Source organism: Mesorhizobium sp. M0496, from assembly GCF_040321205.1.
GTDB lineage: Bacteria > Pseudomonadota > Alphaproteobacteria > Rhizobiales > Rhizobiaceae > Mesorhizobium.
The window spans coordinates 1-57,069 of the sequence record NZ_JAMYRC010000007.1 but is presented as its reverse complement, the minus strand read 5'-3'; the positions used below and the strand labels follow the sequence as shown (position 1 = coordinate 57,069).

The following is a 57,069-nucleotide window of genomic DNA, read 5'->3' as shown; positions in this document are numbered from 1 at the left end:
CTTTCGCGAGCTTGGGCGTTTCGACCTCCTGACGCAGGCTCCGGTCGTCGACTTCTATCGCGACGCGGCACTGCGAGGCCTGTCCGATGGATCGGTGCGGCTGTTTGGGCTGCGCGTCGGTGAAGCCTGGCTCGCCTCCATCTACGTGCTGGCCAGAAAAGACACGCTTCACACCCTCCTGCTCGGCATCGACCAAAATGCGGTCGCCAATGTCTCACCCGGCCTGACGATGATGGGCAAGCTGATGATGTGGGCGCGCGGAAATGGTTTCGACTATTTCGACCTGTCGGTCGGCAGCCAGGGCTACAAGGAACATATCGGCGCCTCGAGTTCGGTTCTGGCTGAGATCTGCGAACCGATAACGGTGCGGGGCAGGGCTGCGAACGCAGCCATTTTGCTGCGCAGCCGGGCCGAAGGCATGGTGCGGTCGCACCCGCGGCTGCACAAGGCCGGCCAGAACCTGATGCGTCGCTTGCGGCGATTGAAGGACTGATTCTAGTCGCATTCGAACTCGCTGAGCCCGTCTGCCCAAGGGAAGACCTCGTGGCCACATCTCGCGGTTGATTCATGTCAAAGCGGATCGGCGTCCCTGCGCTTATCTGATCTCCTGTCTTGGGAAGGACGCAGGCGGGTGGGCGGTCCCTGTCGGCAAGCTGAAAAAGCTCCAGCGAGGGCCGCCCGCAACCTTTGGCGAAAGTTTGCCCTGCATTGCCGTTCGTGCCAGGCAAACACCTGAAATTGACAGGACACCTCGTCTCCGTCATCCTTGAAGCCAGTCGCCAAGCCGCGGACAGCGGCCGCGTTGCGTGTCAGGGCGACCGAGGGCAGCGTCATGTTCAGTCCCGTCATCGGCCAGAATTCCAAGCGCGCCGCGGTGCGCAAGGCGCTCGACCGCCACAAGGTCTACATCACCGCGCAGAGTTTTTCGGCCGGCACCTACCAGGCCCGCGTTCTGGTCGACGGCGAGGCCTATTGGGTCGATGAATTCCGGCTTGCGCAGTTGCAGCAGGGGCTGTCGCCGGCCGAGCTAGAATTGACGCCGGCCACCGACGATTGAGAGTGTAACTTCCATCCGTTCGTACCGCCGGGAAATCCGAAATGCTGGCGGGAAAGCCGTAGTTGCCGCCACCGACACCTGACCCATGCCGTCCCCCAAGCTCAAAACCTATCGCGCCAAGCGCGAATTCTCGAAGACGCCGGAACCGGCCGGCGGGCTCGTTGCCGGCGAAGGCAACCGCTTCGTCGTCCACAAGCATCACGCCACATCAGATCACTATGATCTGCGGCTGCAGGTCGGCGACGTCTTGAAGAGCTGGGCGGTGCCACGCGGGCCTTCGCTCAATCCGGCCGACAAGCGCCTGGCGGTCGAGACCGAGGATCATCCGCTCGAATATATCGACTTCGAGGGTGTCATCCCTGAGGGCGAGTATGGCGGCGGGCCGATGATCGTTTGGGACACCGGCACCTGGGCGCCGATGGACGATGTCGAAAAGAGTTTCAGGACCGGCGCCTTCAAGTTTCGCCTTGCCGGCGACAAGCTCAATGGCGGCTGGATGCTGACCCGGCTGAAACCAAAGCTTGGCGAGGACGAGAACAGGAAGAACTGGCTGCTGTTCAAGGAGCGCGACCTTGCCGCCGACACCGTGCTCGATATCTTGGAAGCGCGGCCCGAAAGCGTCAAATCCGGATTGCGCATAGAGGAACTCGTGGCGCCGGCGAAACCGGCCGCCAGATCCGCGCCGAAGCCAGGTTCGTTGAAGCCCGGCACGCTGCCGGGGGCGTTCAAGGCGCCGATGCTTGCCCGCATCGAGCCGCAGCTGGCCACGCAGGTGCCAAACCCGCCGTCTGGCGAGGACACCGGGGAGACATGGCTGCACGAGATCAAATTCGACGGCTACCGCACCATGGCGCATCTCAGCGACGGTGTGGTCAAGCTCATCACCCGTGGCGGGATCGACTAGACGAAGCGCTATGGCGACCTGCCCGGCGCCTTTGCGAAACTGCCGTGCCGCGACGCCATCATCGATGGCGAGATCGTCGTGCTCGACGCCAGGGGCATCAGCCGCTTCGCGCTGCTGCAGGACGCGCTGGCAGAAGGCGCCGGCAGCAAGCTGCACTTCTACGCCTTCGACCTTCTCTATCTCGATGGCTGGGACCTGACCAAGGCGCCGCTTGTCCGGCGCAAGGCATTGCTGGCGCAGATGCTGTCGGGCCTCGGCGCCAATTCCGCCATCCAGTTCTCCGACCATGTCGAGGGCTCGGGGCAGGGGCTCTACGATCAGGCGTCGGAACTCGGGCTGGAGGGCGTCGTCTCCAAGCGCGCCACCGCAACCTATCAGAGCGGCCGCACCAAGAGCTGGACCAAGACCAAGGCGTTGCAAAGCGGCAATTTCGTCATTGCCGGCTACACCACGTCGGATGCGGCCGAGGGCCTGGCAGCCCTCGGCCTTGCCGAATTCGAGGACGGTGAATTGCACTATCGTGGCAAGGTCGGCACCGGCTTCGATGCCGGGACCGCCGCTGAATTGCTCGCCAGGCTGGAGCCGCTCACAGCAGGGGCGACGGCGCCGGAGGGGGCGCCGCGCGAAATCATGCGCGAGATGAACTGGGTGAAGCCGTTGCTCTCGGCCCGCATCCACTATGCCAACCGCACATCGGACAATGCGCTGCGCCACGCGGTGTTCAGAGGCTTGCGCGATGTCGGCCTGTCGACGCCGGTGTCCTCGACACGCAAGCGGCTGATCGCCGAGGCTGATCTCGCCACCATCTGGGTGACCAACCCAACGCGGCGGCTGTTCGGCAAGACCGGCCCGACCAAGCTCGACATCGCCGTCTACTACGCGCTGGTAGGTGACTTCATGCTGCCGCACATTCTCGGCCGGCCGGTGTCGCTGGTGCGCTGCCCCACCGGCCTGCCGAAGGACTGTTTCTTCCAGCGCCATGCCTTCACCGGCATGCCGCCCTCGGTGGTGACGTTCGAGGCGACTAACTCCGAAGGCGAGACCAAATCCTATCTCTCGGTGGAGGGCGCAAAAGGTTATCTGGCGCTGGCGCAGTTCGGCGTCGTCGAGTTCCACACCTGGGGCACCCACCGCACCAGCCTCGACAGGCCCGACCAGATCGTCTTCGACCTCGACCCGGGTGAGGGGATTTCCTGGCGCGAGGTGGTCGAAGCCGCGGTGCACATCAAGGGCGAGCTGGAAGGGCTGGGGCTGGTGCCGTTCGCCAAGACGTCCGGCGGCAGCGGCATCCACATCACAGTGCCGGTGACGGGCAAGCAGAACTGGAAGAAGCTGCACCAGGCGACCAGCGCCATCGCCACGCATCTGACGGCCACCGCGCCCGATGCCTTCACCACCACCATGGGCAAGGACAATCGCAAAAGGCGCATCTTCATCGACTATCACCGCAATGCGCGCGGCCACACCTCGGCGGCGCCCTATTCGCTGCGCGCCCGCACCAACCTGCCGGCCTCGACGCCGGTGAGCTGGTCGGATCTCGAATCCATCGATGCGCCGCAGGACCTGAACTATTCCTCGCTGCCGGGGCTGCTCGCGACGTCAGGGGATCCATGGGCGGATATTGACGAGTTCGCGCGGGATTTGCCTACCTTGAAGAACTAGGGTTGGCGAAGCCGAGCCCAGAATCCATCGACGCTTCCGACAATTTGAATTATTCTCCACTCACGACCTCAAAGACGTAACGGAAGATTTCGTCAGGAATTTCCCTGTATCGTGCGGGGTCGGTGTAGGATTTGCGCAGCCTCGTTCGTCCTTCGGACGAAAAGCGCTGCAGTAAATGTCAGTGCATGGCCGCGTAGGAGTGTTTCATGGCGCCCAGGGCAAGTTGGAAAGGTTATCTCAAACTCAGTCTGGTCAGCTGTCCGGTGCGGCTATACCCCGCCACCAGCGCCAGCGAGCGCATCAGCTTCAACCAGCTGCACAAGAAGACCCACAACCGCATCAACATGAAGCCGGTCGACCCGGAACTCGGGCTGGTCGAGCGTTCGGATCTGGTCAAGGGCTATGAGTATGAGGACAAGCAGTACATCATCATCGATGATGCCGACCTCGACGCGGTGCGCATCGAATCCAACCACACGATGAACATCGAGGCTTTCGTCGACGAGGACGAGGTCGACGTCATCTATCAGGACGCGCCGTACTATCTGGCGCCCGATGGCGCGATGGCGGAGGAAACCTTCGCCGTGCTGCGCGAAGCCATGCGCAAATCCGGCAAGCTGGCGATCGCCCGCCTAGTGCTGTCCAGCCGGGAACGCGTGGTGACGATCGGCGCGCGCGAGAACGGGATGTTCGTGTGCACGTTGAGGAACCCGAACGAAGTGCGAGGTACGGCTGAGTATTTCGGCAACATCCCTGCCGGCAAGCCCGATGCGGAAATGCTGCAGCTGGCCGAAGCGCTGATCAAGCAGAAGGAAACCACCTTCGATCCAAAGAACTATGAGGATCGCTACGAGGCAGCACTCATGACGATGATCCGCGAGAAGCTGAAGGGCCACAAGCCGATCATCGCGGCGGCACCCGAGCGCGGCAATGTCATCAATTTGATGGATGCGCTGAAGGCCAGCCTGTCGCAGTCGAAGCCGCCGGCCAAGTCGAAGAGCAAGGCCGACGAGGTCGCCAAGCCTGCCGCGAGGAAGATGGCAGCGGGCGGTGCTGCTGAAAATCCGCTGAAGGCCAATCTGCTGAAGGCGGTCGGCAAGAGCAAGAAATGACGGCACAAGCCGTCCCGGGGGCCGTTTTCGGCACCATCGGCGCGCTGGCGGCGTTTCCGCTGCGGCTGGCAGCACGCGAAGTCGAGCGCCAGCACGGCCAGTTGCGGCGCGGTGTTGTCAGGCGCACCACGCATGTCGTGTTCGGGCGGACACTTTTGGCCAAGGCCGTGCTCTCCAGGAACGGTGACGCCGAGATCGAGCGCCGCGTCTCCGCCGAGCGCGCGGCTGGGCGCGTACTCGTCAGTGAAAGCGGCTTCCTGCGCCTGCTCGGGCTGATGAAGGCGCCGGAAGCATCTTCGCTGTCGCGGCAATCGCTGATCGAGCAATCGCGGCTATCGGGCGCCGATCTCGACCTGCTCAGCCTGTTCGATGCGTTCGAGCATGACGCAGAACCCTATTCCTTCCGCGACCTGATCCTGGCGCGCAAATATGCCGGGCTCATAGCCGGCGGTGCGACATGGGGCGCGATCGCGCGCTCCGTCCATCGTTCGGGCCCGGTCGCTTCGCTGACCGCCAAGTCGCTCAATGTCGGCTCACAGCATGGGCGCGCTGACGCGATCTATCTCGACGGTGGCCAGAGCGAACTCGATGGGCAATTGCTGTTCGATTTGGGCAACGCCGGTTCAACTGGCGACGACACGCTGGAAGAGCTGTTTGCCGAGGCGGAAGCGGCGGAGGAGGGCGGTGACCATGATGGAGCTGCCGCGCTCTATCAGCGCTGTCTGGCCATCGACCCGAGCGACGCGATTGCGGCCTTCAACCGCGCCAACTGCCTGCGCGCCGGCGGCCACGCGGCGGACGCCGCGCACGATTACGCCCGGGCGATAAAACTCGATCCGGCCTTTGTCGAGGCCTGGTTCAACCTTGCCGGGCTGATGAGCGAGCAAGGCCGCGAAACCTCGGCGCGAAGGCACCTGCAGAAGGCGATCGCGCTCGACAAAACCTATGCCGATCCGGTGTTCAACCTCGCCCGACTGGAATTCGACGCCGGCAATCTGCTGGAGGCGCGGCGGCTGTGGGCGCGGTATCTGGAACTCGACGCGGATTCCGAATGGGCTGGGGTTGCGGCCAAGGGGGTGCAGTTCGTGGATATGCAGCTGGCGCGGACGGCGGGGTGAGTGGAATTTATGCTGGCGCTTGAACACCCCCCTCTGGCCTGCCGGCCATCTCCCCCGCAAGGGGGGAGATTGGATGTCACCACCGCCTTCGCCAATCATGACCATTGGAAAGTGAGCGAGACGGCAAATCTGCCCAATCTCCCCCCTTGCGGGGGAGATGTCCGGCAGGACAGAGGGGGGTGCGAAGGAACGCGGCCTTTCTCGGAAGGTCGCCCCATGACCACCTTCCTCTTCGACGGCCACGACACCGCCCCCGTCACCATTCTGCTCGCCCATGGCGCCGGTGCATCGATGGATTCGCCCTCGATGACGGCCACCGCCAAGGCGCTGGCCGCGGCCGGCTTCCAGGTCGCGCGCTTCGAATTCCACTATATGGCCGCACGCCGCTACGGCCATCGCAAGCCACCGCCGCGGGCCGAGACGGTGAACCCGGAATATATCAAAGCGATCGCCGATCTCAGGGCCAAGGGCGTGACCGGTCCGCTGATCATCGGCGGCAAGTCGATGGGCGGGCGCGTCGCCTCGATGGTGGCGGACGAGATGCTTGCCAAGAGCGAGATCGCCGGGCTGGTCTGCCTCGGCTACCCCTTTCACCCGCCGGGAAAGCCGGACCAATTGCGCACCAAGCACCTTGCCGGATTGAAAACGCCGACGCTGATCTTCCAGGGCACGCGCGACGAGTTCGGCACGCCCGACGAAGTCGCTGGCTACGGGCTCTCCGACAGCATCGAGGTTGTCTGGCTGGAGGACGGCGACCACGACCTCAAGCCGCGCAAGAGCATCTCGGGCTTCTCTGCCGCCGATCATCTGAAGACATTGGCCGAGACGGTGAAGGCGTGGTCGGGCCGGATCGTCGCCTGACCTTCGATGAAGATCGCCTCGTTCAACATCAACAACATCAACAGCCGGCTGGACAATTTGCTGGCGTGGCTGGCGGCGGCAAAGCCCGATGTCGTCTGCCTGCAGGAGTTGAAGGCGCGTGACACGCAGTTTCCGCGCTCTGCTCTAGCCGCGGCCGGCTATGGCGCGGTGTGGAAGGGCGAGCCGACCTGGAACGGCGTCGCCATTCTCGCGCGAGGTTCGGAACCGGTGCTGACCCGCGATGGCTTGCCGGGCGATGATGCCGACAGCCAGAGCCGCTACATCGAGGCAGCGGTGAACGGCATTGTCATCGCTTGCCTCTATGCGCCGAACGGCAATCCGCAGCCCGGCCCGAAATTCGCCTACAAGCTGGCATGGCACGCGCGACTGGAGGCGCATGCCGAACAGTTGCTCGACACCGGCCTGCCTGTGGTGCTGGCCGGCGACTACAACATCGTGCCCGAACCGCGCGACATCTATGCCACCCACTCCTATGACGACAACGCGCTGGTGCAGCCGGAAAGCCGGGCCTCCTTCGCCGCCTTGATCGAGCAGGGCTGGACGGACGGCCTGCGCAAGAAGCATCCGAAGGAAACGCTCTACACATTCTGGGATTATCGCCGCAACCGCTGGCCGCGCGACGCCGGGCTTCGGCTTGACCACATCTTGCTGTCGAAGAAACTGGCACGGCGCCTGACCGCCGCCGGCATCGACCGCGACGTGCGCGGTGAGGACGGCGCCAGCGACCATGCGCCGGTGTGGGTGGAGCTGAAGTAGGCGATTGGTTCCAAGCCATTTGCGACGGGCGCGTTGGAAGCGACGGATCAGAGATCCTCTCGGCGATGAGGAACGGACACGTCCTGGAGACGCGGCCGCTGGCCTCAGGCGCCGCCTTCAGCTTCGATCTGGCACTGATGCCGACACGGCTCTCATCAGTGACGGCGGCTTTGAGCGGAGGTTGACGCTGTCGCCCTATCCGGCCGATCTCGGCTTGCTGTCGCCGCAAACCGCTGACACTGATGCCGCCCTGGAAACGATCGATTTCGACGATGTGACGTCGCACACCTTCAGGAAAATTCCGTCCGGCCATGCCGGGCTGGCGTGGCGCAACCTGAATGCGATGGCGTGCGACTACACCAAGGACAGCCAGGGTTATGTCAATGGCAACGTTTCTGGCGACCATGTGGTCTACCGGCCGAATTCAGCTCAATATGGTAACGCGTGTTCGCCTGTCGACGAAACACTATTGGTAAATGGTCTTGGACGACCTGGTCCTGACGCGCTGAAATTTGGCGCATCAAGATCAGGCTGCGCAGAAATTATTGCGGTATCGGATTCGAGGCGCCGTTTCCCGCTGTGATCGCCGAAAGGCTCCCTTTTTTCAGAAAAACCGGCTTGGCGTAGGTCTTCATCATCGTGGTCTCTCCTGAATCCCTTGGCGATGATGGCAGATACGCGACCTGTGCCAACCAAGCCGGGTGCCCACAGCAGGCTCTTGGCGACACGCGCTTGCCGCTGATAGTCTCGACCCTGATGACCGCATTGCACATGCCTTGATCGTCTCCCCTGCCGTGCTATGTAAAAATCATGTCAGCACCCAGCCTCGCGGCCAACGCGCCGCTCATTGTCATCGATCTCCAGACCGGCATGTTCGACGGTGTGCACGAGCCGCCGATCCATGATGCGCCAGGCGTTGTCGAGCGTGCCCGAGCGGTGATCGACTGGGCGCGGCGCAACGGGCGCAAGGTTGCTTTTGTCAGGCACGATGGACCCGCGGGCGATCCGCTGGCGCCGGGTGAACCTGGATGGCCGGTGTGGCCGGCACTTGGTCAGGCCGAGAACGAGCCGACCTTTGCCAAATCCGTGGGCGATGCCTTCAGCAATCCCGCCTTCGGCGACTGGGTTGCCGGGCAGGGCGCTGGCGCGGTCATACTGGTGGGCGCACAGACCGATTTTTGCGTAGCGGCGACGGTCAAGGGCGCGATGGCCAGAGGGCTTGAGGTGACCGTGATTTCCGATGCCCACAGCACGCTGGACAATGCCAGCGAGAGTGCCGAGCAGGTCATCGCCCGGCACAATGGCGAATTCGCCGAGGCCGGCGTCAATCTAATGACGACGAAGGCGCTGGTCGGCGGCTGAATCTCTCACGAATTTGGCGGCGGGCTGTCTCTTCGCGCGGTGGATGACAGCGCCGGGCGCCTGCCGTGGTCGACGCGGACGGGGGGGCGCATGTTGGGATGGCTCGGGCGCCCGCGTCAACCAGGGCGGCTCGTACCGCCGCATTAGCAGCATTGCACATTGCACGCCGGCCGAAACTTCCGCGAAAGCGGAATAGGCCGGGGCTAAAGTGCGGATTCGGTGCCCGAATCTCGGCGCGCCAAAAACAGTTCTCTTTCTTGCGGCATTGACCGCCGGTGGGCGAGCGGCGACGACTGGCGCGGCTGTATGTTCCCACCGGTGCGTTCAGGCTCGATCAGTTTGCCGCTTGGTCATCCGCCGCCTGCATCGATCGGGCGGGCGGCGAAGACAGCGCGTGTTGATCCGATGGCGGCCCGCTGAAATAGAGAGAACTGCCCAGGACGAGGAACACGATGCCCACCGCCATCAACCCGACCATCAACACAGCAATCGCCGTACCCGGGCCGTGGCCTGTGTTGATGATTGTGGATCGATGGGGCATCGCGCTGTTCCTTTGAATTGGATGCCGGCTGTTGTCCTGCAAGGTCTTTGCGGACAAACGACAAGCGGCGCCCGATGTTCCCTTGTGCGGGCTTCAATCGGTCACGTCGGGCTTTTGCGTTTTCCTGTGGGACCAAGGTCTTGGCAGCCGGACGCAAAGGTCCAAGGGACCCTGTTCGGTTCCGGCAATGTCCATTGGACGTTCCATTATTTTAGTCAAAACTGATATAATGCCCGGGCTAAAAACTTAGCCGGCCAAGCGTCTTTCGCCAATAATTCGGGCATGGAAAATGTGGTTTTGGCAAGATGCCTCTCACTCCGAGGCATCGAGATACGCTTCTGGAGCCCGACCAGTTCGCGTTCATCGGGGATAAGAGACGCCGCCCGCCCAAGTGATCCGGCTTACGTCTCGTCGAACCGCCCCTCGCGGGTCGGATGGCGCTTGATCGCGGCTTCTTCCTCGTCGTCGGGCAGCGCTTCATCGCTGTTCTGGTAGGCGTTGTCGTCGTCTTCTTCGGGCTGTTCGCCATCCTTCTCGGTGTCATAGCGGACGTCGCCGTTTTCGGAGCCAGGCAGGATCTGGCCGCCCTTGACCGCGTCCCAATCCTGTTGCTCGATGGTCGGGCCATCGGCCCGCGGTGCATCATCTTCGATGTCGGTGCGTGGTTTGCTGCGCGGTGCCATGCTGGCCTCCAATCCTTGAAAAGACTGGAGGCGAAACTCGTGTTGCCGGGGGTTTGTTCCCGCGCCCGACGTGCAAAGACTGGGCGTGGTTCTGGATTGCCGCCGGCTTGCACGTCAGCCTAGCCACCACCACCGGGATTGTCGACGGTGGCCGTATAGTTGGCGAACACGCGGTTCCAATCGTGCTGGCTGCCCGGTGGACTGTTGGCCACCTTGCGCCAGAAATCGAGATGGCCCTTGTTGGCCTTGTTCATGATCACTTCCTGCATGTGGTAGGAAGGCAGGCCGAGCCTGTTCAGCGCGGCAAAGGTCGACCACGTGCCGGTGCGGCCGAAACCAGCCCCGATCAGCTTGAGTGTCATTTCCCCATCCCAAAAGGACTGACATTCTCCGATATTCCAGTCCATGAGGATTACGCTGCGCCTGGAGGGAAAACAACGCAATAAAATTCTCATGACTGGTTTAGTCGACCAGCGGACTGCAATGTGTCTGTCGTGGCCAGACCCATCTTGTCTTGCTCGTGAGCAAGGCAAGTCCGGTGAACGGCGCCACCGATCACGACAAACATCAAGGTGAAGCGCATTAATATCTGTCCCAGATAGGCCACTTACCCGTGAAGCCTGAGAGCTATTCCGCGCCAATTTTCGAGCATCGTTACAACAACCATTGAATACCTTGGCCAAGCTCGTGATGCCTTCAATTCTGGAATTGGGAATGGAACCCCGGACCGGCGGTGGAGTTTTCATGTAGGGTGGGGTTTCAGTTATGACAGGAGAATGGTCATGAAACTTTATCTTTCGAGCGCAGCGGCCGCGATCGTCCTGATGGGCGGTATCGGTGCGGCGCTGGCGGAAAATGTCGTCGTCGTCGAGCCGCAGCAGGAGACGGTCGTTCGCGAATATATCAAGAGGGAGCCGCTTGCGTCGGTGAACCTTCTGGGCGTCGAACTCAAGCTCGGCTCGTCGGTGCCGGATACGGTCGAACTGCGTGAGGTACCCGACGTCAGATATCGCGTCGCCGTTATCAATCACAAGACGGTCCTGGTCGATCCAGACACCCGTCAGATCGTCGAGGTGCTGCGCTGAATGATGGCATCGACACAAAGGTTTCCCGCGTCGGACCTGCCTTGGGAAAAAACCCGTCACGACTGCCAGTCGTGGCGGGCTCTATTTTTGAGGCCAGCCGTGGGTCGGGCGGGAGCATCGATCGCCTCGGCCTGCGTGATCGGCCGCATGCATTGGACTGGCAAAGTCGTCCGCCAGGGTGCAGGGTTGCAGTCGTGCGAAACGTTCGTAAGCCGGCATGTTGATGCCTCGAATGCGCGCCGGCCGGCCGAGATTTGAAAGCCCTTCGATGACCATCTCGCCCATCGAGACTATTCGCGATGACGCTCCGCGCATCCTGCTTCTGCTTGGCAGTGCGCCCGACGCGGTGCGTTGCGAGCCCTGGCCGAAGCAGGCGTTCAGCCGGATCGTCGCTATCAACAATGCCTGGCAGGTGCGCCCCGACTGGGATTTCCTCGTCCATGCCGGCGATTTCCCGTCGGAGCGGCTGCCCCACGACGCGACCTTGCGACAGGCTCAGATATTCAGCGCCACGCAATATGTTCCGGCGCAAAACGCCTTCGGCGGCTTCGTCTATGCCGGCGCCACGATGGCGCTGACCGCTGCATATTGGACCATTCACAGCCAGAAGCCCGATGTACTGGCATTCCTGGGCTGCGACATGATCTACGACCGGCCGGACAAGACGCATTTCTATGGTATCGGCCGTCCCGATCCGTTGCGCGATGACGTCACTTTGCGCAACCTCGAGGCCAAGTCGGCACGCTTGCTCGTTCAGGCGCTGAAACATGGCTGCCTGTGCATCAATCTGTCCGACCTGCCGCGCAGCCGGCTGGTCTTTCCCAGGCTCGCCTTCGACGAACTTGGCGGCCTTTCGCACGTCCGGATTGCCGAGATGAAAGCGGACATTCTTGGCAACATCCGGCTCGACAAGGCCGAAAAGGCCGAGGAGATCGAGAGGGACCTCGGCTATTTCTACGAAGACGGCATGTACTGGAACCATCTCGACGAGATCGACGAGACGTTTCTTGCCGACATCGACAGGCTGTGGATGTCGGCCGTCGAGTAGAGGCGGGCGGGTTGATCGGCCCGTTGTCCGCTAAGCTTACTCCGCCGCCAGCCTGTCCTGCGTCTTCGTCTCGAAATCGCTGGCGTCGTGGCGCTCGTGCAGTTGCACGGCAGGCTCGCCGAAGGCACGGTTGACCATGCGGCCGCGCTTGACCGCCGGGCGTGCGTCGATCGCCTGGGCCCAGCGCTGCACATTCTTGTACTCCTGCACGGACAGGAACTCGGCGGAATCATTGTACATGCGGCCGAGCGCCAGCCCGCCATACCAGGGCCACACCGCCATGTCGGCGATGCTGTAGTCCTTGCCGCCGAGATATTCCGTCTCGGCCAGCCGGCGGTCGAGCACGTCCATCTGACGCTTCACCTCCATCGAGAAGCGGTCGATGGCATATTCGAACTTTTCCGGCGCATAGGCGTAGAAATGGCCGAAGCCGCCGCCCAGATACGGCGCCGAGCCCATCTGCCAGAACAGCCACGACAGCACCTCGGCGCGGGCCGGCTGTTCGCTGGGAAGGAATTCGCCGAATTTTTCGGCGAGATAGACCAGGATCGATCCTGATTCGAAGACGCGCACCGGCGTCTTGCCGCTGCGGTCCATCAGAGCGGGAATCTTGGAGTTGGGATTGACCTCGACGAAGCCGCTGCCGAACTGGTCGCCATCGTTGATGCGGATCAGCCAGGCATCGTATTCGGCGCCCTTGTGGCCGCGTGCCAAAAGCTCCTCCAGCATGACGGTCACCTTGACGCCGTTCGGCGTCGCCAGCGAATAGAGCTGCAGCGGGTGCTTGCCGACGGGCAGTTCCTTGTCATGCGTCGGGCCGGCGATCGGCCGGTTGATGCTGGCAAAGGCGCCGCCACTCGGCTTGTTCCATGTCCATACTTTCGGCGGGGTGTAGTCAGTCATCTCGGGGCCTCGTGTTCGGGGGGCTTGTGGAAAGGATGGGCAGATCCATCTACAACTAGGGCTGCGGATCGGGAAGTTCAACTTGCGTTGAACTATTGGTTTATACCGGCGCCGCGGCGAGCTTCTCCTCCGCAAGGGGGAGCAGGTCAGCACTACACCCCCTTGCACCATCTCCCATGCGGCATAGGTATAAGAGACATCGCCTCGCCAGAGCATTGCACGCAGGACAAAAGCATGACCATCAATCCCAATCCGCGCTCCGTCGTTGCCGTGCGGGCCACCGTTCCCGAAGATGCCTTTACGGCCGGGGCGCTCGGCACGCTCAGGGAAGGCAGCGGCGTCGTCATTCGCAATGACGGTTTGGTGCTGACCATCGGCTATCTCATCACCGAGGCGGACGAAGTCTGGCTGACCAGCCATGACGGCCGCGTCGTTCCCGCGCATGCGCTGGCCTATGACCAGGAATCGGGCTTCGGCCTGGTGCAGGCGCTGGCGCCGCTCGGCCTGCCGGCCGTGGCGCTGGGCGATGCCGGCAAGGCCAGGATCGGCGACGCGGTCGTGCTGGCCGACGGTATCGGCCAGTCGGTGCAGGCCAAGATCGTCACCAAGCAGGAATTCGCCGGCTATTGGGAGTATCTGCTCGACGAGGCGATCTTCATCGCGCCGGCGCACCCGTCCTGGGGTGGTGCCGGGCTGTTCGGAGCCGACGGCTCGCTGCTCGGCATCGGTTCGTTGCGCCTGCAGATGAGCCGTAACGGTGAGGTCGCCGACATCAATATGGTGGTGCCGATCGATCTGTTGCCGCCGATTCTCGACGATCTGCTGACGCGCGGCCAGGTGGCCAAGCCGCCGCGCCCGTGGCTCGGCGCCTTGTCGGCCGAAAGCGATGGCAGAGTGGTCGTGATGAGCGTCACCGAAGGCGGTCCGGCAGCCAAGGCCGGCCTGCGCGAGGGCGACATCATCTCCGACATCCGCGACGGCGCGGTCGACGGGCTGGCCGATTTCTACCGCAAATTGTGGGAGAGCGGCTCGGCCGGTGCCGAAATCCCGATGCGGGTACTGCGCGACGGCCGCGAAACCTGGCTGCGCGTCAAGTCGGCCGACCGCGGCAGTTTTCTGAAAAAGCCGCAGTTGCAGTAGGCGCATCAGCCACGCGATGCATCCAAGACTGCTCAAGACCTTCCTGGCGGTGGCACGAAGCCGCAACATCAAGTGTGCCGCCGAAGGCCGATTGCATTGTTTCGCTCAGCGCACCAGCGGACTTTCCCAGACGACAAACAGCAGCGCTTTCAACTGGGCAAAGCGCTCTGGCCCGAGTTCGGTGCGCCACTCCTCCTCGATGTCGCGCAGGATATCGACCATCTTCCAGAAGGCGGCGTGGCCACGTTCGGTGGACCGCACCACGCGTGCGCTGCCGTCGCCGGGAATGTCGGAGCGGATGAGATAGCCGTAACCTTCGAGACTGCTGAGCAGCTGGTTGACGGCCTGCTTGCTCATGCCGGCACGCTCGGCGATGGTGCCAGGCCGCGCGCCGTCCGGGCCGGGAAACTGCAAAACCGCCATGTGCGGCAGGCGTAATTCGTCGAAGCCGGCGGCGTTGAGCTCCTTGATCAGCCGCCGCTGGATCGCCTGCGCCGGCACGCGCAGCAGGGCGCCGATCAGCAGGTTCTCGGTCTTGGTCTGCAGAACTTCCGTCGAGGTGGCCATTGACGATCCGGTAAATTGAGTTTACTGATATTTAGTAAATGTAATTTACCGGAGGGGCTTGCGCAATGTCGGTCATGAATCTTCGGGTCAATCCGGCCAATGAAATCATCGGCACCACGGGTCTGTCGGTTCGCTTCCTGGTGACGGGCGACAATTCGAACGGCAGCATTGCTGCCTTCGAGCTGATGGTGCCCGGCGCGCAGCGGCTGCCGGCGCCGGCGCACAGCCATGATCACTACGAAGAGACGATCTACGGCATCGATGGCGTGCTGACCTGGACCGTCGACGGCAAGCCGATCGCGGTCGGACCGGGACAGGCGCTGTGCATTCCGCGTGGCGCTGTCCACCGCTTCGATAACAATGGCAGCATGGATGCGAAGGCGCTGTGCGTCATCTCGCCCGCGGCGATCGGCCCGGACTATTTCCGCGAGGCCTTCGCGGTGTTAAACGCCGCCGCTGGCGGCCCGCCGGACAAGGTCAAAATGATGGACATCATGCGCCGACACGGGTTGACGCCGGCAGCGCCGCCACCGGCGTAAAGCGCTAACTTCCATGTTTGCAGGAAGAATGCCGTCGGCGGAACTGCCAATCTCCCTCCTTGTGGGGGAGATGTCCGGCAGGACAGAGGGGTGCGAAGGAATGCCGTACGCGCCCGACAGCTTGCTGACGGAAACTGACAGCAATTCATGCCACGATGCTGGCCAATGACGATAGGCGCGATGCTGGAGGCGGGACGATGAAAGCGATGGCACGGACGGCATCGAACGGGCAGGACGGCTGATGGCCCCGGTCAAGGTCGATCCCGACAAGGTCCGGGAGTTTCCGGATCCGGAAAGCTTCTACGCCTGGCTCGGCAAGCATCATGCCACGGAAACACAAGTGTGGATCAAGATCCACAAGGTGGGGTCGGGATTGAAGTCGATCACGCCCAAGGAAGCCATCGACGTGGTGTTGTGCTTCGGCTGGATCGACGCGGTGCGCAAGGGGCTGGATGAGAAGAGCTTCCTGCAGCGCTACACGCCGCGGGGCAGGAAGAGCATCTGGAGCAAGATCAACATCGACAATGTCACGCGGCTGGTCGCGGAGGGCCGCATGACCGAACATGGGCTCAAACAGGTCGAGGCGGCCAAGGCCGACGGACGCTGGGCGCGCGCCTATGGCAGCGGCAAGCAGATGAAAATCCCCGATGATCTGCAAGCGGCGATCGACGCTGAGCCGGCAGCGAAGGCATTGCTTGAAAAACTCAGCGCGCAGAACCGTTTCTCGCTCGCCTTCCGCACCCACAACATGAAGACCGAGGCTGGCCGCAAGAAGAAGATCGCGACTTTCGTCGACATGCTGAAGCGCGGCGAGACGATCTATCCGCAGAGTAGGAAGTGAGCCCCTCAGGCGCCCGGTCAGAGATCGCATCCGCATATGAATACGCACTCCAACAAAGTCGTCCTCGTCACCAGTGACGAGCGCGGATTTTCACGGCAGGCCGGCTTTCATCGATGTCAGGCGTTGCGTGAACCGCTTCAATATCTGAATCGTGAGATTGCTCTAACTGCTTGTTTTTGCGTGAGCCGTTGGCCCGCGTATCGCGCATCGGGCGAGAGAACGACATCGCCGGTGGACGAAGGACAGCACGGCGGCTACCTTTTCAAGAGCCGCGACGATCGAGCGGCAGGGCTGGTCGCTGGGAGTCGTTGCCGTTGAGAACAGTTGCTTCGTGGACGACGGCGCTGGTTCTCATTGTCGTCGTCGCGTGTGTCGGAGCCGGCGCCGCGCTTGCCCAGACTTCCCCCGACCTGGCCTCACCTCCCGACCCGTCATCGAAAGAGATATCGGTCGGGATAAAGAAGGCGCCGCCTTTCGCGTTCAAGCTGCAGGACGGCAGTTGGTCCGGATTGAGCATCGACCTCTGGCAGAAAATAGCCGCGCGGCTCAACCTTCGTTTCCGCTATATCGAGGTGCCTGCTGTACAGGACCAGATCGATGGCGTCGTCGGTGGTAAGTTCGATGCGGCGATGGCCGCGATCACGGTCACGGCCGACCGCGAAAAGGCCGTCGACTTCACGCAACCCTTTTTCTCGACCGGGCTCGGCATCGCGACACCGCTCAACAATCAACCGTCATGGCGGCCGGTGCTGCATGCGCTGACCTCGTTCGGCTTCCTGCAAGCGGTGCTGGCGCTGATCGTCATATCGGTCGTGGTCGGCGTCTTGATCTGGATGTTCGAACGCCGACACAATGACGATTTCGGCGGCGGCGTCGCCAAGGGCCTGTTTTCCAGCATGTGGTGGTCGACCATCGCCGCGACACAGGCCAGCACGGGCGACTTCGGTCCGCGAACCGTGCCGGGACGCGTGCTGGCCGCGCTCTGGATGATCGGATCGATCATTGCGATCGCAGTGTTCACCGCGGGCGTCACATCGGTGCTGACGGTAACGCAGATGGAAGGACTGGTGCAGGGCGAGAGCGACCTTGCCGCGGTCAGGGTCGGCGCGGTGCAGAGTTCGTCGACGGCGTCCTATCTGGATTCGACCCAGATACGCCATCAGGATTTTGCCTCTGTCAAGGAAGGCCTCGATGCGCTTCGCGCCGGCAAGATCGATGCGCTGGTCCACGACAAGCCGCTGCTTGGCTGGCTGGTGGGGCAGAACTACGCAACGAGCCTGCAGGTTCTCGACGCGACCTTCGACCAGCAGCAATATGCCATTGCGCTGCCGCTCGGCAGCCCGTTGCGCAAGTCTCTGGATGTCGCCTTGCTGCAGACTATCGAAAGCGACTGGTGGAAGCAGGCCGTTTTCCAGTATCTGGGCGAGAAGTAGCCAGGCGGGAACCGGGGCGAGGCGCACAAAAAAAGACCGCCCTCGCTTTCTGCGAGTGGCGGCCTTGGGAGGAAGTCCGAGCAATTCCAGGAAAAGTGTGAAGCGGTTTTCCGTCCGGAATTGCGTCAAAACAAAAGCTCGATCGAACCGCCTTGGCGTGCTTGACGGCAGATATTACTGGTTCAGGTCGACCGGCGTCACTCCAAGCAGCTTCAGGGCGTTGGCCAATGTCCTGATACCCTGTGCCTGTTTGCGCTCGGCACAAAACCGGTTCGCCTTGTCCTGGAGCGCGGTTGCCTCGGCGATCTCCCTGGCATTGGCACCAGGATCGGCTTCGTTTGAATGGCCCCGTCGAGTTGAAGACCGAGCCGGCTGCAATATTCGCTCCGGGTAACCGCGGCTTCCGCACCCGACTGTGCGACCGCAAGCACGGCGAGCGAAATGCCTGTCAGGGCACCCATCCATCCGGTCGAACGTTGTTGCATGTTTCGGGACCATCCCTTTGCGTTGTGCCGCGGCCAGCTTCGGCCGCCGCGGGGATGGTTATGACAGGCGATGTTTTCGCGAGTTTTTCCGCAGTGTTGAATCTTGTTTCTGGAGTGTGTCTGGGGGAGCGTCTTCACCCTCCCCCTTGTGGGGAGGGTCGCTCCGCGCAGCGGAGCGGGGTGGGGGGTCTTTTGCAGCGCCGCGCCCCCACCCCGTCCCACCGACCTTGCTTCGCAACGCCGGTGCGCCGACCCTCCCCACAAGGGGGAGGGTGAAGCGCTGCGGCGCTTGCGCCTCTTCCTTTGCGGCCATCCTTCGCGTAAGGCGCCGGGCAAATCCTTTTGTCGCAGGCATTCTTCCGGAAACCGCATGATCAGACTTGAAAGCATCAGCAAGCAGAACGGCCGTCAGCTTGTCTTCGTCGAGGCGTCGGCGGCCCTGCAGAAGGGCGAGAAGGTCGGCCTCGTCGGCCCCAATGGTGCCGGCAAGACGACGCTGTTTCGCATGATCACCGGGCAGGAGCAGCCCGACGAGGGCCAGGTGCAGGTCGATCGCGGCGTCACCATCGGCTATTTCAGCCAGGATGTCGGCGACATGGAAGGCCACAGCGCTGTCGCCGAAGTGATGAATGGCGCCGGGCCGGTGAGCGAAGTCGCAGCTGAAATGGCAGCGCTCGAGGCAGCCATGGCCGATCCCGACCAGGCCGACCAGATGGACGAGATCATCGAGAAATATGGCGAGGCGCAGCACCGCTTCGAGGAACTCGACGGCTATGCGCTGGATGGCCGCGCCCGCGAAGTGCTCGATGGTCTCGGCTTCTCCCAGGAGATGATGGATGGCGATGTCGGCAAGCTGTCGGGCGGTTGGAAGATGCGCGTGGCGCTGGCCCGCATTCTTCTGATGCGGCCCGATGCGATGCTGCTCGACGAGCCGAGCAACCATCTCGACCTGGAAAGCCTGATCTGGCTCGAATCCTTCCTGAAGAACTACGACGGCGGCCTCTTGATGACCTCGCACGATCGCGAGTTCATGAGCCGCATCGTCAACAAGGTGGTGGAGATCGATGGCGGTTCGCTGACCGCCTATTCCGGCAATTACGAATTCTACCAGCAGCAGCGGGCGATCGCCGACAAGCAGCAGCAGGCGCAGTTCGAGCGCCAGCAGGCGATGCTGGCCAAGGAGATCGCCTTCATCGAGCGCTTCAAGGCGCGCGCCTCGCATGCCGCGCAGGTGCAGAGCCGGGTGAAGAAGCTGGACAAGATCGACCGCGTCGAGCCGCCCAAGCGCCGCCAGACCGTGTCGTTCGATTTCCTGCCGGCGCCGCGCTGCGGCGAGGACGTGGTCACGTTGAAGAACGTCCACAAGGGCTATGGCAGCCGCTCCATCTATGAGGGGCTCGACTTCCAGGTCCGCCGCCGCGAGCGCTGGTGCATCATGGGCGTCAACGGCGCCGGCAAGTCGACGCTGCTGAAACTGGTCGCCGGTGCTTCCGAGCCCGACAACGGTACGGTCGCGCGGGGGCCTAGTGTGAAAATGGGCTATTTCGCCCAACATGCCATGGAAGTGCTGGAAGGCGAGCGCACCGTGTTCCAGACGCTGGAGGACGCGTTCCCGCAAGCCGGCCAGGCGCCGCTCAGAGCGCTCGCCGGCTGCTTCGGCTTTTCCGGCGACGAGATCGAAAAGAAATGCCGCGTGCTGTCAGGTGGCGAGAAGGCGCGGCTGGTGATGGCACTGATGCTGTTCGATCCGCCCAACCTTTTGGTGCTGGACGAGCCGACCAACCATCTCGACATCGCCACCAAGGAGATGCTGATCACCGCGCTGTCGCAGTATGAAGGCACCATGCTGTTCGTCTCGCACGATCGGCATTTTCTGGCGGCACTGTCGAACCGCGTGCTGGAGCTGACGCCCGAAGGCATCCACACCTATGGCGGCGGCTATACGGAATATGTCGAGAGGACGGGGCAGGAGGCGCCTGGGCTGCGAAGCTAGGGAGACGGCGGTTATTTGTGGGAAGAAGGGTTCTGTGTGCTCTTCACAATGCCTAGGAAAGGCTTCGGGATGAGAATTGCAATGTCCGTCGCATTGGCCGCGACCATGGCGGGATGCGCGACCTCTCCGGTCGACTATGGGACGTCGCTTTCGCAGCAAGACCAGAAATGGGCATCGCCGGAATGCCAACAAGCCCGCATGGCTGCTTCGAACTACGAGGCTCGCGAGAAAGAGCATCCGGGATGGGGTTTCGGCGTCTTGCTTGGCCCGTACTCAATGGGACTCGTTGCAGCCATCAAGGAGCATGAGCAGAAGCAACGAAAGCTGTTTGCCCGCGAGGTGCACCTGCAATGCTCGAGCCTCCCGCTGCCGAAGGAGTTGCAGGGCGATCTAAACCCTGGGGTGCCTCCAACGAAGTATCCATAGCCCTGCGGCGCCTAAGGCGCCGGGGCTGCGAAGCGGCTTGAGTGATGGAGAGCCGCCGTTGGGCCTAAGCAGTCATGGCCCTGGTCGTCTTCACGCTCGCCCGCACCTGCTTCGGCCGCCTGCTCTACGCCGTCGGCGACAATGAACGCGCAACGCGCCTCTCCGGCGTGGCGGAGCAGGATGCGGTGCTGGTCGGCCAGGCGGAGCTGTTGCGGTCGATCTTGGGCGGCAGGCGCGAGATCGAGGAGGGAATTGCCACGATCACGGCAACGTTGCGGGAGAGTGGGGGGCCACATATGCACTACGGCCGGCAAACTAAGTGGCAACATGCCGAATCTCGGCGTGCGCCGCCAGAACTTCAGCAAATCGCCGTACCCCAAAGCGGCCATAGTTTGCAGCTAATGTCGAACAGAGCTTCCAACGTTCGACATCCTGAGTCGTTTGACTCCGAATTATGTTTGATCTGACGTAGGCACGGGGCCTGCAGAGGAAGATATCTCCTGACACCACGTGGTCACGAAGTGCGTCGGACAGCTCATAACGGGCACGGATCATAGTGTATAGTGCCACGGTTTCAGGATCGCTCAGCTTGCGTGCCGTCCAGCAGTCGTTAATGATATTGAGGCAAAGTGGTTCTTGGCGGATGGAACCGTAGTCCCGCGCCGAGGCAGCGGCGAAAGAAGGTTAGATGGCCAAACACACGACCGTTCACAAACTCCGACCGGAAAGTGGGAATGGCAAAGCGACCCACGATACCCTGACGGCGCTTATCGAAGAGGCTCATCGCCAAAGCAAGCGCGACACCGGACGAACTTTGGTGCGCGAGCAGTCGCCACCGCGTTTCTACGGCGGAGGTTCCAGCATGCTACCGGAAAGTCTTCAGCCGCTGTTACGTGAGATTTCGCCAGCGCGACGGTTGGAGCAGCTCGTCCTCAGGAATGAGATCCTACGAGAAATTCAGGAACTGATAAATGAGGTCCGTCAGACCGCGCTGTTGCGTTCGCATTCGCTTGAGCCACGCCATACGATAATGTTGGTGGGCCCCCCGGGTACTGGGAAAACTAGCCTCGCCGAGGCAGTCGCAACAGAACTCGCGCTTCCGTTTTTCACTGTTCGCTACGACGGCTTGGTTGGTAGCTACTTGGGAGAGACGGCCTCAAGACTTCAGTTGGTCGTCGAGTACGCAGCCCGGACGCCCTGTGTACTCTTCTTTGACGAGTTCGACAGCGTTGGGAAGGAACGAGCTGATGCCCACGAAACCGGGGAGATTAAGCGGGTTGTCAGCTCTTTGCTTCTGAATATGGACGCACTGCCGAGCAGTTGCATCGTGATCTGTGCGACCAATCATCCCGAGCTTCTCGACAGGGCCGTCTGGCGCAGATTCGAGATACGCCTAGCGCTTCCAAAGCCGGGCGCGGCCGAACTCCGGGAGTGGTATTTGAAGACGGAAAACGCGCTTGGTGAACTAGGTATAGCCGCCGAGAGTTTCGTAAAAATATTTCAAGGTGAGACATTCTCGGAAATAGAGACTGTAACACTCGACGCTCGCAGAAAAGTTGTGCTATCTCATGGGAAGTTGAGGCCGGGCGATGCGTTCGCCCAAGCCCTCGACAGATGGAATAGACGTCGAGACGTTGGGGGGGCTCAGTCGGGTGGCGCAGAGGCCAATAGTAAGAATAAGCAGAGAGCCAGCAAGACTAAATCGCATCAAGGGTCAGCGGGCGAGATTTCCGAAGGCGATCTCTTGGGGAGAGCAAGCAAAGCGTCATGATGCCAAATTCGATGAGATAGAAGATGGCGTTGCACGGATCCTGAACGGAGCGGATCTTTCAACTTCTCCCGATGAAGTAACACCTGACCGCGCCCTCGTTTTCGAAATTATCGGTCCTCTGTCGAACGTGGCGAAGTTTGTAGCGGCGGCACGCCGGGCCGGGTTTGAATGGCTCGGCGAAGACTTCGATGACGATTCCAACGACGAAGAAGAAGAGGAAGAAGCAGACGAGCCTTCCCCTGATAGCGGACAGAGCATGCTCTATGTCACCATGCCTACCATCCGTGGTCTTCAGAAGGTTCTCTCCCTCTGGAAGCAGTATTCCACCAACCAAGCAAAACCTGGCGCCGATGACGGCGAGTGGTGGCCTCTTTTTGGATACTTGAGCGACGTCAGGACATGGTCGGCGAAAGATCGGGTCGATCCTACGCTCTCTCGATATGTCGACCGTATGATGCGAAAATTTCCCGACCGGCCGATCCGGTTGGAACTGGATCTATGGTTTCGAAGCGACCCCAGCTTGAGAGCTGCGGCGCGCGAATACGTTGTCGGACTTATGTCATTGGTTGGAGGAACCGTCCTCGACTTCGTCACGATCCCGGAAATTTTGTATCAGGCGGCTTTGGTAGAACTACCAAACGAGCAGGCGCTTCGCCTCGGCTCATTCCAGGGTCCGCTATCCACCGCCGACCGTATTATGCGCGTCCGACCGCAGTCGCTATATAGCAGTGAGGCGGAGGATGCCGCATTCTCAGTCTTGGATCATCATGAGCCTCAGTCTGCGCCTGACACAAGACACCCAGTGGTAGCGTTACTCGACGGTTATCCAGTCGAAAACCATTCACTTTTGAGGAATAGGCTTCGGGTGAGCGAAGTGGACGTTCATGCTGTTGACGTCCCTGTGTCTAGACGCAGACACGGCACTGCGATGGCGTCTCTGATTGTCCATGGCGATTTGGGTGATGACACCGTTCCCATCGACAGGATACTTCAAGTGGTGCCGATCCTAGGCGCCCCACAAAACCTCGCCGAAGAATGCACACCACAGGATCGGCTTCCGCTCGGCCTCGTTTACCGTGCAGTCATGACGTTGGTCGAAGGCTCTAATGGCGTAGAGCCGGTTGCGGAAAACGTCGTCGTTATCAACCATTCAATTTGTGATCGTGAAGCGCCGTTCGGTCAGCGCGCGACCTATTGGGCGAAGTTGCTCGACCATCTTAGCCATCGCTTCCGGCTGCTTTTCATCGTGAGCGCTGGAAACAACTCGGAGCCTTTCGCGGTCGATGCTTACGCCGACTGCAATGCATTGGAGACAGCTGATCCAGTGCAGCGGCAGATCGCTCTTCTCGATGCTCTCAACCGAAGCCGAGGAAGCAGGATAATGCTCAGTCCCGCAGAGACCCTGAACGGGCTTACTGTGGGTGCGGTTCACGGGGATAGTTCCGCCGGAACGCCCGCTGGCCTCGTAGATCCTTTTGACACGATATCGGGCGTAACAAACCTGGCGTCCAGCGTCGGTCTGGGACTTAATAGAGCGGTGAAACCCGACTTTGTCGAACTCGGCGGGCGGCAGCTGATACGTTCGGAAGACGACTCAAGCTTCGTATCGGCTTGGGCAATTGAACACCCGGACGTCGGCCAACTCACTGCTGCGCCTGGGGTGGGTGTCTCCCAAAACCTGGTCAGGCGCAGTACGGGGACCAGCAACGCCGCAGCTCTCACCACACGAACAGCCACGCGGCTAGTGGACGTATTAGAGAACCTCTTCGCCGAGAGTAACGAACGATGGCTAGAAGCCAAAACGCGCGCGGTCGTTTTGAAGGCGCTGCTCGCTCACGGCTGCACATGGGGCGGCGCGGGCGATATATTATACCAACTATACGCTGGCGGTGCGCTGCGAAAGAAAGAAGCTATTAGCAGCGTACTAGGATTTGGTCGTCCCGATCATTCGAGAATCTTCACCGCTCTGGGGAGCCGCGTTACTCTGCTCGCCGACGACATAATTTCCCCCGATTCGCTTCACGAGTACCGAATTCCCATTCCCCGCGCGATGGTTAACAACCGCGAGGTTCGACGTGTCGTGGTCACACTTGCTTGGAGCAGTCCGATTGATCCGATAACGCGACGTTATCGGGGTGTTCGTCTCGAGGTTGTGGATGGTGATGGCAAACGGGATTTCTGGAAAGGAGTCAAACGTACACTGTCACCGGATGGCCGTGCCGCCCGACGCGGTACGCTCCAACATCTTGTCTTCGAAGGCAAAAACCTGGTTCGACCAGGCAGTTTGGGAGACATCTTCCTAGGAGTTCAGGCAATGGCGGAAATGACGCCCTTTGCCGCAGCTGAAGTGCCCTATGGCCTTGCGGTGACACTTGAGATGGGTCAACCCGTTAGGACAGATCTCTTTACAGATGTGGAGGCGCGCGTGAGAGCTAAGCGCGTCGACATTACCCAACGAGTGCCAACCCGGGTAAGGACCTAAGGTGCCAGACGACAGAAACAGCATCGGCTACAAAAGCCGTGCGACGATCAAGGCGTACCTCCAAGACATTGGAGACGATGAAGCCGTGGAAGAGCTGTTCCCCAGCGGAGGAGTCGGACAAGGTCTGTCCGATATATGGGGAAATCAGGTCTGGGCACATACCGGAATGGTGTGCGGCTTCCTGCCCCCTGAAACAGGCGATCAGCTGGCGCAAATTCAGAGTGCGTTCTCGCTAGAACCTGACCAAACCCTAAGAAACTCAAGGGTTAAGCTTACGCTGGAGAAGTTCTGGGTTCACAGGTACCCGGGCAGCGGCGCTCACCAGATACTTTGTGAGTTCACCGGGAAAAATCAGCTCCAGAATGAGCCGGAAGAACTGCGCTTTGCGCTGACCACGGAAGCCAAGAATGGAGCAAGCGCAGCTATCAGTGGTTCTCCCATCTTCCTTGGTGTGTCGGTCGGTCAAAACGGGATCGCGTTTGAAGGAAAGACGATCAACGTTATTAGCAAGGGGGACGAAACCATTCTTAACGCGATCGGGAGCGGTCCTTTTAAAGAAGGCCTAGGCCTCTTAACTAAGGCCCAACCGGCTCTCAAGCCATTCGTTAGCCTAACCTCTAGCGTGGTACAATCTATATTAAATCGCAGCAAGAACAAACAGGTGTTCCACTTTAAGCTGGGGCTTGACTTCGCGAAGAGCCAAACTTCAGCGCCGCTCCGACATGGATCATTCATTGTCGTCCAAGCAGACTCTTCGCAGTGGGATTGGAATGCTTTGGCTTGGAACACGAACTCTGGGCAAGTCGTCGAAAAGGTCACAAAAGGACCGATTTCGTTCAACTATATCGTTTTCAGGGTGTCTGCCTATACTTAGCTCACCCCCCAGCCAGCCTCGGCAGCAGGAAAATCTCCGCCCCCTCTGGCAATTCCTTCGACCAGGTATCGCGGTAGATCGTCCCGTCGATGGCGACGGCGATGCCTTTGTCGATCAAGGGCTCGAGGCCGGGATACTGTTCAGCCAGCTTCCTGAACAGCTCCCTTATGTCCTTGGCCTCGATCTCGACCTTGCTCTTGCCTCCGGCGACAGCACCCAGCGATCCCCAGAGCGTCACTTCGACCATCAGCCCGCCCGTTCCTCCAGCGCCGCCAGGATGCGCGGCGGCGACATCGGGATATGCGTCATCCGCACGCCGACCGCATTCGACACCGCATTGGCGATCGCAGCCAGCGGCGGCACGATCGAGGTCTCGCCGACGCCGCGCACCCCGTATGGGTGGTTGGGGTTGGGGATTTCGAGGATCTGCGTGTCGATCATCGGCAGATCCGAGCAGACCGGGATGCGATAGTCGAGGAAGCCGGGGTTCTGGAGCCGCCCGTCCTTGCCGTAGATATACTCCTCGTTGAGCGCCCAGCCGATGCCTTGCGCGGCACCGCCCTGGTACTGTCCCTCGACATAGGTCGGGTGCACCGCCTTGCCGGCATCTTGCACGACCGTGTAGCGCAGCACCCTTGTGGCGCCGGTCTCGGGATCGACCTCGATATCACAGATATGGGTGGCGAAAGAGACGCCCGCGCCGTCGGCGACGAGTTCGCTGTGGCCGGCGATCGGTCCGCCGGTCTTGCCCGACTCCACCGCGATCTCCTTCAGCGACAGCTTGCCGAGATTGCCATGCTTCTCGCCCTTGGCAATCGCGTGGCCCTTTTCCCAGACCACGTCGTCGACGGAAATATCCCACATCTGCGCGGCGCGTTCCCGCAGGATCTTGATCGCGTTGCGGGCGGCCGAGATCGTCGCCATGGAGGACGAGAAGGTGCCGCGGCTGCCGTCCGTCATGTCGTTGTAGCCGAGGCTGGAGGTATCGGCGACGATCGCCTTGACCTGGCTATAGTCGATGCCGAGTTCTTCCGCCGCCACCAGCGACAGCGACGCGCGGGAACCACCCACATCGACCGTTCCGACGGCAAGCGAGACGGAGCCGTCCATGCCGATGTTGAGGTCGGTGCAGGTCTGGCCGCCGAAGTTGAACCAGAAGCCGCAAGCCATGCCGCGGCCCTGGTTCTTGCCCAGCGGCGCCTTCATGTGCGGATGGCTCTTCACCGCCTCGAGCGTCGGGCCAATGCCGATCGGGCCGTAGACCGGGCCGTAGGATGATCTGGTGCCTTCCTGGGCGGCGTTCCTGATCCGGAACGCGACTGGGTCCATGCCGACCTCCTTGGCCAGCTCGTCGATCGCGCTTTCCACCGCAAACGCCGCCATGGGCGCCGACGGCGCGCGATATGCAGCGGTCTTCGGCCGATTGACCAGCACTTCGTAGCCGACTGTCTTGACGTTCTCGAGCTTGTAGCAGGCAAACGCGGTCATGGCGCCGATCTCGGCCCACATGCCGGCATAGGGGCCGCAGGAATAGCGCAGCGTCGCCTCGGCGGCGGTGATCGTGCCGTCCTTGCGGGCGCCGATCCTGACATCGATCGATGTGGCGCTTGTCGGCCCGGAGGCGCGGAACACCTCATCGCGCGTCATCACCAGCTTGACCGGACGTCCGGCCTTGCGCGACAGCGCCAGTGCGACCGGCTCGGCCCAGACATGGGTCTTGCCGCCGAAACCGCCGCCGATCTCCGAGGAGGTGACGCGCAGCTTGGAAGCTTCCATGCCGAGCAACTGCGCACAGTGCTGGCGATAGACGAAATGGCCCTGCGTGCAGACCCAAAGGTCGGCGGTGCCATCCGAGCTGACATTGGCCACGCAGGCATGCGGCTCGATATAGCCCTGGTGCGTCTGCCCGGTTTTGAACGAGCGCTCGACGACGAAATCAGCCTCCCCGAAACCCGCCCCGACATCGCCATGACCGAACTGGCTGCGCTTGGAGATATTGGACGGCTTGACGGGCTTTTCCTCCAGGCCCTCGGTGAAGATCGTGTCGTTGATCAGCGGTGCCGTGTGCTTCGCCGCCTCGTCGACATCGGTGACATGCGGCAGAATCTCGTAGTCGACCTCGATCAGCTTCAGCGCCTGCCTGGCCGTGCGGGCATCCACGGCCGCGACCGCGGCCACAGCATGGCCGTCATAGAGCGCCTTCTTGCGCGCCATGCAGTTGTCGAGGATGTCGTACATGGCGGAATCGCCATTTGTGAGGTCGGGCAGGTCGGCCGCGGTGATCACCGCCTTCACGCCGGGAAGCTTCTCTGCCTTCGACGTGTCGATCTTGCGGATCGTCGCATGAGCGTGCGGGCTTCTGAGGACGCGCCCGACCAACTGGCCGGCCATGTTGAAGTCGGCACCGTAGCGGGCGCGGCCCGTCACCTTGTCGACGCCGTCGGGGCGGATCGGACGTGTGCCGACCGATGCGAAGTTGCGGGCCGAATAACGCGGATCGAAATTCATGGTCAGGCTCCCTTCATCACGCTGGCGGCGTCCTGGACGGCGCGCACGATCTTGTCGTAGCCGGTGCAGCGGCAGAGGTTGCCGGCGAGGCCGAAGCGGATTTCCTCCTCGGTCGGGTCGGGGTTCTTGGCCAGAAGGTCCTTCGCCGCAATCAGGAAGCCGGGCGTGCAGATGCCGCATTGGAGTGCTGCGTGCTCGAGGAACTTCTGCTGCAGCGGATGCAATTTGTCGCCATGCGCCATGCCCTCGATGGTCTCGACGCGCCGGCCTTCAGCCTCCGCGCCGAGCACCAGGCATGAGCACACCAGCCTGTTGTCGAGGATGATGCTGCAGGCGCCGCAGTCGCCGGTGCCGCAGCCTTCCTTGGCGCCCGTCAGCCCCAGGCGATCGCGCAGGACGTCGAGCAGCGTCTCGTCCGGCTGGCAAAGGTACTCGACGCTGTCGCCGTTGATCGTCGTTGAAACCGCAACTCCAGCCATCATTTGCCTCCTGCACGTGCGTAGGCGGTCGTGGCGGCCCGCTTGGCCAGCACGCCCGCAACCTTTCTTCTGAATTCGATGGTGCCGCGCTTGTCGTCGATGGGACGGCAGGCCCCCGAGCAGACCTTGGCGAGCCGTTCCAGCGTCGCTTCGTCCAGCTTGGAGCCGATGAGAACCTCCGCGGCCTCTTCGACCAGAAGCACCGTCGCCGCCACGGCGCCCAGCGCGACGCGGGCCGATTTCACGACACCGTGCTCATCGAGCGTCAGGTTCACGCCGGCGCTGACCACCGCGATATCCATCTCGGTGCGTGGAATGAAACGCAGATAGGCATCACCCGAACGCGGCGCGCGCTTGTCGAGCAGGATCGCCTCGATGATCTCGCCTTTGGCCAGGGACGTCTTGCCCGGCGCGGTCGGCACGCTCTGCACGGGAATCGTGCGCCTGCCCGCCGGCCCGACGACCGATGCCCTGGCGCCGGCCGCCACGAGAGCCGGCACACTGTCGGCAGCCGGCGAGGCGTTGCAGAGGTTGCCGGTAATTGTGCAGCGTCCCTGTACCTGTTTCGAGCCGATCAGCTTGGCCGCTTCGACGACGCCAGGCCATGCCTTCTTCAGGGCAGCGCTCTCTCCCAGGACGGCGCAGGGGACCGCGGCACCGATGCTGAAGCCTTCAGGCGTTTCCCGGATCTCGCTCAGGCCGTCGATCGCCTTGATGTCGACGATCAGGTCGGGTTCGACAAAACCGCCCTTCATCCTGACCAGGAGGTCGCTGCCTCCCGCGAGGATGGCGGCCGTGCCAGCCGCACCGGCCAATTGGCCAACGGCATCTTCGATTGAAAGCGGACGTATGTAGCGCATCGTCTCCCCTTGGTTATCGCAATCTCAGCGACCGTTATAAACAGTCTCCTCATAATGGCTATCCGGTTCCTCATCTGCGGCGATTGGGCCAGAGGGCGCAAATAGACCGAACTGGCGTGCGTCCTGGGTGGCCGGAACCGGCTTCGAGGTGATTTTCGGGAAACTTCGGCTATGGATCAAGTACGCTCATTCGCCTATGTCCGTCCTTGGACCCGGAACGGCCTGTATCAGCCGGTCGATGCGGCAGTGTTAACCGCCAATTGCGCGTCAAAGGCACGTTTGTAGGCGGGCCGCGCCTCGCCGCGGGCGACATAGGCGGAGAGGTTCGGATAGTCGTCCAGCATACCCGACGCTTTCAACCTGAGCAGCACCGACACCATCATCAGGTCGCCGGCGCTGAACGCGCCATCGAGCCAGTCGGCATCGCCGAGGCGACGGGAAAGTTGGCCCAGCCGGTTACGGACGCGATCCTGGACGAGAGGCATGCGTTGCGCGGACCAGGGCTTGTCGCTCTCAAAGAGCCAGGCGGTTCCGAATTCAAGGATCGGCGGCTCCATCGTGCTGAGCGCGGCGAACATCCATGTAATCGCGCGCGCCCGGGCATTCGCATCGTCCGGCAACAGGCCCGCATGGCGCTCCGCAATATGGAGCACGATGGCCCCCGTCTCGAACAAGCCGAGATCGCCTTCCTCATAAGTCGGAATCTGCCCGAAAGGATGAAGCGCCAGATGTGCGGGCTCCTTCATCGCGCTGAACGAAACGAGACGAACCTCGTAGGGTTGGCCCACTTCTTCCAGCGCCCAGCGAACGCGCGTATCACGCGCCAGTCCCTTGCCTCCATCGGGCGACCGTTCGAAGGCTGTGATGGTGGCGGTCATTGGAAGGCTCCGGGTGAAGGGTTGGATATCCAGTTTCTGCTTTGCATCCAAAGGACGAACGACCGTCGTGGCTCCCGACACCCTACCTCGTTTTCTTTGGCCACGGGATTTCGCGCTCCGAACCTATTCTGGTTTGCCGAACCATCGCGAAGCGGCCTGAGCAGCTTCCTCGGGGCTTGGGTCAGCGTCAGCAGCCCAGGCGACGAAGCCATCCGGGCGTATGAGCACAGCACTCAAGCCCAGCCGCTCCTTGGCATCGCCCGCGACAGGCGATCCGTCCTCTCCAGCGGCGCGTAAGCGCCTGAAGGGCTGTGGCCGACCAGTGGATGGCCGCCGCCAAGATCGTGGCGAAGAGAAACGCCCCACACGCGCTCGGCGAAGTCTGCGCGGCTACGCGTCCCTGGCCGGATTTTCGAGATCGGATTGATCGCGAAAGCCGCTGGCGGCACTCAGCCCTATCTGGCCGGCGGCCAGCTGCAAAAGCTGCACGCGCGAGGCGACCTCCAATTTACGATAGATGTTGTTCATATGGATTTTCAGCGTGCCTTTCGAGATGCCGATGTCGAACGCGATGCGTTCGTACGGCGTGTCCGCGGCAACCAGTCGGGCGATCTCCATTTCTCGCCTGGTCAGCCGCGACGACAGTTTCTGCCATTGGATCCGGCGGGACGCCTCGTTCTGCACGGCCTTGCCGACAATCTCGGCCGGCAGCCAGCGGCCACCCGCAGCGACCTGGTGGAGACATCTGAGCATTGCCTCGACGGCGGTCTCCTTGAACACGATTCCGGCAACGCCAATCGCGACCGCGTCGTAGAGCTGGGCTTGCGAGGCGCCGACCGTCAAAAGCACGCAAAGCGTCGCAAGGCCCTGCCTGCCGATTTCGGCGGCGATGTCGAGACCGCTCAGCCCCGGCATGCTGATGTCGAGCACGGCAACATCCGGCACGTCGCGCCGGATCATCGCCATGGCGACGGTGCCGTCCTGCGCCGAACCGACCACCCGGAAACCGGGATCGCGGGCAATTAGGTCGGTCAGGCCGTGCAGCAGCAGCGGATGGTCGTCTGCGACGAAAACCGAGGTGACCATCTTCAACTCGCCAGCTGCCGGCCTTTGGCGCCACGGCCCCATGGCGGAAAATTGCCATCGATGGGTGGCGGCCTGCGCCCGTGCTCGGTCATGGCGTCTTCTCCCTTTGCGTGTCTCCACGACGCGCCAGTGACTGCTTCTTGCCGGAAGCGGGCATCGAAACCCGGTCCGCATCCCCCGAAGCGTGAGGCCATGCTGACAGAAGCAGCGTGGCCGCGCAAAACATTAGCAGTTGCTTAGTTAATCCCGAAGCAGCCCCTCTAGCAAGACGCGCGACGTCGGATTGAAAGAAGGCGTCGCTGCGGAGCGCTGATGCTGGTCTTCATCTTGAAAAAACTGCCGCCCTCGTCAGGAAAAATTTACAATTCGGCTGGTGAAACTCAATTTCTGAAAATAATTTAGCCGGCATCGCGATATTATTCTTGCAGGGAAGAAGCATTTTTTTCGAAATTAACGCTGCCTTGCTGTCTATAACCCGGGATATATGGACGGGTGCATTGCAACCTGCGAAATATGGTTTGGGAAATATTAACGTCTGGGCGATCGTTGGGGATCGTGTAGGGGTTGGGGGCTAGGTGTGGGCGTAGCAGTCAGTCCGACGACGGGCCAGTTCCGTCATCCGGGAAGAGCTGTGTCCGGCGAATGGGAGGCAGTCTCTCCGCCGGTTCTTTTCCTGTTCAAAGCTTTTGTCACGAAACGATTGCTCGCCGGCCTGGCCGCGTTCTGCGGACAGCCGAACGCCCTGCGCCGGCGTCGCAATCAGGTTGAGGTAGACGGTGGCGGCTTGACTGCCGACCGTACAACAAAGTGGAGGAAGTAACATGGTGATCGATATCGGCGATGATGCCCTTCTCGAGGCAACGACCGTAGGATCGGGGACCGGCAACTACGATTCCTTCCTGCGGCTGCAGGCAACAAATGTCGAAGAGGGCTTCAATACCGACGAGAACGGCAATGTGCTCGACAACAAAGCCTCTTTCACGCACAGCCTGCAATATGGCGACCTGGTTCCGATCATCGTCGATGGCGTCGAATACATCGAATTCCGGCTGGACCTCAACGAAAGCAACAACGCGACGAGCGGCGAGATCACGCTGACCGACCTGAAGGTCTATCTTTCCGGCTCCGGGGCCACCCTTGCCGACTACACCGCGGGGTTTGCCGGTTTCGACACGGTCTACTCACTCGACACCTCGCATCTGCTGATCGATGCCAACCACGGATCGGGAACGGACGATTACCGTGTGCTGATCCCCGTCAGTTCCTTCACGGACGCCGGCGTCACCGCCGATTCCTATGTGACGTTGTTTTCGGGCTTCTCGGGATCAAACGGCGGTTTCGAGGAGTGGCGCACCACGACGACGTCCGGCACTGGCACCGATACCCCGGGAATCGGCATCGACAAGATCACGATCGACGACGCGGCATCGGGCGACGGCCTGACGGTGCTCGCCGGCGATGCGATCAGCTGGCAATACACTGTGAGCAACACTGGCAACGTCGCTTTGTCGAACATCGTCGTAACCGACGACCAGGGCGTGGTTGTGGCGCCGGTGCTTGGCGACGCCACTCACAACGTCGGCGATACCAACCTTGACGGCAAACTCGACACCAACGAGACATGGACTTTCATAGGCAGCGGCACGGCCATCACAGGCGACTACGCCAACATCGGCTCCGTGTCCGGCACGGCAGGGGCGGTCACGGTCTCCGACACCGACGGCTCCAGCTATTTCGGCGCCGATGCGAAGATTAGCATCGACAAGGTGACGGTCGACGGCGCGACATCCGGCGACGGCCTGACCATTTTGGCTGGCGAGGCGATCTCCTGGAAATACACTGTGACCAATGGCGGCAACGTCGCGCTTTCGGGTATCGACGTGACCGACGACCAGGGCGTGGTCGTCACGGCGGATCTGAGCGGCGGCTTCAATGTCGGCGACACCAACCAGGACAACAAGCTCGACACCGACGAGGCGTGGAGCTTCACAGGCACCGGCGTGGCGGGCATCGGCGCTTACAGCAATATCGGCACGGCCTCCGGCTCGTTCACCGATGATGCCGGCCACACTGCCACCCCCGATGACACCGACGGCTCCAGCTACTTCGGTGCCAATCCGCATATCACGCTCGACAAGAAGACCAACGGCGTCGATCACGGCCTCAACATCTTCCAGGGGCAGGCAGTGACCTGGACCTATGATGTCAAGAACGACGGAAACGTCGCGCTCGCCAACGTCGTCGTCAAGGACGACAATGGTACGGTCGGAACCGGCGACGATTTCAATGCTGCGGCGATAACCAGCGGCGGCTTCAATACCGGCGACATCAACCACAATGGCCTGCTCGATACGGACGAGACCTGGCATTTCAAGGCGACCAGCATCGCGCAGCTCGGCAGCTACGTCAACATTGCGACGGCCACCACCGATGCCTTTACCGACACGGCCGGACATTCTCTCACGCCGCTCGCCACCGACAGCAGCGACTATGAGGGCTTCTCGAACAAAGCGCTCACGCAAGGGTTCTGGGGCAGCCACACGGACGCCTGGGACAATATTGCCAACAATGAAGGCAATCCGACCAAGAGCGCGGTCGCCAGCGGCGTCCTGTCGAGCCTTGACGTCAACCCGAGCGTCGACAATCCGGCTACTGCCATCGACGAGAGCAAATATCTGCTGCTTGGGGATACAGACCACAACGGCATAGCCGACGATGCCCATGACCTGTGGATTTCAATCGCCTTGGCGAAATCCATAGAATCGAGCCCGACCGGCGGCGATGCGCGCGTGATCATGCTGCAGCAGGCGATCGCCACCCAGCTCAACATCAACAACGGCGTCGCTCAACCCGACAACCTGATCGACGAGGCGGTGATGTGGCTGAAGGGACAGGGCGCCTGGGCGGGGCTCGGCGTCAATGTCGACGCAAACAATGACGGCTTCGTCGATCAGAACGGCAACGCGCTGGCGGGGACCGCGGTCAAGACAAACACGATTGCCTGGACCAAATATGTCGATGTCACCGACGCGAGCACCGGCATCACCGACTGGAACGGCGGCAAGGAGGCCGATGGCGAGGGCCTGAAGAACGCGCTGATGTGGTTCAACCAGGATCAACTGGTGACATCCGGGTCGGGTGGCCATGTAGCCTGGTTCGACGGAACCAACATCATCGACGAGCATCCCAATACCCTCGATCAATTCTGGCTTACGCTGCATGAAGTGGGGGGCCTGACGGGCATCGCCTGAGGCAGGCGCCCGGCCTTTCGGCCGCGTGCCTTGCCGCAGCGCCGCCCGCGTGAATTGGCATGGGAAGGGGCTCCACTCTCTTCAACTCGGCGCAGGCCAGGATCAGGTCCTTGGGTCTGATCGTGATCGCCTGCGCCCTTTTTCTTGGACTCGGTGGCATGCTGGCGTCGCCGGGCCTCGGGTTGCTCTGCCTGGCGCTGGCGGGGTTCGGCGCTCTTGTGCTGTTTCGTACACGCAGTCCCGATACGGCCAAAACCGGCGTGGATGCCGGCGTCGCGGCAACCGCGCGAGGCGCTGCCAGGCCCGGTGCCAAGCCCGGTGCCCGGCAGCAGGTCTCGGAACTCGCGGTGGCGATCAAATCCTGCCGCTCGGCATTCATCGCCATAGCGCTGTTCAGCGGCGTTCTCAACGTGCTGATGCTGTCCAGCTCGATCTATATGCTCGAGATCTACGATCGCGTGCTGCCGAGCCGCAGCGTGCCGACACTCATCGGCCTCAGCCTGCTCGTCGCCATCCTTTATGCCGGCCAGGGCGTGCTCGATTTCATCCGCGGGCGTATCCTGGTGCGCATCGGCGGCGCCCTCGACGAGGCGCTCGGTGCCCGTGTCTATTCCAGCGTCCTCAAGCTGCCGCTTAAGGTCGGGCGCAACGGCGACAGCATGCAGCCGGTGCGCGACCTCGACAGCGTGCGCACCTTCCTGTCGGGCACCGGCCCGACCGCGCTGTTCGATCTGCCATGGCTGCCGCTCTATCTGGCCATCATCTTCATGTTTCATGTGCTTCTGGGCCTGACCGCCCTGGTCGGGGCGATCGTGCTTGTACTCCTGACCGTTTTTGCCGAGCGGCTGACGCGCAAGCCGGTCACCTCAGGCACTCAGACCGGCATTATCCGCAACGGCCTGACCACGACCGGCAATCGCAACGCGGAAGTCATCGCGGCTCTTGGCATGGGCGGCAGGATGGCCAGGCGATGGGAGGAGGCCAACCGCGACTATCTCGCCGAGCAGCGCAGCGTCAGCGATATCGCCGGCGGCTTCGGCGCCGTGTCCAAGGTGCTGCGCATGCTGCTGCAATCGGCCATGCTCGGCGTCGGCGCCTGGCTGGTGATCGAGCAGCAGGCGACGGCCGGCATTATCATCACCGCATCGATCCTGAGCGGTCGCGCGCTGGCGCCCGTCGATCTGGTCATCGCCAACTGGAAGGGTTTCCTGACGGCGCGACAAGGCTGGCAGCGACTGACCAGGATACTTGCCGCCGTGCCGGCCGACGCCGAGCCGATGGCGATGCCGAAGCCGCACCGCCACGTCTTCATGCAGGGCGTCAGCGTCGCGGCGCCCGGCACGCAGCGCCTGCTGGTGCAGGACGCCAGTTTTGCGATGGAAGCGGGACACGCCGTCGGCATCATCGGCCAGAGCGGCTCGGGCAAGTCGACCCTGGTCAGGGCGCTTGTCGGCGCCTGGCCGCCCGCCGCCGGCAGGGTCCGGCTCGACGGCGCCGACCTCGACCAGTGGTCGCCGGAGGATCGCGGCCGCTTCGTCGGCTATCTGCCACAGGACGTCGAGCTGTTTGCCGGCTCGATCGCCGAGAACATCGCGCGTTTCGAGCCCGATGCCGATCCCGCCTTGATCATTGCCGCCGCCAAGGCGGCCGGCGCGCATGATCTCATCGTCGGTTTCCGCGACGGCTACGAGACGCAGATCGGCGAACTCGGCGAGGCCGTCTCGGCCGGCCAGCGCCAGCGCATCGCGCTGGCCCGCGCGCTTTATCGCGATCCTTTCCTGGTGGTGCTCGACGAACCGAATTCCAACCTTGACGCCGAAGGCGAACAGGCGCTGTTCCAGGCGATTGTTTCGGTGCGGCAGCGTGGCGGCATCGTCGCGCTCGTGGCGCACCGACCAAGCGCGCTCGGCACGGTCGACTTCATCCTCGCCATGAACCAGGGCCGCGTCCAGGCGTTCGGCCTCAAGGAAGACGTCCTCAACAAGCTGTTTCCGCGGCCGCAACCGGCGGTGGCCGCCGTGCCGCACCTCAGGCTCGCCACCGAGGAGCCGGCGCCGCGGCCTGGCGTGGCCGCGGCTGGTGAATGAGGGGAGGAACGATGCCCAACTCCTCCCACCAATCTATTCGACGCTACATGCGTTTTGGCCTCATTGCGGTCGCGCTGCTGGTTGGCGGCGTCGGCGGCTGGGCCTCGCTGACCCGAATCTCGGGAGCGGTCATCGCGTCGGGGGTTCTCGTCGTCGATTCCCACGTCAAGGACGTGCAGCATTCGACCGGCGGCATCGTCGGCGAGATCGCCGCGCGGGACGGCGACCGCGTCAAGCACGGTGCGCTGCTTGTGCGCCTCGACCCGACCATGCCGGCGGCCAATCTGGCCGTCGTCACCAAGGCCCTCGACCAGCTGTCGGCGCGTGAGGCGCGACTCGAGGCCGAACGCCAGGGCGCCGACGCCATCGCCTTTCCGCAGGACCTTCTCGATCGCCGCGGCGATCCGGCGATCGCCGAGGTCATCGCCGGCGAGGAACAGGTTTTCGGGACGCGGCGGGCGGCTCGTTCCGGTCAAAAGAGCCAGTTGCAGGAGCGCATCCTCCAGCTGCAGAAAGAGATCGGCGGCGACACCGCCCAGGCCGATGCCAAGACGCAGGAAATCGCGCTTGTCGAGGAGGAATTGGCCAGCATACGCGCGCTATGGAAAAAGCGGCTGATCTCCATCGACCGCCTGACCGCCATGGAGCGCGAGTCGGCGCGGCTCGACGGCGAGCGCGGCCAGTTGACGGCCGCCCTGGCGCAGGCCCAGGGCAAGATCGCCGAGATCAATTTGCAGATCATTCAGATCGACCTCGAGCTCAGCACCGACGTCAACAAGGATTTGCGCGAGATCGACGGCAAGGTCGGCGAACTGACGGAGCGCAAGATCGCCGCCGAGGACCAGCTCAGGCGCATCGACATTCGCGCGCCGCAGGACGGCGTCGTGCAGCAGTCCATCGCCCATACGATTGGCGGCGTCATCACGCCTGGTCAGACGATCATGCAGATCGTGCCCGACAGCGACAGCCTGACTGTCGAGGCCAAGATCGCGCCGAGCGACATCGACCAGCTCTGGATCGGCCAGCCGGCGGCGCTGCGCTTCTCGGCCTTCAACCAGCGCACCACGCCGCAAATCAACGGCACGGTCGAACGGACCTCGCCGGATACGACCACCGACCAGCGCACCGGCATCAGCTACTACACTGTCCGCATCGCGACCACGAGCTCCGAGGTGGCGCGCCTCGGCGAGGTCAAGCTGGTTCCGGGCATGCCGGTCGAATCCTTCATCAAGACCGAGGACCGAACCGTGATCTCCTACCTCGTCAAGCCGCTGCAGGACCAGATCAGCCGCGCCTTCAGGGAATGAGAAGACGCTCGGCAACGCCAACCCTTTGATCTTACCCCTACAGATCAGCCTCGGCGAAGATGCGCGAGGCCCAGTCGAGGAAGACGCGAAGGCGTGGCGAGAGTTGCCTGTTCTGCGGGTAAAGCGCCGACAGCGGCGTCGGCGAAGGCGGGTAGTCGGCCAGCACCTCGACGAGCGTTCCGTCGGCGAGATCCTTCTCGAAGCGATAGCGCGGCGCCTGGATGAGGCCGAGGCCAAGCCGAGCCAGATCGGCGGCGGTGTCCGAATTGTTGGCCGCCACGCGGCCCGGCAGCCGAACCTCAAGGGTCTTGCCGCCGACGGTGAATTCGAACGGAAGGGTCTCTCCGGTGCGCGACGAGACGAAGCCCACCGCCTGGTGACCGTCGAGCGCATTGGGGGAGGCGGGCGTGCCGTGGCGTTCGAGATAGGCGGGACTGGCGCAGGTGATCTCGCGTATGACAGCCAGGCGCCGCATGATCATGCCGCTGTCGGGCGGCTCGCCGACGCGGATCACGCAATCCACCCCCTCGCGCACGAGATCGACCAGCCGGTCGCTCTGGCCGATCTGCAGGTCGATCCTGACATAGCGCGCAAGGAACTCCGGCAGGCGCGGCAACAGGAATGTGCGGGTGAGCAGCGTGCTGGCGTCGATGCGCAGCAGCCCGTAGGGCTCGGCGTTGCGGAAGGCGGCCTCGGCATCCTCGATCTCGGCCAGGATCGACAGGCAGCGCCGATGGTAGGCCTCGCCATCCTGCGTGGCGTTCACCTGCCGCGTCGTTCGCTCCAGCAGGCGTGCGCCGAGATGCTCTTCCAGCCGCCGGACCGCTTCCGTCGCGGTTGAACGCGGCAGGCCGAGATCGGCCGCGGCAGCGGTGAAGCTGCGCCGCTCCAGAACGCGAATGAAGAGCCGCATCGTGTCCAGCCGATCCATGGCTTTTGTTCGCAGTTTCCGAATAGTGATGTCAATAGGCGGGTGATTATCCGGAAGTTGGCGTGGCCTATGTCTGTGTCACCAACAACGCGGAGACACTTCCATGGCATCTGATCAACCCAGAACGGCGATCGTGACGGGCGCCTCCAAAGGCATCGGTGCCGCGATCGCGCAGCGGCTCGCCCGCGACGGCGTCGCCGTCGTCATCAACTATTCACGCGGCCGCGCGGAGGCTGAAGAGCTTGTCCGCACCATCGAGGCTGGCGGCGGCAAGGCGATCGCCGTGCAGGCCGATATCGCCGATCCGAACGGCATCGCAGCGCTGTTCGACGCCGGCGAGAAGGCGTTCGGCGGCATCGACATCCTCGTCAACAATGCCGGCATCATGAAGACGTCGCCGATCGCGCAGACCGACGATGCTTCGTTCGACACGCAGATCGCGATCAATCTCGGCGGCGTGTTTCGCGGCATGCGGGAAGGCGCGCGCCGGCTTCGCGACGGCGGCCGCATCGTCAATTTCTCAAGCAGCGTCGTCGGCCTCTACCAGCCGGCCTACGGCGTCTACGCCGCCACCAAGGCGGGCGTCGAGGCAATGACCCACATCCTGGCCAAGGAACTCGGCGCGCGTCGTGTCACGGTCAACGCGGTGGCGCCCGGACCGATCGAAACCGCCCTATTCACGGACGGCAAGAGCGAGGCGCAGATAGAGGCCATCGGCAAGACGATCCCGCTCGGCCGGCTTGGCCAGCCCGACGACATTGCCGGGCTGGTCTCGTTCCTGGCCGGGCCGGACAGCGGCTGGGTCAACGGGCAAATTATCCGCGCCAATGGCGGCGTGGTCTGAGGCGGCAATCAGCCGGCTTGGCTCTATCCACAGCTTGAATCCACCCTCGAAAGACCAAGGAAAACGATCATGCCATTCGCCAACTTCAAGATGCCGCAAGCGGCCCTTTCCAAGGCGCAGAAGGCAGACCTCATCCATCGAACCACCCAGATGTTCGTCGACTTTTTCGGCGAGGGCGTGCGCCCCTACACGATGGTGCTGGTGGAGGAGGTCGCCGACGGCGGCTATGGCCGGGCCGACGAAGTGTTCGTCGTGCCCGAAGCCTATCGCGCCAAGGAGCAGCGCGGGGCAAGCGACGGCTTCAATTCTCGCAAAACGGGGACGAGGAATCAGGTTCTTCAAGATCTGCGCCAGCACACCCCCACCCGGACCTTCGGTCCGACCTCCCCACAAGGGGGAGGTGGGGAGCCCAGCTTTTCCGCATCGTCCTAAGGCGCTGACCCACTGGCGTATACGCGCTTCCTCACCCTGCCCCTTGTGGGGAGGGTCGCTGCGAAGCAGCGGGTGGGGGTCGGCGCGGCGCCGCTTGCGCCTCGCAGGCGCAAGCCTTCTGCCTCAATCGCTTTTGGTCATCCCGATCCAGTCGGCCGCCACTTCGGCGAACAGCCAGTCGCGAAACGCTCTGATCTTCTTCTGGCGCAGCGCGCCGTCGCGGTAGACGACGTAGTAGCGCGAGGCGGATTTCAGCGCGAGGTCGAAGGGACGAACCAGCCGCCCCGCGGCAAGGTCGGCCGAGACCAGCGCGCTTCGGCCGAGCAGCACGCCTTCGCCCTGCACCGCGGCCTCGACGGCGAAGGTGGCGGAATCGAAGCGCACGCCACGCTTGGGGTCGACATCGCCGACGCCTGCGTGTTCGAGCCATGTCGCCCAGTCGATGCGAAAAGCGTCATGAATCAATTTGTGATGCCTGAGATCCCCGGGCAGGCGCAGCGGATGTTCACCTTGCAGCAGTTCCGGGCTGCAGACCGGGAAGACCTCTTCGTCGGCAAGAAATTCCGCGGTCACTCCGGTATAGCCGCCCTTGCCATAGCGGATGGCGATGTCGATGCCGTCGCTGACGAAATCGGAAAGCACGCCAGACGTGGAGAGCCGCACGTCGATGTCGGCATTGGCGCGGTGGAAGCGATGCAGCCTCGGCACCAGCCAGCGGCCCGCAAAACCGTCCGATGTGCTGACGTTCAGGATGCCCGTGGTGCGGTCGGGCGTGGCGGCAATGGTGGCGGCAGCGATCTGGTCCAGCGCTTTCCTGACTTCCAATGCGTAGGCCGCGCCGACAGGGGTCAGGCGCACGGACCGCGTCCCCCGATCGAAAAGCTGGATGCCCAGCCGGTCCTCGATGTTGCGGATGGCGCGGCTGACCGCGCCATGGGTCACGTTGAGCTCGCCCGCCGCCTTCGAGAAACTCAGATGCCTCGCGGCGGCCTCGAAGGCCGGCAAGGCGGTGAGGGGCGGCAGTCTGCGCGGCATGATCCACCTGTGAGCGTTGCTCACAAATCCTGCACAAAGAGTCGTTTGTCGTCCAGCCCGGAAATGTCCAATCTATAGGCGTAGCAGCGCATCCAGATCGGGTTTTCCATCTCGCCGCTGCGCTGAACGACCAGAAACAATGTGAGCGATCGTCATGCTCGTCCCTCGCGGACGGCGCCGGCACGCTTGCGCCCAGGCAAACACAGGAGACGGACAATGAACCCGACCTTCAACTCCATCAGCGCCGCGATGAGCGGCCTCGCTCTCAGAACCTCGGCCGCAATCGAGCGCCGCCGCATGCTGCGCCGGGTGGCGCGCTTCTCGGACCATCGCCTGCACGATATCGGCTTCGAACGCGACTGGAATGGTTCCATCCTGCGCAATGGGAGGGCGATATGACCAGCACCCTTGTCATCGGCGCGACGGGGCTGCTCGGCAGCGAGATGGCGCAGGCCAGCGCCCGCAATGGCGATCGCCTGCACGTTCTGGTTCGTCCGGCAACAGCCGGCAATGAAGAGCGGATGCGCCCGTTCAAGGCATTGGGCGCCACGGTCCATGTTGGCGATCTCGACGACTATGACAGCCTTGTCCGCGCCGTCGGCAAGGTGGATCGCGTCATCTCCTCGGTGCATGTGGATTCGGCCAGCGAGATGACGCTGGTGCGCGCGCTCAGGGATGCCGGCGTGTCCCGCTATGTGCCTTCTGCCGGCTTCGGCCTCGACTTTGCCGCCGCCGCCCCGGGTTCGATCCCGCCACTCGACCTCAAGCGGGACGTCTTCTCGGCGATCAAGGAGGTCGATCTGCCCTATACGGTGGTCTACACCAACGGCTTCTTTTCGACCTGGGTGGCAACGCTGGGCGACTTGATGCGCTTCGGCTCGTCGCCTTTGCCTCCCGAAGAGGTGACGCTTTATGGCAACGGCAATGTGCCGGCGACATTCGTCAGCGAGAAGGACATCGCCGCCGTCACCTTGCGCGCGTTGAACGACCCCAAGGCCATCCGCAGCGAGATCCGGATCGCCCAGAACAAGATCACCCAGAACGAAATGGTCGATCTGTGGCGCCGGGTGAGCGGCCGCTCGCCGCGCATCGTGCCCCAGAGCGCCGACGAACTGGAGGCGATGATCGCGGTAGCTCCCGGCCTCGGCTTGCTGCGGGCGTTCTGGATACGCGGCGAGACAGCGCTTGAAACGGCCACGCCGGAAGCCGGGGCGCTCTATCCGGAGCTGACTTTCGAGACGATCGAGAGCGCGTATGTGACGATGGCGGGCGCAAAGGGCCAACGGCGGCAGGGCTGAGGAGGCTCGGCGCCGACGCGCCGGGAAGTGGCCTACTTGCCGGCCATGTGATCGGCAAGCTCCTGTGCCTGGGCGAGAAGTGCGGGGAAGACCGGCTCGCTCGGCAGGTGCTCGCCCATGCAGGCGCGATAGTCGGCGTCCCCTTTTTCCCAGGCGACATTGGCGGCATCATACGCCGTTTCGTCCTTGAGGTCCGAGGCCTGGTAAGCCTCCTGGAATTTCTGGGCGGCGGCGTCCGCCGACGTCCACACGGCGTCGCAGGCCGCGATCTTGGGTATAGGCGCTGCCGCGGGCGCCGAGGCGATCATGACGCTATTGCCCTTGACGAGCGTGACGATGACCTGCTGGTCGGGGTTCGGTCCTATGTCCTGCGCCCAGCCACCGAGCCGCGCGAAGGCGATGTCTGCGCCTTCTGGCTTCTTCAGCGAAAAGTCGAGAGTCCCCGTGAACGCTGCGTCGCTGTTGATCGCCTGGGTGTAGAAAGCATCGAGCTTCAACGCCGCATCGATGCCGGCTGGCAGTCTGAAGTTTTCGTCCAGCTCGGCCGCCCTGGACTGGAGCCAGCGCTCGAGCAGCCCCCGCGTCGTTGCCACGAGGCTCGGGCCGTCATCGCTTTTGGCGTATCGCAAACCGTCGAGCATGCCGAATCCGATATCGGCATCGCTCAGGCTTCCGAGATTGATCGTGCCGTTTGCCGGGAAATCGGCAACCGCCAAGGGGCCGAGGATGGCGGACAGACGCCCTTCGAGATCGGCCGACGCCTTCGCTCCGGCGGCATCGAGCGTTTCCACGGGTTCGTTCGCGCTTGCCAGTGCAGCCATGGCGGAAATCGCCTTGTCGCGTGCGGCGATATAATCGTCCTCCGGCGAGGCCGCGAAAACCGTGCCGGTTACGAGCGCGAAGATGATGGTCCAAACCAGCCGCATGATATACCCCCCGCGATCCACAGGCCGGGAGCCATCGAGCAGCTTTGCGGCAATTGCGCGGCAGCGACCGTCGAAGCCAAACATCCTGGTCCATCGGGGATGCAATCGGCCCATTAACCATCGATTAACTATCCGGTCGCCTTTGAATCAAATTTGGCGGATACTGTTTTTGGGCCGAACGAGGCTGCTCGAGGGACCTGGAAAGACGGCAACTATCAGCTTGGCGTGCCGCTTTCGGCCGCGCGGGGTACTCAAAAAAGAAGCGACGGACCACCGTCGCCTTGTGGGGAGGCGTCAGCATCATTTTTGATGAGGAGCGCCAGAATGAAGATCGAAGACGCAGTGATGGCGGTGACAGCCGAGGCCAACGCGCTGCTATCTTGCCTCGGCCAGCCCGTCGTCGCCTACCACGTCACGGCAATCATGCGAGAGGCAGACCTGGAACACGCCAGGCAGATGCAGCTTGTCCTGATGCGGCGAAGCATCGAGGCGCTCGTCGATGACGGCCTCGAGACTATGGCCGCCGAACATTTTGTTTCACAGTTCCATGGTCGCGTTGGTTTGACCTGGAGGCTGCTCCACGCTTCGGATGGCGTGGCGCATTGAAGGGATGGAGCCACCCGTGCCCCTGCGCAGCCCCGCTTACCCCTTCCGCTTCTCCACCTCCGCCTTCCGCAGCAGGAACCGCTGGATCTTGCCGCTCGGCGTCTTCGGCAACTCGCTGACGAACTCGACCTCGCGCGGATAGGCGTGAGCCGAGAGGCGCTTGCGGACATGCTGCGCCAGTTCTTCCGCCAGTTCCGGGCTGCCGCTGTACGAAGGCGCCAGGATGACGAAGGCTTTGACGATCTCCGTGCGCTGCGGATCGGGCACACCGACCACCGCCGCCTCGTTGACCGCCGGATGTTCGATCAGCGCGCTTTCGACGTCGAACGGGCCGATGCGGTAGCCGGCCGAGGTGATGACGTCGTCGGCGCGGCCGATGAAGGAGATCGAGCCGTCGAGCTCGAATTCGACGGTGTCGCCGGTGCGGTAATAGCCGCCCGCTATGGCCGGCGTCTCCGCCCGGTGATAGCCGCCGAACCAGCGCAGCGGCGACTTCGCGATGTCGACGGCGAGGATGCCGGGCTGGTTGGGGCCAAGTTCGTGGCCGGCCTCATCCAGCACGACGATGCGGTAGCCCGGCATGGCAAAGCCGGCTGAGCCGTGACGCACCGGGTGCGACAGGCCGTGATGGTTGTTGACCATCATGCCGTTCTCGGTCTGGCCGTAATGGTCATGGATGGGGGCTGCGAGATGGGCATCGAACCAGCGGATAACTTCCGGGTTGAGCGGTTCGCCGGCGCTGCTCACCACGCGCAGGCGGCCCTTGACGCGGGCGGCGGACGCCAGTCCCTCCGCCAGCAGCAGGCGGAAGGCGGTGGGCGAACCGGCAAGGCTGGTGACGCCGAGGCGCTCGATGATGTCGTAGGTGCTTTTGGCGGTGAAGGCGCCCTCGTTGAAGGTCGTGGCGATGCCGAGCAGCAAGGGTCCTGTGATGGCGTAATAGAGGCCATAGGCCCAGCCGGGATCGGCTATGTTCCAGAAGACGTCGTCGGGTCTAAGTCCGATCGCATCGCGCATATAGGCGCCGAAGGCCATTAGCGCGCTGAGCGGCACTGGCACGCCCTTCGGGAAACCTGTCGTGCCCGAGGTCGACATCATCATGAACAGATCGTCGCCCTTGCGCATCACCGGCTCGCATTCGGGCGCGGCGGCGGCAAAGGCGGCGCGGAAATCGATGTCGCCGGCCGGCAAGGGTTCGCCGGGGGCAAGGATGGTCGCAACCCGAGGACAATCCTCGACCTCGTCGAGCTTGCCGCGATTGGCCGCGTTGGTGACGACGAGCTTGGCGTCGCTGGTCTTCAGCCGGTGGTCGATGGCCTTGGGGCCGAAGGCGATGAACAGAGGCTGGTAGACCGCGCCGGTGCGCCATGTGCCGAGGATGAGCGCCACCAGCTCGGGAATGCGTGGCAGCATGCCGGCGACGACATCGCCGGGGCCGACGCCGGCTGCTTTCAGGACGTTGCCTACCCGCGCGGACATGTCCTTGAGGTCATCGAAACTGAATTCCCGCAGCTCGCCGGCGGCGGAGATGGCGCGCAAGGCCGGCCGGTTCTGGCCGGTGTGGCGATCGCAGCATTCGATGCAGGCGTTGATGCCGGTGGCCGGATCGCCGTGAAGTTTTGCGATCTCATCCGAGAGGCGAAAGCGCGCGACGGCATCGCTATAGCGCGGCAGCGCCGGAGTTGTGTGGCTCATGGCAGTCCTCCTCCCGAGGCGCCGCATCTCCCCTTGCGGCGCTGTCGCCTGTGAGCTTGCCTGAAATTGCGGGCGTGGTCGATGCGGCGAAAGTTGGTGGCGGGAAGGCTGGCGCTCTGTGGCGCCCCCCTCTGTCCTGCCGGACATCTCCCCCACGAGGGGGGAGATTGGCAGTTCGGGCGCCGGCTCTCCTCTTGCGACATTGGAGATTGGCGAAAGCCGAAGCGACATCCAATCTCCCCACCTGTGGGGGAGATGTCCGGCAGGACAGAGGGGGGCGCGAAGGATCGCGGCTCTGACAAGGCAAAGCACGTGGTTGACCCGACTGCCCATCTGGCCGATAGCACGGCTAGAATGCCCCGAGAAACCGATGACCTCAGACACCAACCTCCAAGATGCGCCCGCCGCCGACACCTCCTGGCAGGCGGACGTCCGCGCCGGTGTTCGCCACGTCCGCGATCTCGCCTCCCTGCCGCTGTCGCCAGCCGAGCGTGCGGCGGCGCAAGCCGCGGCGGCAAACCACAAGGTACGCGTTCCCAAAGCTTATCTCGACCTGATCGACTGGAACGATCCCGCTGACCCGATCCGGGCGCAAGTCATCCCGTCGCCCGACGAATTGATGGAGCAGGACGGCGAGCTCGACGATCCGATCGCCGACCATGAATTCAGCCCGGTGCCGCGGCTGACGCATCGCCATGCCGATCGGGTGCTGTTGTTCCCGACCTATCAATGCGCGGTCTATTGCCGGTTCTGCTTCCGCAAGGAATCGCTGACCGCGATCGGCAGGGGTTATACGCGCGAGGCGCTGGAGCCGGCGCTGGCCTATATCGCCGACCACCCCGAAATCCGCGAGGTGATCCTGACCGGCGGCGATCCGCTATCCCTGCCTGACAAGGCGCTGGCCGAAATCTTCGCGCGCATCGAGGCGATCCCGCATGTGCGGCTGTTGCGCATCCACACGCGCGTGCCGGTGGCACTGCCATCGCGCATTACGCCAGGGCTGGTTGCCGCCCTGCAGGGCCGGCTGATGGTCACAATCGTCACCCATTTCAACCACGCGCGTGAGATCACGCCCGCGACCGAGACAGCCTGCCGGACGATGCGCCACGCGGGTTTCGTGCTGCTCAACCAGAGCGTTCTGCTCAAGGGCGTCAACGACAGTGTCGAGGTGCTGGAGGAACTCTGCCGCGAGCTGATGTACCGCCTCGGCGTCAAACCCTATTACCTGCACCACGGCGACCTCGCGCGCGGCATGGCGCACAGGCGCACGACGATTGCGCAGGGCCAGGCGCTGGCCGCGGCATTGCGCGCCCGGCTGTCGGGCATCTGCAACCCCGTCTATGTACTCGACCTGCCGGAAGGCGGGGGGAAAGTGCCGATCGGGCCTTGTTATGTCGAGGCGCGGGACGGGGAGAGCTGGCGGTTGCGTGGGCTCGATGGCGAGGTGAGGGACTATACGGAGATCGTTGGCGAATAGGGCTGCGAGCTAACGCGCCTCGCTCTCGACAAACGCCAGCACTACCACACGCGGGGCAACACAGTATGCGAGGCTGACCTTGCGGCCCGTCTTCGTCGTCGCACGGCCTGCGTTGAGGTCGACGGTGATGTCCTCGTAGCCGAGCACCTCGCGATCGAGCGGATAGACGGCCTTGTAGACAGCTTCCTTGGCGCAAAAGAGGATGCGACCGGCAAGATGCCGGTCCGCTGCGTCCGTCCTATCGGCAGGGATTGCAACAAGTGCGAAGATGTCGTCCGGGAGAGGCTGCGCGGGCTCGACGTCGATACCCAGCGAGACGATATGGCCAATGGGCGCAACCGCCGCCACCGCCATATCGTCGTCATGGGCGAGCGAACCGATTATCCCGTCGGGCCAGGCGGGTGCGCCGGAGGGCGTGCGCAGGAGGGCGAAATCGTTGAAGCCGATATCCGCCAGCAGCCCATGCGCGATCCAGCGCGCCGCGCCGCTGGCCCGCCGCGTGGCCGGCTGACGCGCAGGGATGGAACGCGCTTCCTCGGGCAGCAGATGGGCTTCGTCGCCATCGTGTATGACCCGGCATCCGACCCGGGCACTGTCGGGCGCGATGGCGGCGATCGCTTCGGCCAAGGAGATTTCCTCGGGCAGACTTGCGGGCGGCCGCGTCACGGATCGTGCGTCCGTGCGGCGAGGACCAGATCGGCGATCATTTCTCCGTCCTCGTCGAGCCCTTCTTCGACGAAACCGGCGCTGCGATAGAGGTTTCGCGCCGCATCATTCTCCGGTTCGTAGCAGATCGAAACGTGCCTGATGTGGCCGAGCCTTTTGATCTCGTCCAGCACTTCGCGTAGCGCGGCCTTGCCGTAACCTCTACCTTGAGAGGCCCGGTCGATCATGAAGCGGTAGATGCGCGCCTCGTCGTCATCGCGTGGTGCTTCGTACATCAGGAAACCGACAACACGATCCCCGGCCATTATGACGCGCGGCCTCGCGTCTTCGTCAGTTTCGGCCTCTTCCAGGGAGTCCGCATTGCTGGCGACGAAATCCATCTGCTCCGGAGCGAGCTCCAGGGCCGCGACCAGGGCCCGGTTGGCCTCGGTCACGGCAACGAGACGGATGTCTGCGGTCTTCAAGCCGATGCCTTCTTCAAGCCGATACCTTGGAGCCATCGTCGGTGATCGGCTCGACGAAGCGATGCAGCTTGGCCGGGTTGCCGCGCCAAATGGAATTGGGCTCCAGCTCCTCGCCCTTCATCACGAAGGAGTCGACATCGACCACCGAGCCTTCACCCATCACCACGCCATAGTGGACAAAGGCGGAGGGTCCGAGCGTGCAGCCTTTGCCGATGCGGATGAAGTCGGACTTGAACGCGCCTTCTTCCAGCGAATGGGCCTGGATGACGCAGCCCTCGTTGAGGGTGACGTCGTCGCCGATCTCCACCAGGGAACGTTCGGTCAAATTGCTGCCGCCGTCGTAGACACGGCTACCGACCTTGACGCCCAGCAGGCGCAGGATCATCGGCCGGAACGGCGTGCCGGCGAACAGCCGCACGATCGGCGAATCCGCGAGTTTCCAGTGGCGTTCATGGCGCCAGAATGCGACGTCGTAGATCGTCGTCATCTGCGGCTTCAGCCTGCCAAAACCAAGGCTCGCCCGCTCGACCAGGATGTAGAACGGAATGGTGATCGCCGAGGTCAAAAGCACGGCGACGAAGAGCGCAACCTCGGCCCATTCGGTATAGTAGTTCAGCGCCCGGTCCCAGATCGCCAGCGTGGCGAACAACATGACCCATTGCGTTGCCACGAACAGGAGGATCGTCACCAGATTGTGGCGGTTCTTCAGCGGGATGCGCTGGCGCCGGTCCGCCTCGTCGATGCCGGCGATAAGCTCCTTGTCGCGGTTCACCATGCGCGGGATTTCAAAGGCGGGCGAACCCAAGAGCCCGACATTTTCGCGCAGCGGCCCGTCGATGGGGATCATCACCTTGGTGCCGAGCAGGACATTGTCGCCCGTGCGTCCGTCCGGCGGATAGTAGATGTTGTTGCCGAGATAGTTGCGCTCGCCGATGCGCGTCGGCTCGAGCCGGAAGGCGGAGGCGGACTTGTGCATGTTGATCATGAACAGTCCATCCGACACCATGGTCTCGGTGCCGATCTCGCACAGAAGCGGGTTTTCGTGCTGCTGGTTGGAGCCGAAGTTGGAACCGGTCTGCACCACCTTGTTGAGGTTCCAGCCGATGGCGCTGATATAGTGCACGATGGCCGAGCTGTCGCCGAACAGGAGACCCAGGACGCGGGAATTGCTGGTGAATTCGGCGACCGTCTGCAGCCAGTAGCGGAAGCCGTAAAGCGTGTAGGTGCGGCCTGGCTTCAGGATCAGGTTTGTCAGGCGCGGCACCAGCGTCGCCGCCAGAAAAGCCACGGCGATGTAGCCGAACAGTGTGACCGTGGTACCGATCGCGACGATGCCGATCGTCTCCTGATAGTCGTCGCCGACATTTTCCCAGTAGCTGTGGAACAGCAGCGGCAAAGGGGTGACAATGGCAAACAGGCCAATCAGCTGAACCGCTTCGAACAGGAAGCGCCGGATGTTGGAAGGATCGACATTGCGCACCTTGCAATAGTCCGCCGTGGTCGGCACGGCCGGCGATCCGTGCCAGCGTTCGCCGTCCGGGATGCTTTGCCCGCGGTGCAGCGAGGATGAGTGGCCGAGCTGGGCGCCATCCCCGATCCGGGTGTCGATGTCGAGCGTCGAGCCGACGCCGACGAAGGCATCGCGGCCGATGGTCAGCGGCCCGGTGTGGATATAGCCGGACTGCGCCCTGAAGCCGAGGATCATCGATTCCTTGCGCAGGATGGTGTTGGCACCGATTGAAATGAGATCGGTGCAGACGGGTACGGATTTCGATTCGATGACGGCGTTCTTGCCGAGTTTGGTGCCGAGAAGCTGCAGATAGAAGCTGTAGAGCGGGCTGCCACGGAACAGCACGACGGGTGCGGTGCGGATCAATGTCTTGACGACCCAGAAGCGGAAGTAGCGCACGCCCCAGATGGGAAACGCCTCCGCCTTCCAGCGGCCGATGAGCACCCATTTGGCGATGACGGCAAAGCCCGACATGCCGAAGAACACGGCGGCCGAAAGCGCCACGCAGCGCAGGTAAAGCTGCAGTGGATCGTCGAGCGCGTCATACATCCAGTTGAGGCCGTCATTGACCGCCCACAGGGCGACATAGCTGTAGAGCCCATAGAACAGCAGTTGTGCTGCGCCGCAGGTCCAGTAGGCAAAATTCGATGCCCGGCGGGTGAGGACAGGCTCGTTGGTGGCCGTGGTCATCTCCTCCGCCACGCCCAGATGCCGCGCCAGGCGCGCCACGGTTGGATGGAGATAGATGTCGCGCATCGACGCCGTCGCCCATTCCTTCCTGGTGCGCACGCGGGCGCAGAAATGCGCCATCAGCAGCGAGTTGGCGCCGAGATCGTCGAAGAAATTGTCCTCGACGGACACTTCTTCGAATTTCAGCACGGTCGCCAGTGCGTCGGCCAGGAAACGCTCGTCGTCATTGCCGGGCGCCACCATCGCGCGATCGGCCGAAAGCCGCACACTTGTCGGCTTCGGCAGCTGGCGCAGGTCCACCTTGTTGGAGACCGTCATCGGGATAACAGGCAGTTCCTCCAGATAGGAGGGCACCATGTAATCGGGCAGGCGCCGCTTCATCGTCTGGGCGAGATCCGCGCGGGAAATCGCCGGCATGCCGGCCTTGGGCGCATAGTAGGCAACCAGTTCGACGCGGCCGGACTCGATCTCCCAGGTGGTGACGACAGCCTGCGCGATCTCCGGCTGGTCGAGCAGCACCGCCTCGATCTCGCCGAGCTCGATACGGTAGCCGCGGATCTTGACCTGGGTGTCGATGCGCCCGTTGTATTCGATCTCGCCACTGTCGTTGATGCGGCCAAGGTCGCCCGTCCGGTAGATGCGCTTAGACGGGTTGTTCGGCAGGCCGACGAAATCGGCAATGAATTTCTGTTCGGTAAGGTCGGGCCTGTTGAGATAGCCGACCGCGAGCCCGATGCCGGCAATGCCGATCTCGCCCAGTTCACCGGGCTCGGCAAGCTGCGGCAGCGAAGCGTCGAGAATGACGATCGAGTAGGTCGGCAGCGGTGCGCCGATGGTAACGGGACTGTCGGGCGTCAGCGCGCCCATGGTGGCGGTGACGGTCGCCTCGGTCGGGCCATAGGTGTTGAGGATCTGCCGCCCCGGCTTCGACCAGCGCACCACCAGATTGTGCGGGCAGGCCTCGCCGCCGACCAGAAGCGTGCGCAGGCTGGGCACGTCCGATGTCATCGACGACAGAAGCGTCGGGCTGCAGGCCATGCAGGTGATGTCATGGAACCGCAGGAAATCAGCCAGTTCCTCGCCCACCAGCGGCATCTGGCCCGGTGCGGGCACGACCGTGGCGCCGGCGGCAAACGGCACCCAGACCTCTTCGGAGGAAAAGTCGAAGGCGATGGTCATGCCCTGATAGACACGGTCGCCCGGCCGGTAGCCGTAGGAGGCGGCGGCGACGCGGATGAAGTTGACGAAGCTCTGGTGCTTGATGACCACGCCCTTGGGCTTGCCTGTCGTGCCCGAGGTGTAGAGGATGTAGCAGGTGTCGTCCGAAGTCTTCGCATGCGGCTTCAGCGGCGCGCTGGACTGTTTGGAGATTTCGGCGGCCGCGCTGTCGATCAGCAGATGCGGGACGGGCAGCTGACCGGCGCGCGAGGCATAGGCGGCGATGGTGACGATCAGGCTCAAGCCGGCGTCTTCGATGATGAGCGTCATCCGCTCCTCGGGAAACGCCGTGGCCAGCGGCACGAAGGCGGCACCCGCCTTCATCACGGCGAGAAGCGCAACATAGGTCTCCGCCGAGCGGTCGAGGATGAGCCCGACGCGGTCGCCCGGCCGCACGCCGCGCTTGACCAGCAGGCGGGCGAACTGGTTGGCGCGCTTGTCCAACTCCTGATAGGTCCAGGCACGCCCGTCGGAGATCACCGCCGGCAAGGCGGCGAATGTCTGCGCGAGCTGTTCGAACACCGTATCGAGCCGCTCACCGGGCAGGCCTTGCCGGGCAAAGTCGGCGCCCGTCAGGATTTGGCCGCGCGCGACTGTTGCGGGGCCCGTCTTTACCCGCGCATCGATGCTTGCCAGGTCGGGTTCGGGCTGGCTGCCCGGTGGTGCCGCGTCCAGTTCGGCGATGTCGACACCGTGATCCATTTCCATGCTTTCTCGTCCTGGCCGGCAAACGCCCGGCGCGGCCATTTTCCGGCCGCTGCGGGAGGCTTATGCCATCCGATTTTTTCGCCAGTTTGTCCGAACTGTTGAGTTTTGTTTCTGGAGTGTGTCTGCGTGAGCGGCGTCGCCGGCATCGGCCGAGCGTTTTTCTGGAACCAGCCTCGAGGCCCTGCATTCTATTAGCAGGGACTTAAGGAGCGTGACGTGAAAGCGGTGTTGGGACTGGTCTGCGGCTTCGTGCTGACCCTTGCGGTGTTCGGCAGCGGGCTGGCGTTCGCCGCCTGGTTGCTTGCCGCAAAGCCGCCGCGCCCGGCATCGGCCACCGTCAGCGTGGCGGAGCTGTGGACCAAAAAAGCGCGGCCGGTGAACAAGGCGGCGCAGAGCCTCGAGCGTCTGCCGGCCGAACAGTCCGCACCGCCCGACATCCCCGCCAAACCGCAGCCAACGCCACCCGATCCCATCATCACCGGCGCCATCGCGCCCGGCGCGGCCGAACTGCCGCCTCCGCATCTCGCCTGGTGCGCGAGCCGCTACCGCTCCTACCGGCCGGACGACAACAGCTACATGTCCTATAGCGGGCAGCAACGCCCCTGCATCTCGCCCTATCTCGACATCGCCGACCACGCCGCCCAGCCGGGCGAGGGCGCGGGGTTGGGCGTCTACGCTATCAATGACGGCGGCGCCGAGCTTTCCGCCGACCATGTCGACACTTGCTTCAGCCGCTACCGTTCCTACCGCCCGGAAGACAACAGCTACCAGCCATACTCCGGCGGGCCGAGACGGCAATGCCAGTAGCGTGGCGAGCCCGCGCGCCGCAGGACATGGCGCGATCCCATCACGCAGATTTTTTGGATCGTTCGGATTGGCACAACGTTTATCCCTGACCCAAGGAGGACCCTAGACATGGACGACGACCGGAACGACAGGATTCGTGAGCGCGCATACCTGATCTGGGAACGCGAAGGCAGGATGCATGGCGATCCCGAGCGGCACTGGCACCAGGCCGAGGCCGAGATCGACCGCGAGGCAGCGCTGCCGCTGACGGCAGGCGATGCGCAAACCGGCGAGATCGCCAGCACCGACGTGCTGGAGGTCGAGGCGCTGGCGGTGCGCACCGGCATATCGGGCGACGAAGCACAGGCGCTGATCGACCGCCTGGGCCACGACCGCGCCGCCGTCGAACAAGCCGCGCGCACCCTCAAGACCAAAAGGCGGCGAAGCCCTGAGGAGGGACAAGCGAAATGATCCGAAAACTGAAAGGTGGAAAATACCGCCTCTATTCACGCAAGAAGGACGAAAAGACCGGCAAGCGGCGGAATTTGGGCACGTTTGAGACGCGGGAGGCGGCTGAGAAGCATGAGCGGGAGGTGCAGTATTTTAAGCGGCATTGAGGGGGTGGCGAAGCTTTGGCGAAGGGCCGCCACATTGATCAGGGCCTGATCTACTGCAACGTCCGTGCACTCTGCCAAAGCCAGATTGCGAGCGAGCCGGATCGCCCACGGATCTGTGTTTCCACAGGTCCTTTCAAGGTACCGGATAGGAACAACGCGCAGGCGCGGCCGGCGACATCAAGCATTTTGTCACTCACAGCGACTTCGGCATTCTGGTCGGCTGCGATCTCCATCAAGCGACTGGCAACGTTGACTGTGTCACCTATGGCCGCGATGTGCTGACGGCCTTCGCTGCCGAGTCGGGAGGCTACGATTGTTCCGTGGTGGGCTCCAATCTTGAAGCCGAGCCGGGATGCGGTCGATGCAGGCAATGTGGCGAGCCAATCGTTGGTGCGGCTGGAGAGCGCCACACAACAGCGGGCGGCATTGAAAGCATCATTCGGTGCTGGTTCCGGCAAACCGAACAGGATCATGGCTCCGTCACCCATGAAACTCGTGACGACGCCACCGCAGCTCGTCACTTCTTCGCCGACCAACGCATGAAAGCCGTTCAGGAGTTCGCGTGTGGCGACCGGTCCCAAGGATTCACTCAGTCCCGTGAAGCCGGACAGATCGATGAACAGGATGGCGGCATCTCCCCGGACGGGCTCCGAGAGGAAGTCGCCATGCTTGGCCAGCCACTCCCCCATGCCTGGGGCTTCAACGCGTTGAAGCAATTGGCTCTGCGTTGCGAAAAATTGGGCCCGGCGCCTGCCCAGCCAAAGCTGCGCGGCCCCGAACAGGATGACCGGCGGAACGGCGGCGGTTATCGGCAACGCGGCGCTCAGCCAGATGTGGTGCGAGAAAGCGGCCATGTTGACCACCAACCAGAGCAAGACCACGCCGGCGATCGCCGCGAGGCCGCCGGCGTTTCGCCGCCAAGCCAACAGCCCCACGAGAATCATCGGCAGCACCACTGCAAAGCCGGCATCCGCAAGCCGAACATGCTGGTCTCGCACTGTTCCGTCGCCGGCCGTCAGATGGGCAATCGCCGTCGATATGACTTCGACGCCCGGGAGTATGGGATCGAACGGTGTCGGGAAAACATCGCCGGTGCCGGTTGCAGTCGCTCCGATCACAACAATTCGATCCCGGATAGTGCCGGGATCGAATTGGCCGATCAGCACGCTCGCCGCGCCGATCGTGCGGATCGTGCCTCGCGGACCATAGAATGTCAGAGGCAGGATGTGACCAATGTCCGTCCGAATAGACCGTCCGCCCAGCGATAGATGATCGGCTGCGATTTCTGGATCCTCTCCTGCTGCCATGGCGGCAACACGCAAGGGGAAAGACGCTTCCAGCCGATCTCCGGTCCGAAACAGCAACGGCACGAAGCGGGGCGTTCCCGTCTTGTCGGTGGCCACGTTGACGACGCCGACAGCGGCGGCATCCGAGAACGCTTTCAGGGGCCACAGGAACCGCTCGGCATTCGGCACGCCGGCGATGGGTCCTTCGCCCATCGTCCATTGTTTGCCTCCGGGATAGACCGCCGCGGCTGCGATTACGCTTGGACCCCTGCTCAGCGAGCGCGCGAGCGCCTCGTCGTTGTCTTTTGCCCCGGGATCGACCAGCAGCAGGTCGAGCGCAATGGCTTTCGGGCCAAGGCGCTCTATCGTATCGACGATCCGGGCAAGCGTGGCGCGGTTGAGGGGATATGTACCCTCGTGCCGCACTGCGTCGTCGTCTATCGCGACAATGGTGATCAGCTCCGGTGGCTTTGCCGTTCCTCGAACAAGCGTTCGAAGATCGGTCATCGTTGCTTCAACGCGATCGAGAAACCACAAATTGCCGCGCCAGTGCGCGAAGCCCAGGCCGGCGCCCCAAACACCCGCGAGGACGAGCGCGATCAGCGTCGGAAGCGCTCGCCTGCTCACAGCAACTCACTGGCCGAAACGGGCCAGCAATGCGGAAACACGCTTGGCGGGCCAGCGCTTGACGGTCAGGGGTCCTGTTCCGGCCTCGACGTCGACGCCTTCGCCCGGCGACAGCACCACGCCGGCACTGGACGCCGGCCGGTTTACGGCGACGCGACCCCTGAGGACGAAAACGGACGTCTTGCCTTGGCCGACGTCGACTGCCCATTTGGTACCTCGCGTCGCGGCGATCGCCTGCGGCGTGACAACCGCGAAGCCAGCCGGGACAGAGCCGGCTGGAGCATCGAGCAGCAGCGCCTTGCGCCGCAACCTGACCGCATCGGCATTGCCGTTTCGATCGCGGTCCACCAGCGTAAAACGAGCGCCACCTTCCACAATGATGGTAATGCCTTCCCGACATCTCAGAATCTGTCGGGACGTAGCGGCCACCGGCCTGAACGTACACCCTGCGTCCTGCGCCAGGGCGGCATCCACCCAGAAGACACCGGCAAACAGGCCAGCCATCACCAGGCTGCGGAAAAATCGGTCCCTTGCGCTCATCACCGCCTCCTTGCTCTTGCGAAAATATGCGGCCAAGAAAATCTGCTGCCGTCAGCCTGTGCTTGCCAACCGGCACTTGCAGCCGCTTTGCGCAGAGGCGGCAGGGTGCCGACCGGCGATCTTAGCACGACTACCTGCTCCAACACCAAACAAGGCCGCGGCCGCAATGCGAATGTCGACGAAATTCAGGCGGCGACCTTTACTGCCAATGACACGGTCGAGGTGCTGGGGGACCGGCAATGACCGACCACACCTCAGCGTAAAAACCCTGGACCATGGCGACCTCGCGCGGCATGCCGCACCCTGCCGAAGGCCAAGCGCCGCCGCCTTTCGATAGGAATTTATTCTTGACACCGTGAGGGCAGCTATGCTACATATTCGTCCATGGTATCGATCTGTGCCCGCCCGCTAGGCGGGTTTTTGCGTTTTTGCTTCGTCAATCACGACAAGGAACCGATCGACGGGGGGAGAGGAAAGGCGCGAGTTCGCCAACCTTGGCGCCTTCCTCTCCCTCCGGAGGGGGGAGAGGTGGCGCCGCGAAGCGGCGACGGAGTGGGGGAAGGCGTTAGCGAAACGCGCAGCCGCAAAACAGG

At 63.0% G+C, this 57,069-nt stretch carries 50 protein-coding genes and 5 pseudogenes (1 of these 55 only partly in view); 33 read left to right on the top strand and 22 right to left on the bottom strand.

What is annotated here, in order from left to right:
* The 9 genes and pseudogenes from NKI73_RS09220 to NKI73_RS09180 all read left to right on the top strand — a co-directional run.
* Nucleotides 1-493: the end of a GNAT family N-acetyltransferase gene (locus NKI73_RS09220; protein ID WP_352628748.1), read on the top strand. The gene continues 710 nt to the left of window position 1, outside the view; 493 of the gene's 1,203 nt are visible here — the last part of the coding sequence; its start codon lies off the left edge, out of view; its stop codon occupies nt 491-493.
* A gap of 339 nt (nt 494-832) precedes the next feature.
* A complete protein-coding gene (locus tag NKI73_RS09215; RefSeq protein ID WP_352628746.1) occupies nt 833-1,057 on the top strand; it encodes a hypothetical protein in 225 nt (74 codons plus the stop codon).
* An 85-nt stretch (nt 1,058-1,142) separates the two neighbouring features.
* Nucleotides 1,143-3,623: pseudogene (ligD, locus tag NKI73_RS09210) on the top strand (DNA ligase D).
* A gap of 206 nt (nt 3,624-3,829) precedes the next feature.
* Nucleotides 3,830-4,735 carry a non-homologous end joining protein Ku gene (ku, locus tag NKI73_RS09205; RefSeq protein WP_352628744.1) on the top strand — a complete coding sequence of 302 codons (906 nt, stop codon included), beginning with the start codon at nt 3,830-3,832 and terminating at the stop codon, nt 4,733-4,735.
* A complete protein-coding gene (locus NKI73_RS09200; protein WP_352628741.1) occupies nt 4,732-5,853 on the top strand; it encodes a tetratricopeptide repeat protein in 1,122 nt (373 codons plus the stop codon). The genes ku and NKI73_RS09200 overlap by 4 nt, the downstream gene beginning before the upstream one ends.
* Nucleotides 5,854-6,069: 216 nt before the next feature.
* Entirely contained in the window at nt 6,070-6,714 is a 645-nt protein-coding gene (locus NKI73_RS09195) for an alpha/beta hydrolase family protein (protein ID WP_352628740.1), read from the top strand.
* Between the two features lie 6 nt (nt 6,715-6,720).
* On the top strand, nt 6,721-7,491 hold the full coding sequence (locus NKI73_RS09190) for an exodeoxyribonuclease III (RefSeq protein ID WP_352628738.1): 771 nt from the start codon (nt 6,721-6,723) through the stop codon (nt 7,489-7,491).
* Nucleotides 7,492-7,672: 181 nt separating this feature from the next.
* Entirely contained in the window at nt 7,673-8,074 is a 402-nt protein-coding gene (locus NKI73_RS09185) for a hypothetical protein (RefSeq protein WP_352628736.1), read from the top strand.
* Nucleotides 8,075-8,301: 227 nt separating this feature from the next.
* The gene (locus NKI73_RS09180) at nt 8,302-8,853 is read left to right on the top strand and encodes an isochorismatase family protein (RefSeq protein ID WP_352628734.1); all 552 of its coding nucleotides are present in this window, start codon (nt 8,302-8,304) and stop codon (nt 8,851-8,853) included.
* Between the two features lie 334 nt (nt 8,854-9,187).
* On the opposite strand, the gene NKI73_RS09175 is transcribed toward NKI73_RS09180, so the two are convergent.
* From NKI73_RS09175 to NKI73_RS09165, 3 genes are all read right to left on the bottom strand, one after another.
* Nucleotides 9,188-9,394 carry a hypothetical protein gene (locus NKI73_RS09175; RefSeq protein WP_352628732.1) on the bottom strand — a complete coding sequence of 69 codons (207 nt, stop codon included), beginning with the start codon at nt 9,392-9,394 and terminating at the stop codon, nt 9,188-9,190.
* A gap of 401 nt (nt 9,395-9,795) precedes the next feature.
* On the bottom strand, nt 9,796-10,077 hold the full coding sequence (locus NKI73_RS09170) for a hypothetical protein (RefSeq protein WP_352628730.1): 282 nt from the start codon (nt 10,075-10,077) through the stop codon (nt 9,796-9,798).
* A 119-nt stretch (nt 10,078-10,196) separates the two neighbouring features.
* Nucleotides 10,197-10,439, bottom strand: a complete 243-nt coding sequence (locus tag NKI73_RS09165; protein WP_352628728.1) for a sulfotransferase — start codon at nt 10,437-10,439, stop codon at nt 10,197-10,199.
* Nucleotides 10,440-10,859: 420 nt separating this feature from the next.
* Between NKI73_RS09165 and NKI73_RS09160 the strand changes: the two genes are divergently transcribed.
* Nucleotides 10,860-11,162 carry a DUF1236 domain-containing protein gene (locus NKI73_RS09160; protein ID WP_352628727.1) on the top strand — a complete coding sequence of 101 codons (303 nt, stop codon included), beginning with the start codon at nt 10,860-10,862 and terminating at the stop codon, nt 11,160-11,162.
* Between the two features lie 268 nt (nt 11,163-11,430).
* On the top strand, nt 11,431-12,210 hold the full coding sequence (locus NKI73_RS09155) for a hypothetical protein (RefSeq protein WP_352628725.1): 780 nt from the start codon (nt 11,431-11,433) through the stop codon (nt 12,208-12,210).
* A 36-nt stretch (nt 12,211-12,246) separates the two neighbouring features.
* On the opposite strand, the gene yghU is transcribed toward NKI73_RS09155, so the two are convergent.
* Nucleotides 12,247-13,113, bottom strand: coding sequence for a glutathione-dependent disulfide-bond oxidoreductase (gene yghU, locus NKI73_RS09150; protein ID WP_352628723.1), 867 nt, complete (start codon nt 13,111-13,113; stop codon nt 12,247-12,249).
* Nucleotides 13,114-13,347: 234 nt separating this feature from the next.
* On the opposite strand from yghU, the gene NKI73_RS09145 reads away from it, so the two are divergent.
* Nucleotides 13,348-14,253, top strand: a complete 906-nt coding sequence (locus NKI73_RS09145; RefSeq protein ID WP_352628721.1) for a S1C family serine protease — start codon at nt 13,348-13,350, stop codon at nt 14,251-14,253.
* A gap of 105 nt (nt 14,254-14,358) precedes the next feature.
* Here the strand turns inward: NKI73_RS09145 and NKI73_RS09140 are convergent, their stop codons facing one another.
* Nucleotides 14,359-14,820 (bottom strand): MarR family winged helix-turn-helix transcriptional regulator, encoded by a 462-nt coding sequence (locus NKI73_RS09140; protein ID WP_352628719.1) that lies wholly within the window; start codon nt 14,818-14,820, stop codon nt 14,359-14,361.
* A 65-nt stretch (nt 14,821-14,885) separates the two neighbouring features.
* Between NKI73_RS09140 and NKI73_RS09135 the strand changes: the two genes are divergently transcribed.
* The 3 genes from NKI73_RS09135 to NKI73_RS09125 all read left to right on the top strand — a co-directional run bounded on the left by NKI73_RS09135 (nt 14,886) and on the right by NKI73_RS09125 (nt 17,633).
* Nucleotides 14,886-15,359 (top strand): cupin domain-containing protein, encoded by a 474-nt coding sequence (locus NKI73_RS09135; protein WP_352628717.1) that lies wholly within the window; start codon nt 14,886-14,888, stop codon nt 15,357-15,359.
* Between the two features lie 241 nt (nt 15,360-15,600).
* Nucleotides 15,601-16,200, top strand: coding sequence for a YdeI/OmpD-associated family protein (locus NKI73_RS09130; protein ID WP_352628715.1), 600 nt, complete (start codon nt 15,601-15,603; stop codon nt 16,198-16,200).
* 314 nt (nt 16,201-16,514) lie between these two features.
* Nucleotides 16,515-17,633, top strand: a complete 1,119-nt coding sequence (locus NKI73_RS09125; protein ID WP_352628713.1) for a transporter substrate-binding domain-containing protein — start codon at nt 16,515-16,517, stop codon at nt 17,631-17,633.
* A 174-nt stretch (nt 17,634-17,807) separates the two neighbouring features.
* Here NKI73_RS09125 and NKI73_RS09120 read toward each other — a convergent pair.
* Nucleotides 17,808-18,118 (bottom strand): annotated as a pseudogene (locus NKI73_RS09120) (hypothetical protein).
* A gap of 370 nt (nt 18,119-18,488) precedes the next feature.
* On the opposite strand from NKI73_RS09120, the gene abc-f reads away from it, so the two are divergent.
* The 6 genes and pseudogenes from abc-f (at nt 18,489) to NKI73_RS09090 (ending at nt 25,664) form a co-directional block, all read left to right on the top strand.
* Nucleotides 18,489-20,111: a ribosomal protection-like ABC-F family protein gene (gene abc-f / locus NKI73_RS09115; protein ID WP_352628711.1), complete on the top strand. Its 1,623-nt coding sequence runs from the start codon at nt 18,489-18,491 to the stop codon at nt 20,109-20,111.
* Nucleotides 20,112-20,180: 69 nt separating this feature from the next.
* Nucleotides 20,181-20,537 carry a hypothetical protein gene (locus NKI73_RS09110; RefSeq protein WP_352628709.1) on the top strand — a complete coding sequence of 119 codons (357 nt, stop codon included), beginning with the start codon at nt 20,181-20,183 and terminating at the stop codon, nt 20,535-20,537.
* Nucleotides 20,538-20,614: 77 nt separating this feature from the next.
* A pseudogene (locus tag NKI73_RS09105) lies at nt 20,615-20,711 on the top strand (ABC transporter permease); the annotation flags it as partial.
* Nucleotides 20,712-21,453: 742 nt separating this feature from the next.
* Nucleotides 21,454-22,308, top strand: a complete 855-nt coding sequence (locus NKI73_RS09100; RefSeq protein WP_352628707.1) for an AAA family ATPase — start codon at nt 21,454-21,456, stop codon at nt 22,306-22,308.
* Nucleotides 22,190-24,790, top strand: a complete 2,601-nt coding sequence (locus tag NKI73_RS09095; protein WP_352628705.1) for a S8 family serine peptidase — start codon at nt 22,190-22,192, stop codon at nt 24,788-24,790. The genes NKI73_RS09100 and NKI73_RS09095 overlap by 119 nt, the downstream gene beginning before the upstream one ends.
* A 1-nt stretch (nt 24,791) precedes the next feature.
* Nucleotides 24,792-25,664, top strand: coding sequence for a hypothetical protein (locus tag NKI73_RS09090; protein WP_352628703.1), 873 nt, complete (start codon nt 24,792-24,794; stop codon nt 25,662-25,664).
* A gap of 1 nt (nt 25,665) precedes the next feature.
* On the opposite strand, the gene NKI73_RS09085 is transcribed toward NKI73_RS09090, so the two are convergent.
* From NKI73_RS09085 to NKI73_RS09055, 7 genes and pseudogenes are all read right to left on the bottom strand, one after another.
* The gene (locus tag NKI73_RS09085) at nt 25,666-25,911 is read right to left on the bottom strand and encodes a MoaD/ThiS family protein (protein ID WP_352628701.1); all 246 of its coding nucleotides are present in this window, start codon (nt 25,909-25,911) and stop codon (nt 25,666-25,668) included.
* Nucleotides 25,911-28,172 (bottom strand): xanthine dehydrogenase family protein molybdopterin-binding subunit, encoded by a 2,262-nt coding sequence (locus tag NKI73_RS09080; RefSeq protein WP_352628699.1) that lies wholly within the window; start codon nt 28,170-28,172, stop codon nt 25,911-25,913. The genes NKI73_RS09085 and NKI73_RS09080 overlap by 1 nt, the downstream gene beginning before the upstream one ends.
* Before the next feature lie 2 nt (nt 28,173-28,174).
* Nucleotides 28,175-28,651: a (2Fe-2S)-binding protein gene (locus NKI73_RS09075; RefSeq protein ID WP_031260466.1), complete on the bottom strand. Its 477-nt coding sequence runs from the start codon at nt 28,649-28,651 to the stop codon at nt 28,175-28,177.
* Nucleotides 28,651-29,511 carry an FAD binding domain-containing protein gene (locus NKI73_RS09070; RefSeq protein ID WP_352628697.1) on the bottom strand — a complete coding sequence of 287 codons (861 nt, stop codon included), beginning with the start codon at nt 29,509-29,511 and terminating at the stop codon, nt 28,651-28,653. Before NKI73_RS09070 ends, NKI73_RS09075 begins: the two co-directional genes overlap by 1 nt.
* 227 nt (nt 29,512-29,738) lie before the next feature.
* A complete protein-coding gene (locus NKI73_RS09065) occupies nt 29,739-30,389 on the bottom strand; it encodes a glutathione S-transferase family protein (protein WP_352628695.1) in 651 nt (216 codons plus the stop codon).
* Nucleotides 30,390-30,512: 123 nt separating this feature from the next.
* Nucleotides 30,513-30,769, bottom strand: a pseudogene (locus tag NKI73_RS33620) (aromatic-ring hydroxylase C-terminal domain-containing protein); the annotation flags it as partial.
* Between the two features lie 10 nt (nt 30,770-30,779).
* Nucleotides 30,780-31,475 (bottom strand): response regulator, encoded by a 696-nt coding sequence (locus tag NKI73_RS09055; protein ID WP_352628693.1) that lies wholly within the window; start codon nt 31,473-31,475, stop codon nt 30,780-30,782.
* Nucleotides 31,476-32,296: 821 nt separating this feature from the next.
* Here NKI73_RS09055 and NKI73_RS09050 point away from each other — a divergent pair.
* From NKI73_RS09050 to NKI73_RS09040, 3 genes are all read left to right on the top strand, one after another.
* The gene (locus NKI73_RS09050; protein WP_352628691.1) at nt 32,297-34,726 is read left to right on the top strand and encodes a CLIPPER-2 domain-containing protein; all 2,430 of its coding nucleotides are present in this window, start codon (nt 32,297-32,299) and stop codon (nt 34,724-34,726) included.
* Nucleotides 34,727-34,836: 110 nt separating this feature from the next.
* On the top strand, nt 34,837-36,813 hold the full coding sequence (locus tag NKI73_RS09045) for a type I secretion system permease/ATPase (RefSeq protein WP_352628688.1): 1,977 nt from the start codon (nt 34,837-34,839) through the stop codon (nt 36,811-36,813).
* Entirely contained in the window at nt 36,810-38,120 is a 1,311-nt protein-coding gene (locus NKI73_RS09040) for an HlyD family type I secretion periplasmic adaptor subunit (RefSeq protein ID WP_352628686.1), read from the top strand. Before NKI73_RS09045 ends, NKI73_RS09040 begins: the two co-directional genes overlap by 4 nt.
* 37 nt (nt 38,121-38,157) lie before the next feature.
* On the opposite strand, the gene NKI73_RS09035 is transcribed toward NKI73_RS09040, so the two are convergent.
* Entirely contained in the window at nt 38,158-39,051 is an 894-nt protein-coding gene (locus NKI73_RS09035) for a LysR family transcriptional regulator (protein ID WP_352628684.1), read from the bottom strand.
* Between the two features lie 103 nt (nt 39,052-39,154).
* Between NKI73_RS09035 and NKI73_RS09030 the strand changes: the two genes are divergently transcribed.
* Nucleotides 39,155-39,895, top strand: a complete 741-nt coding sequence (locus NKI73_RS09030; RefSeq protein WP_352628682.1) for an SDR family oxidoreductase — start codon at nt 39,155-39,157, stop codon at nt 39,893-39,895.
* 69 nt (nt 39,896-39,964) lie between these two features.
* Nucleotides 39,965-40,174, top strand: a pseudogene (locus NKI73_RS09025) (tautomerase family protein); the annotation flags it as partial.
* 276 nt (nt 40,175-40,450) lie between these two features.
* Here the strand turns inward: NKI73_RS09025 and gcvA are convergent.
* Nucleotides 40,451-41,362 carry a transcriptional regulator GcvA gene (gcvA, locus tag NKI73_RS09020; RefSeq protein ID WP_352628680.1) on the bottom strand — a complete coding sequence of 304 codons (912 nt, stop codon included), beginning with the start codon at nt 41,360-41,362 and terminating at the stop codon, nt 40,451-40,453.
* A gap of 216 nt (nt 41,363-41,578) precedes the next feature.
* Here gcvA and NKI73_RS09015 point away from each other — a divergent pair, with 216 nt between their 5' ends.
* Nucleotides 41,579-41,761, top strand: coding sequence for a YjiS-like domain-containing protein (locus NKI73_RS09015; RefSeq protein ID WP_352628678.1), 183 nt, complete (start codon nt 41,579-41,581; stop codon nt 41,759-41,761).
* Complete coding sequence (locus tag NKI73_RS09010) at nt 41,758-42,660, top strand: NmrA family NAD(P)-binding protein (RefSeq protein WP_352628676.1); 903 nt, start codon at nt 41,758-41,760, stop codon at nt 42,658-42,660. The genes NKI73_RS09015 and NKI73_RS09010 overlap by 4 nt, the downstream gene beginning before the upstream one ends.
* Nucleotides 42,661-42,692: 32 nt before the next feature.
* On the opposite strand, the gene NKI73_RS09005 is transcribed toward NKI73_RS09010, so the two are convergent.
* Complete coding sequence (locus NKI73_RS09005) at nt 42,693-43,586, bottom strand: hypothetical protein (RefSeq protein ID WP_352628674.1); 894 nt, start codon at nt 43,584-43,586, stop codon at nt 42,693-42,695.
* 324 nt (nt 43,587-43,910) lie between these two features.
* Here NKI73_RS09005 and NKI73_RS09000 point away from each other — a divergent pair, with 324 nt between their 5' ends.
* The gene (locus tag NKI73_RS09000; protein WP_352602158.1) at nt 43,911-44,192 is read left to right on the top strand and encodes a hypothetical protein; all 282 of its coding nucleotides are present in this window, start codon (nt 43,911-43,913) and stop codon (nt 44,190-44,192) included.
* Nucleotides 44,193-44,228: 36 nt separating this feature from the next.
* Here NKI73_RS09000 and NKI73_RS08995 read toward each other — a convergent pair whose 3' ends face one another.
* Nucleotides 44,229-45,887, bottom strand: a complete 1,659-nt coding sequence (locus tag NKI73_RS08995; protein ID WP_352628672.1) for an acyl-CoA synthetase — start codon at nt 45,885-45,887, stop codon at nt 44,229-44,231.
* A 370-nt stretch (nt 45,888-46,257) separates the two neighbouring features.
* Between NKI73_RS08995 and NKI73_RS08990 the strand changes: the two genes are divergently transcribed.
* Nucleotides 46,258-47,364: a KamA family radical SAM protein gene (locus NKI73_RS08990; RefSeq protein WP_352628670.1), complete on the top strand. Its 1,107-nt coding sequence runs from the start codon at nt 46,258-46,260 to the stop codon at nt 47,362-47,364.
* 9 nt (nt 47,365-47,373) lie between these two features.
* Here the strand turns inward: NKI73_RS08990 and NKI73_RS08985 are convergent, their stop codons facing one another.
* The 3 genes from NKI73_RS08985 to NKI73_RS08975 are packed head-to-tail and all read right to left on the bottom strand — an operon-like array spanning nt 47,374 to nt 52,620.
* Nucleotides 47,374-47,991, bottom strand: a complete 618-nt coding sequence (locus NKI73_RS08985; protein ID WP_502905655.1) for a 4'-phosphopantetheinyl transferase family protein — start codon at nt 47,989-47,991, stop codon at nt 47,374-47,376.
* Nucleotides 47,992-48,026: 35 nt separating this feature from the next.
* Nucleotides 48,027-48,530: a GNAT family N-acetyltransferase gene (locus NKI73_RS08980; protein WP_352628666.1), complete on the bottom strand. Its 504-nt coding sequence runs from the start codon at nt 48,528-48,530 to the stop codon at nt 48,027-48,029.
* On the bottom strand, nt 48,508-52,620 hold the full coding sequence (locus NKI73_RS08975) for a Pls/PosA family non-ribosomal peptide synthetase (RefSeq protein ID WP_352628663.1): 4,113 nt from the start codon (nt 52,618-52,620) through the stop codon (nt 48,508-48,510). Before NKI73_RS08975 ends, NKI73_RS08980 begins: the two co-directional genes overlap by 23 nt.
* Before the next feature lie 216 nt (nt 52,621-52,836).
* Here NKI73_RS08975 and NKI73_RS08970 point away from each other — a divergent pair, with 216 nt between their 5' ends.
* From NKI73_RS08970 to NKI73_RS08960, 3 genes are all read left to right on the top strand, one after another.
* Nucleotides 52,837-53,427 carry a BA14K family protein gene (locus tag NKI73_RS08970; protein WP_352628661.1) on the top strand — a complete coding sequence of 197 codons (591 nt, stop codon included), beginning with the start codon at nt 52,837-52,839 and terminating at the stop codon, nt 53,425-53,427.
* A gap of 108 nt (nt 53,428-53,535) precedes the next feature.
* Nucleotides 53,536-53,877 (top strand): DUF2934 domain-containing protein, encoded by a 342-nt coding sequence (locus tag NKI73_RS08965; RefSeq protein WP_352628658.1) that lies wholly within the window; start codon nt 53,536-53,538, stop codon nt 53,875-53,877.
* Complete coding sequence (locus tag NKI73_RS08960) at nt 53,874-54,023, top strand: hypothetical protein (protein ID WP_023780469.1); 150 nt, start codon at nt 53,874-53,876, stop codon at nt 54,021-54,023. The genes NKI73_RS08965 and NKI73_RS08960 overlap by 4 nt, the downstream gene beginning before the upstream one ends.
* A gap of 50 nt (nt 54,024-54,073) precedes the next feature.
* Here the strand turns inward: NKI73_RS08960 and NKI73_RS08955 are convergent, their stop codons facing one another.
* Together NKI73_RS08955 and NKI73_RS08950 are read right to left on the bottom strand one after the other, a co-directional pair.
* Entirely contained in the window at nt 54,074-55,936 is a 1,863-nt protein-coding gene (locus NKI73_RS08955; protein WP_352628656.1) for a CHASE2 domain-containing protein, read from the bottom strand.
* Nucleotides 55,937-55,942: 6 nt separating this feature from the next.
* Nucleotides 55,943-56,476, bottom strand: coding sequence for a FecR domain-containing protein (locus NKI73_RS08950; protein WP_352628653.1), 534 nt, complete (start codon nt 56,474-56,476; stop codon nt 55,943-55,945).
* Nucleotides 56,477-57,069 lie beyond the last annotated feature (593 nt).

Coding starts and splice junctions, on each gene's coding strand:
- NKI73_RS09215 (WP_352628746.1), top strand. CDS start 833: ATGTTCAGTCCCGTCATCGGCCAGAATTCCAAGCGCGCCGCGGTGCGC.
- ku (WP_352628744.1), top strand. CDS start 3,830: ATGGCGCCCAGGGCAAGTTGGAAAGGTTATCTCAAACTCAGTCTGGTC.
- NKI73_RS09200 (WP_352628741.1), top strand. CDS start 4,732: ATGACGGCACAAGCCGTCCCGGGGGCCGTTTTCGGCACCATCGGCGCG.
- NKI73_RS09195 (WP_352628740.1), top strand. CDS start 6,070: ATGACCACCTTCCTCTTCGACGGCCACGACACCGCCCCCGTCACCATT.
- NKI73_RS09190 (WP_352628738.1), top strand. CDS start 6,721: ATGAAGATCGCCTCGTTCAACATCAACAACATCAACAGCCGGCTGGAC.
- NKI73_RS09180 (WP_352628734.1), top strand. CDS start 8,302: ATGTCAGCACCCAGCCTCGCGGCCAACGCGCCGCTCATTGTCATCGAT.
- NKI73_RS09175 (WP_352628732.1), bottom strand. CDS start 9,394: ATGCCCCATCGATCCACAATCATCAACACAGGCCACGGCCCGGGTACG.
- NKI73_RS09170 (WP_352628730.1), bottom strand. CDS start 10,077: ATGGCACCGCGCAGCAAACCACGCACCGACATCGAAGATGATGCACCG.
- NKI73_RS09165 (WP_352628728.1), bottom strand. CDS start 10,439: ATGACACTCAAGCTGATCGGGGCTGGTTTCGGCCGCACCGGCACGTGG.
- NKI73_RS09160 (WP_352628727.1), top strand. CDS start 10,860: ATGAAACTTTATCTTTCGAGCGCAGCGGCCGCGATCGTCCTGATGGGC.
- NKI73_RS09155 (WP_352628725.1), top strand. CDS start 11,431: ATGACCATCTCGCCCATCGAGACTATTCGCGATGACGCTCCGCGCATC.
- yghU (WP_352628723.1), bottom strand. CDS start 13,113: ATGACTGACTACACCCCGCCGAAAGTATGGACATGGAACAAGCCGAGT.
- NKI73_RS09145 (WP_352628721.1), top strand. CDS start 13,348: ATGACCATCAATCCCAATCCGCGCTCCGTCGTTGCCGTGCGGGCCACC.
- NKI73_RS09140 (WP_352628719.1), bottom strand. CDS start 14,820: ATGGCCACCTCGACGGAAGTTCTGCAGACCAAGACCGAGAACCTGCTG.
- NKI73_RS09135 (WP_352628717.1), top strand. CDS start 14,886: ATGTCGGTCATGAATCTTCGGGTCAATCCGGCCAATGAAATCATCGGC.
- NKI73_RS09130 (WP_352628715.1), top strand. CDS start 15,601: ATGGCCCCGGTCAAGGTCGATCCCGACAAGGTCCGGGAGTTTCCGGAT.
- abc-f (WP_352628711.1), top strand. CDS start 18,489: ATGATCAGACTTGAAAGCATCAGCAAGCAGAACGGCCGTCAGCTTGTC.
- NKI73_RS09110 (WP_352628709.1), top strand. CDS start 20,181: ATGAGAATTGCAATGTCCGTCGCATTGGCCGCGACCATGGCGGGATGC.
- NKI73_RS09085 (WP_352628701.1), bottom strand. CDS start 25,911: ATGGTCGAAGTGACGCTCTGGGGATCGCTGGGTGCTGTCGCCGGAGGC.
- NKI73_RS09080 (WP_352628699.1), bottom strand. CDS start 28,172: ATGAATTTCGATCCGCGTTATTCGGCCCGCAACTTCGCATCGGTCGGC.
- NKI73_RS09075 (WP_031260466.1), bottom strand. CDS start 28,651: ATGGCTGGAGTTGCGGTTTCAACGACGATCAACGGCGACAGCGTCGAG.
- NKI73_RS09070 (WP_352628697.1), bottom strand. CDS start 29,511: ATGCGCTACATACGTCCGCTTTCAATCGAAGATGCCGTTGGCCAATTG.
- NKI73_RS09065 (WP_352628695.1), bottom strand. CDS start 30,389: ATGACCGCCACCATCACAGCCTTCGAACGGTCGCCCGATGGAGGCAAG.
- NKI73_RS09055 (WP_352628693.1), bottom strand. CDS start 31,475: ATGGTCACCTCGGTTTTCGTCGCAGACGACCATCCGCTGCTGCTGCAC.
- NKI73_RS09050 (WP_352628691.1), top strand. CDS start 32,297: ATGGTGATCGATATCGGCGATGATGCCCTTCTCGAGGCAACGACCGTA.
- NKI73_RS09040 (WP_352628686.1), top strand. CDS start 36,810: ATGAGGGGAGGAACGATGCCCAACTCCTCCCACCAATCTATTCGACGC.
- NKI73_RS09035 (WP_352628684.1), bottom strand. CDS start 39,051: ATGGATCGGCTGGACACGATGCGGCTCTTCATTCGCGTTCTGGAGCGG.
- NKI73_RS09030 (WP_352628682.1), top strand. CDS start 39,155: ATGGCATCTGATCAACCCAGAACGGCGATCGTGACGGGCGCCTCCAAA.
- gcvA (WP_352628680.1), bottom strand. CDS start 41,362: ATGCCGCGCAGACTGCCGCCCCTCACCGCCTTGCCGGCCTTCGAGGCC.
- NKI73_RS09015 (WP_352628678.1), top strand. CDS start 41,579: ATGAACCCGACCTTCAACTCCATCAGCGCCGCGATGAGCGGCCTCGCT.
- NKI73_RS09010 (WP_352628676.1), top strand. CDS start 41,758: ATGACCAGCACCCTTGTCATCGGCGCGACGGGGCTGCTCGGCAGCGAG.
- NKI73_RS09005 (WP_352628674.1), bottom strand. CDS start 43,586: ATGCGGCTGGTTTGGACCATCATCTTCGCGCTCGTAACCGGCACGGTT.
- NKI73_RS09000 (WP_352602158.1), top strand. CDS start 43,911: ATGAAGATCGAAGACGCAGTGATGGCGGTGACAGCCGAGGCCAACGCG.
- NKI73_RS08995 (WP_352628672.1), bottom strand. CDS start 45,887: ATGAGCCACACAACTCCGGCGCTGCCGCGCTATAGCGATGCCGTCGCG.
- NKI73_RS08990 (WP_352628670.1), top strand. CDS start 46,258: ATGACCTCAGACACCAACCTCCAAGATGCGCCCGCCGCCGACACCTCC.
- NKI73_RS08980 (WP_352628666.1), bottom strand. CDS start 48,530: ATGGCTCCAAGGTATCGGCTTGAAGAAGGCATCGGCTTGAAGACCGCA.
- NKI73_RS08975 (WP_352628663.1), bottom strand. CDS start 52,620: ATGGAAATGGATCACGGTGTCGACATCGCCGAACTGGACGCGGCACCA.
- NKI73_RS08965 (WP_352628658.1), top strand. CDS start 53,536: ATGGACGACGACCGGAACGACAGGATTCGTGAGCGCGCATACCTGATC.
- NKI73_RS08960 (WP_023780469.1), top strand. CDS start 53,874: ATGATCCGAAAACTGAAAGGTGGAAAATACCGCCTCTATTCACGCAAG.
- NKI73_RS08950 (WP_352628653.1), bottom strand. CDS start 56,476: ATGAGCGCAAGGGACCGATTTTTCCGCAGCCTGGTGATGGCTGGCCTG.